This is a genomic window from Providencia sp. PROV156 (assembly GCF_028480905.1).
GTDB classification, from domain to species: Bacteria; Pseudomonadota; Gammaproteobacteria; order Enterobacterales; family Enterobacteriaceae; genus Providencia; species Providencia hangzhouensis.
Genome location: NZ_JAMPPE010000003.1, coordinates 115,343 through 173,013, shown reverse-complemented (window position 1 = coordinate 173,013; position 57,671 = coordinate 115,343). Strand labels below are relative to the sequence as shown.

At 38.6% G+C, this 57,671-nt stretch carries 59 protein-coding genes and 1 tRNA gene (2 of these 60 running past the window's edge); 16 read left to right on the top strand and 44 right to left on the bottom strand.

Annotation, left to right across the window (positions count from 1 at the left end; genetic code table 11):
• From PSF31_RS03205 to gloB, 4 genes are all read right to left on the bottom strand, one after another.
• A protein-coding gene (locus tag PSF31_RS03205; RefSeq protein WP_004905417.1) for an HHA domain-containing protein crosses the window boundary here: on the bottom strand, positions 1-147 show its 5' portion. The gene continues 57 nt to the left of window position 1, outside the view; 147 of the gene's 204 nt are visible here — the first part of the coding sequence; its start codon is at positions 145-147; its stop codon lies off the left edge, out of view.
• 74 nt (positions 148-221) lie between these two features.
• Complete coding sequence (tomB, locus tag PSF31_RS03200) at positions 222-590, bottom strand: Hha toxicity modulator TomB (protein ID WP_004905413.1); 369 nt, start codon at positions 588-590, stop codon at positions 222-224.
• A 523-nt stretch (positions 591-1,113) separates the two neighbouring features.
• Positions 1,114-2,484, bottom strand: a complete 1,371-nt coding sequence (gene mltD / locus PSF31_RS03195; protein WP_094962148.1) for a murein transglycosylase D — start codon at positions 2,482-2,484, stop codon at positions 1,114-1,116.
• Between the two features lie 81 nt (positions 2,485-2,565).
• Complete coding sequence (gene gloB / locus PSF31_RS03190) at positions 2,566-3,321, bottom strand: hydroxyacylglutathione hydrolase (RefSeq protein ID WP_004905408.1); 756 nt, start codon at positions 3,319-3,321, stop codon at positions 2,566-2,568.
• A 40-nt stretch (positions 3,322-3,361) separates the two neighbouring features.
• Here gloB and PSF31_RS03185 point away from each other — a divergent pair, with 40 nt between their 5' ends.
• Positions 3,362-4,096 carry a class I SAM-dependent methyltransferase gene (locus tag PSF31_RS03185; protein WP_164561216.1) on the top strand — a complete coding sequence of 245 codons (735 nt, stop codon included), beginning with the start codon at positions 3,362-3,364 and terminating at the stop codon, positions 4,094-4,096.
• On the opposite strand, the gene rnhA is transcribed toward PSF31_RS03185, so the two are convergent.
• A complete protein-coding gene (gene rnhA / locus PSF31_RS03180; RefSeq protein WP_004905405.1) occupies positions 4,093-4,563 on the bottom strand; it encodes a ribonuclease HI in 471 nt (156 codons plus the stop codon). The two genes, PSF31_RS03185 and rnhA, sit on opposite strands and share 4 nt — an antisense overlap.
• A gap of 54 nt (positions 4,564-4,617) precedes the next feature.
• Between rnhA and dnaQ the strand changes: the two genes are divergently transcribed.
• Both dnaQ and PSF31_RS03170 read left to right on the top strand, forming a co-directional pair.
• Entirely contained in the window at positions 4,618-5,379 is a 762-nt protein-coding gene (gene dnaQ / locus PSF31_RS03175) for a DNA polymerase III subunit epsilon (protein ID WP_094962150.1), read from the top strand.
• Positions 5,380-5,532: 153 nt separating this feature from the next.
• A tRNA-Asp gene (locus PSF31_RS03170) sits at positions 5,533-5,609 on the top strand.
• A 273-nt stretch (positions 5,610-5,882) separates the two neighbouring features.
• Here PSF31_RS03170 and PSF31_RS03165 read toward each other — a convergent pair.
• From PSF31_RS03165 to PSF31_RS03125, 9 genes are all read right to left on the bottom strand, one after another.
• Positions 5,883-6,164, bottom strand: a complete 282-nt coding sequence (locus PSF31_RS03165) for a helix-turn-helix domain-containing protein (RefSeq protein WP_004905402.1) — start codon at positions 6,162-6,164, stop codon at positions 5,883-5,885.
• A 560-nt stretch (positions 6,165-6,724) separates the two neighbouring features.
• Positions 6,725-7,219 carry a FidL-like protein gene (locus tag PSF31_RS03160; protein ID WP_096864793.1) on the bottom strand — a complete coding sequence of 165 codons (495 nt, stop codon included), beginning with the start codon at positions 7,217-7,219 and terminating at the stop codon, positions 6,725-6,727.
• Positions 7,212-7,937, bottom strand: a complete 726-nt coding sequence (locus PSF31_RS03155; protein WP_164561215.1) for a winged helix-turn-helix domain-containing protein — start codon at positions 7,935-7,937, stop codon at positions 7,212-7,214. Before PSF31_RS03155 ends, PSF31_RS03160 begins: the two co-directional genes overlap by 8 nt.
• Positions 7,938-8,461: 524 nt before the next feature.
• Complete coding sequence (locus PSF31_RS03150; protein ID WP_094962152.1) at positions 8,462-9,139, bottom strand: fimbrial protein; 678 nt, start codon at positions 9,137-9,139, stop codon at positions 8,462-8,464.
• A gap of 94 nt (positions 9,140-9,233) precedes the next feature.
• The gene (locus tag PSF31_RS03145; protein WP_096864796.1) at positions 9,234-10,850 is read right to left on the bottom strand and encodes a fimbrial protein; all 1,617 of its coding nucleotides are present in this window, start codon (positions 10,848-10,850) and stop codon (positions 9,234-9,236) included.
• Positions 10,851-10,875: 25 nt separating this feature from the next.
• Positions 10,876-13,371: a TcfC E-set like domain-containing protein gene (locus tag PSF31_RS03140; protein ID WP_096864797.1), complete on the bottom strand. Its 2,496-nt coding sequence runs from the start codon at positions 13,369-13,371 to the stop codon at positions 10,876-10,878.
• 19 nt (positions 13,372-13,390) lie between these two features.
• Positions 13,391-14,074, bottom strand: coding sequence for a hypothetical protein (locus PSF31_RS03135; RefSeq protein WP_096864798.1), 684 nt, complete (start codon positions 14,072-14,074; stop codon positions 13,391-13,393).
• Positions 14,075-14,168: 94 nt separating this feature from the next.
• Positions 14,169-14,777 (bottom strand): common pilus major fimbrillin subunit EcpA, encoded by a 609-nt coding sequence (ecpA, locus tag PSF31_RS03130; RefSeq protein ID WP_004905392.1) that lies wholly within the window; start codon positions 14,775-14,777, stop codon positions 14,169-14,171.
• Positions 14,778-14,874: 97 nt separating this feature from the next.
• The gene (locus PSF31_RS03125; protein WP_004905391.1) at positions 14,875-15,180 is read right to left on the bottom strand and encodes a helix-turn-helix domain-containing protein; all 306 of its coding nucleotides are present in this window, start codon (positions 15,178-15,180) and stop codon (positions 14,875-14,877) included.
• A 1,716-nt stretch (positions 15,181-16,896) separates the two neighbouring features.
• On the opposite strand from PSF31_RS03125, the gene tkt reads away from it, so the two are divergent.
• The 6 genes from tkt (at position 16,897) to PSF31_RS03095 (ending at position 23,329) form a co-directional block, all read left to right on the top strand.
• Positions 16,897-18,891: a transketolase gene (tkt, locus tag PSF31_RS03120; RefSeq protein ID WP_004905389.1), complete on the top strand. Its 1,995-nt coding sequence runs from the start codon at positions 16,897-16,899 to the stop codon at positions 18,889-18,891.
• 312 nt (positions 18,892-19,203) lie between these two features.
• Positions 19,204-20,223: an erythrose-4-phosphate dehydrogenase gene (gene epd / locus PSF31_RS03115; RefSeq protein WP_004905387.1), complete on the top strand. Its 1,020-nt coding sequence runs from the start codon at positions 19,204-19,206 to the stop codon at positions 20,221-20,223.
• A gap of 92 nt (positions 20,224-20,315) precedes the next feature.
• On the top strand, positions 20,316-21,479 hold the full coding sequence (gene pgk, locus PSF31_RS03110) for a phosphoglycerate kinase (protein ID WP_004905385.1): 1,164 nt from the start codon (positions 20,316-20,318) through the stop codon (positions 21,477-21,479).
• A gap of 59 nt (positions 21,480-21,538) precedes the next feature.
• Positions 21,539-22,615: a class II fructose-bisphosphate aldolase gene (gene fbaA / locus PSF31_RS03105; protein WP_094962157.1), complete on the top strand. Its 1,077-nt coding sequence runs from the start codon at positions 21,539-21,541 to the stop codon at positions 22,613-22,615.
• Positions 22,616-22,790: 175 nt separating this feature from the next.
• Entirely contained in the window at positions 22,791-23,042 is a 252-nt protein-coding gene (locus PSF31_RS03100) for a type II toxin-antitoxin system Phd/YefM family antitoxin (protein ID WP_096864799.1), read from the top strand.
• Positions 23,039-23,329: a type II toxin-antitoxin system RelE family toxin gene (locus PSF31_RS03095; RefSeq protein ID WP_096864800.1), complete on the top strand. Its 291-nt coding sequence runs from the start codon at positions 23,039-23,041 to the stop codon at positions 23,327-23,329. The genes PSF31_RS03100 and PSF31_RS03095 overlap by 4 nt, the downstream gene beginning before the upstream one ends.
• Here PSF31_RS03095 and PSF31_RS03090 read toward each other — a convergent pair.
• Together PSF31_RS03090 and PSF31_RS03085 are read right to left on the bottom strand one after the other, a co-directional pair.
• The gene (locus PSF31_RS03090; protein WP_164561314.1) at positions 23,324-23,677 is read right to left on the bottom strand and encodes a nuclear transport factor 2 family protein; all 354 of its coding nucleotides are present in this window, start codon (positions 23,675-23,677) and stop codon (positions 23,324-23,326) included. The two genes, PSF31_RS03095 and PSF31_RS03090, sit on opposite strands and share 6 nt — an antisense overlap.
• On the bottom strand, positions 23,677-24,534 hold the full coding sequence (locus PSF31_RS03085) for a LysR substrate-binding domain-containing protein (RefSeq protein ID WP_164561214.1): 858 nt from the start codon (positions 24,532-24,534) through the stop codon (positions 23,677-23,679). The genes PSF31_RS03090 and PSF31_RS03085 overlap by 1 nt, the downstream gene beginning before the upstream one ends.
• A gap of 84 nt (positions 24,535-24,618) precedes the next feature.
• Here PSF31_RS03085 and PSF31_RS03080 point away from each other — a divergent pair, with 84 nt between their 5' ends.
• From PSF31_RS03080 to PSF31_RS03060, 5 genes are all read left to right on the top strand, one after another.
• Positions 24,619-25,305: an ankyrin repeat domain-containing protein gene (locus PSF31_RS03080; protein WP_004905375.1), complete on the top strand. Its 687-nt coding sequence runs from the start codon at positions 24,619-24,621 to the stop codon at positions 25,303-25,305.
• On the top strand, positions 25,305-25,772 hold the full coding sequence (locus PSF31_RS03075; RefSeq protein WP_096864803.1) for a nucleoside deaminase: 468 nt from the start codon (positions 25,305-25,307) through the stop codon (positions 25,770-25,772). Before PSF31_RS03080 ends, PSF31_RS03075 begins: the two co-directional genes overlap by 1 nt.
• Complete coding sequence (locus PSF31_RS03070; RefSeq protein WP_096864804.1) at positions 25,769-26,950, top strand: cyanate transporter; 1,182 nt, start codon at positions 25,769-25,771, stop codon at positions 26,948-26,950. The genes PSF31_RS03075 and PSF31_RS03070 overlap by 4 nt, the downstream gene beginning before the upstream one ends.
• 96 nt (positions 26,951-27,046) lie before the next feature.
• A complete protein-coding gene (locus PSF31_RS03065; RefSeq protein WP_232062914.1) occupies positions 27,047-27,271 on the top strand; it encodes a hypothetical protein in 225 nt (74 codons plus the stop codon).
• 1 nt (position 27,272) lies between these two features.
• Complete coding sequence (locus PSF31_RS03060; RefSeq protein WP_232062913.1) at positions 27,273-27,458, top strand: hypothetical protein; 186 nt, start codon at positions 27,273-27,275, stop codon at positions 27,456-27,458.
• A 17-nt stretch (positions 27,459-27,475) separates the two neighbouring features.
• Here the strand turns inward: PSF31_RS03060 and PSF31_RS03055 are convergent, their stop codons facing one another.
• The 28 genes from PSF31_RS03055 to PSF31_RS02920 form a co-directional block, all read right to left on the bottom strand.
• The gene (locus PSF31_RS03055; protein WP_096864805.1) at positions 27,476-27,868 is read right to left on the bottom strand and encodes a hypothetical protein; all 393 of its coding nucleotides are present in this window, start codon (positions 27,866-27,868) and stop codon (positions 27,476-27,478) included.
• Complete coding sequence (locus PSF31_RS03050) at positions 27,865-28,407, bottom strand: LemA family protein (protein ID WP_164561213.1); 543 nt, start codon at positions 28,405-28,407, stop codon at positions 27,865-27,867. Before PSF31_RS03050 ends, PSF31_RS03055 begins: the two co-directional genes overlap by 4 nt.
• A 1-nt stretch (position 28,408) precedes the next feature.
• Positions 28,409-29,449, bottom strand: a complete 1,041-nt coding sequence (locus PSF31_RS03045) for a hypothetical protein (RefSeq protein ID WP_176489322.1) — start codon at positions 29,447-29,449, stop codon at positions 28,409-28,411.
• Between the two features lie 29 nt (positions 29,450-29,478).
• Positions 29,479-30,036, bottom strand: coding sequence for a LemA family protein (locus PSF31_RS03040; RefSeq protein ID WP_004905359.1), 558 nt, complete (start codon positions 30,034-30,036; stop codon positions 29,479-29,481).
• 151 nt (positions 30,037-30,187) lie between these two features.
• On the bottom strand, positions 30,188-30,451 hold the full coding sequence (locus PSF31_RS03035; RefSeq protein WP_004905357.1) for a helix-turn-helix domain-containing protein: 264 nt from the start codon (positions 30,449-30,451) through the stop codon (positions 30,188-30,190).
• A 49-nt stretch (positions 30,452-30,500) separates the two neighbouring features.
• Entirely contained in the window at positions 30,501-31,961 is a 1,461-nt protein-coding gene (locus PSF31_RS03030; RefSeq protein WP_232062912.1) for an O-antigen ligase family protein, read from the bottom strand.
• A gap of 18 nt (positions 31,962-31,979) precedes the next feature.
• Positions 31,980-33,032 carry an adhesin gene (locus PSF31_RS03025; protein ID WP_094962169.1) on the bottom strand — a complete coding sequence of 351 codons (1,053 nt, stop codon included), beginning with the start codon at positions 33,030-33,032 and terminating at the stop codon, positions 31,980-31,982.
• Positions 33,033-33,047: 15 nt separating this feature from the next.
• Positions 33,048-33,557, bottom strand: a complete 510-nt coding sequence (locus PSF31_RS03020) for a fimbrial protein (protein ID WP_004905345.1) — start codon at positions 33,555-33,557, stop codon at positions 33,048-33,050.
• A gap of 11 nt (positions 33,558-33,568) precedes the next feature.
• Entirely contained in the window at positions 33,569-34,096 is a 528-nt protein-coding gene (locus PSF31_RS03015) for a fimbrial protein (RefSeq protein WP_096864809.1), read from the bottom strand.
• Positions 34,089-34,439 (bottom strand): hypothetical protein, encoded by a 351-nt coding sequence (locus tag PSF31_RS03010; RefSeq protein WP_004905343.1) that lies wholly within the window; start codon positions 34,437-34,439, stop codon positions 34,089-34,091. Before PSF31_RS03010 ends, PSF31_RS03015 begins: the two co-directional genes overlap by 8 nt.
• 28 nt (positions 34,440-34,467) lie before the next feature.
• On the bottom strand, positions 34,468-35,196 hold the full coding sequence (locus PSF31_RS03005) for a fimbria/pilus periplasmic chaperone (RefSeq protein WP_096864810.1): 729 nt from the start codon (positions 35,194-35,196) through the stop codon (positions 34,468-34,470).
• 13 nt (positions 35,197-35,209) lie between these two features.
• A complete protein-coding gene (locus PSF31_RS03000) occupies positions 35,210-37,699 on the bottom strand; it encodes a fimbria/pilus outer membrane usher protein (RefSeq protein WP_004905341.1) in 2,490 nt (829 codons plus the stop codon).
• 34 nt (positions 37,700-37,733) lie between these two features.
• Positions 37,734-38,303 carry a fimbrial protein gene (locus tag PSF31_RS02995; RefSeq protein WP_004905333.1) on the bottom strand — a complete coding sequence of 190 codons (570 nt, stop codon included), beginning with the start codon at positions 38,301-38,303 and terminating at the stop codon, positions 37,734-37,736.
• Positions 38,304-38,345: 42 nt separating this feature from the next.
• Entirely contained in the window at positions 38,346-38,897 is a 552-nt protein-coding gene (locus PSF31_RS02990; protein ID WP_004905332.1) for a fimbrial protein, read from the bottom strand.
• Between the two features lie 874 nt (positions 38,898-39,771).
• Entirely contained in the window at positions 39,772-40,590 is an 819-nt protein-coding gene (locus tag PSF31_RS02985; RefSeq protein WP_096864811.1) for a winged helix-turn-helix domain-containing protein, read from the bottom strand.
• Between the two features lie 362 nt (positions 40,591-40,952).
• Positions 40,953-41,471, bottom strand: coding sequence for a 4-hydroxyphenylacetate 3-monooxygenase, reductase component (gene hpaC / locus PSF31_RS02980; protein ID WP_004905327.1), 519 nt, complete (start codon positions 41,469-41,471; stop codon positions 40,953-40,955).
• Positions 41,472-41,490: 19 nt separating this feature from the next.
• A complete protein-coding gene (gene hpaB, locus PSF31_RS02975) occupies positions 41,491-43,053 on the bottom strand; it encodes a 4-hydroxyphenylacetate 3-monooxygenase, oxygenase component (RefSeq protein WP_004905326.1) in 1,563 nt (520 codons plus the stop codon).
• 518 nt (positions 43,054-43,571) lie between these two features.
• Positions 43,572-44,462, bottom strand: coding sequence for a 4-hydroxyphenylacetate catabolism regulatory protein HpaA (gene hpaA, locus PSF31_RS02970; protein WP_004905325.1), 891 nt, complete (start codon positions 44,460-44,462; stop codon positions 43,572-43,574).
• Positions 44,463-44,770: 308 nt separating this feature from the next.
• Complete coding sequence (gene hpaX / locus PSF31_RS02965; protein ID WP_004905323.1) at positions 44,771-46,138, bottom strand: 4-hydroxyphenylacetate permease; 1,368 nt, start codon at positions 46,136-46,138, stop codon at positions 44,771-44,773.
• Between the two features lie 164 nt (positions 46,139-46,302).
• On the bottom strand, positions 46,303-47,109 hold the full coding sequence (gene hpaI, locus PSF31_RS02960; RefSeq protein WP_004905322.1) for a 4-hydroxy-2-oxoheptanedioate aldolase: 807 nt from the start codon (positions 47,107-47,109) through the stop codon (positions 46,303-46,305).
• Between the two features lie 10 nt (positions 47,110-47,119).
• Complete coding sequence (gene hpaH, locus PSF31_RS02955) at positions 47,120-47,923, bottom strand: 2-oxo-hept-4-ene-1,7-dioate hydratase (protein ID WP_096864812.1); 804 nt, start codon at positions 47,921-47,923, stop codon at positions 47,120-47,122.
• Between the two features lie 120 nt (positions 47,924-48,043).
• Positions 48,044-49,507, bottom strand: coding sequence for an NAD-dependent succinate-semialdehyde dehydrogenase (locus PSF31_RS02950; RefSeq protein ID WP_096864813.1), 1,464 nt, complete (start codon positions 49,505-49,507; stop codon positions 48,044-48,046).
• Positions 49,504-50,730 carry a Bcr/CflA family multidrug efflux MFS transporter gene (locus PSF31_RS02945; RefSeq protein ID WP_096864814.1) on the bottom strand — a complete coding sequence of 409 codons (1,227 nt, stop codon included), beginning with the start codon at positions 50,728-50,730 and terminating at the stop codon, positions 49,504-49,506. The genes PSF31_RS02950 and PSF31_RS02945 overlap by 4 nt, the downstream gene beginning before the upstream one ends.
• Before the next feature lie 40 nt (positions 50,731-50,770).
• Positions 50,771-51,154, bottom strand: a complete 384-nt coding sequence (locus PSF31_RS02940) for a 5-carboxymethyl-2-hydroxymuconate Delta-isomerase (protein ID WP_096864815.1) — start codon at positions 51,152-51,154, stop codon at positions 50,771-50,773.
• Positions 51,155-51,163: 9 nt separating this feature from the next.
• On the bottom strand, positions 51,164-52,045 hold the full coding sequence (gene hpaD / locus PSF31_RS02935) for a 3,4-dihydroxyphenylacetate 2,3-dioxygenase (protein ID WP_004905296.1): 882 nt from the start codon (positions 52,043-52,045) through the stop codon (positions 51,164-51,166).
• A 240-nt stretch (positions 52,046-52,285) separates the two neighbouring features.
• Positions 52,286-53,752, bottom strand: a complete 1,467-nt coding sequence (gene hpaE / locus PSF31_RS02930; protein WP_096864816.1) for a 5-carboxymethyl-2-hydroxymuconate semialdehyde dehydrogenase — start codon at positions 53,750-53,752, stop codon at positions 52,286-52,288.
• The gene (locus tag PSF31_RS02925; protein WP_096864817.1) at positions 53,752-54,531 is read right to left on the bottom strand and encodes a fumarylacetoacetate hydrolase family protein; all 780 of its coding nucleotides are present in this window, start codon (positions 54,529-54,531) and stop codon (positions 53,752-53,754) included. Before PSF31_RS02925 ends, hpaE begins: the two co-directional genes overlap by 1 nt.
• The gene (locus PSF31_RS02920; RefSeq protein WP_096864818.1) at positions 54,531-55,160 is read right to left on the bottom strand and encodes a fumarylacetoacetate hydrolase family protein; all 630 of its coding nucleotides are present in this window, start codon (positions 55,158-55,160) and stop codon (positions 54,531-54,533) included. Before PSF31_RS02920 ends, PSF31_RS02925 begins: the two co-directional genes overlap by 1 nt.
• 430 nt (positions 55,161-55,590) lie before the next feature.
• Between PSF31_RS02920 and hpaR the strand changes: the two genes are divergently transcribed.
• Both hpaR and PSF31_RS02910 read left to right on the top strand, forming a co-directional pair.
• Complete coding sequence (gene hpaR / locus PSF31_RS02915; protein ID WP_004905292.1) at positions 55,591-56,046, top strand: homoprotocatechuate degradation operon regulator HpaR; 456 nt, start codon at positions 55,591-55,593, stop codon at positions 56,044-56,046.
• A 521-nt stretch (positions 56,047-56,567) separates the two neighbouring features.
• Positions 56,568-57,671 carry the 5' portion of a ShlB/FhaC/HecB family hemolysin secretion/activation protein gene (locus tag PSF31_RS02910; protein ID WP_096864819.1) on the top strand. The gene runs 678 nt beyond the window's last position, so 1,104 of the gene's 1,782 nt are visible here — the first part of the coding sequence; it begins with the start codon at positions 56,568-56,570; the stop codon falls past the right edge of the window.

The following is a 57,671-nucleotide window of genomic DNA, read 5'->3' as shown; positions in this document are numbered from 1 at the left end:
GAGTTCAGCTAAGCGGTGATCTGCTGCTGAATAGAATAGCTCTAGCTCATCATCAGATAATTCATACTTATTTTTTTCAATGACACGCTCAAGTGTTTCAATTGTGGTGCATTTTCTTAAACGCATCAGATAATCAGATTTGGTCATAATACCCTTTCTTTTATGCAAAATTACTTATTAATATACGGTTTTATAGTCTGAACTAAAGGTAAATAATACCTTTAAGTTTTGCTGGTTAGGCACTTTAGGTCATCATCCAGCACAGCGACAAGGCTGTGATTCATTGCTTCCCAGTCTATAATTTCACTAAGTGTGATAACTGGGCTGCCGAATAAATCATAGGTCTCATCGAGGTATTCTTCGATAAGTGATATAACAAGATTTTCTTTTGGGTATTTGATTTTAAACCGCCATACAAATGCAGCGATATGTTCAATGAGTTCATTCAAGGCTGCGCTTTGCGGGGAGCTTAAATCATTAATCCAGTGTGTATTTGTTTTTTGTAAGCTTAAAATAGCGTCTCTATTGAGACTATTACATAAGTATTTTAGTTCTGCTATATCATGTCTTTTGGGTGAGTATTCATCCATAATCACCTCCGCAGGCGAATCTGACTTTTGCTGTGTGTATTTTTTATCAATAATGTCATGTTAACTAATTAAAGCACCTATGTTCAATATAAAAGTTTGCACGTTAGTATATTGAAAAATATAAGATTATTGCTAGTTCGTTAAACTTTCGAAAATTATTAATATAATACATAAGCGATGTTCGAATACGGACTGGCTGCTCGGACTAAACTAGCCGCGATATAATAATAGCATTATTACCACATATGTCACCACCAATAAACGACTTTTTTCTAATTTATTAGTGAGTAGTTGAGGTTTGAGTTACGTATGTTCTGTTTAAACTCAATTTTATGAAGTATTTAAACTATAGTTTAACCATCGGTTATTCTAGTACAGCGAATATGAAACGTTTATACAAAAGATGTTATAAAAATTATTATCCTATTTAATTCATTCAAATAATTAATTTTTACTAATAAGAGAATTCAAAATAAAAAAGCTTTTATCTGAAATAGACAAAAGCTTTTTTGCTGAGATTAACTTAAAGGTAGAGGTTTAAGGTCACCCCTGGTTTCAGGTCGGCCATTTTAACACCTGAATTCCAAGTCATTAAATCATTGAGCTTTATGCCGTGACGCTTAGCAATGCTATAGTAGGAATCGCCTTTTCTTACCTTATAGGTTTTTGCCTTACGGCTACTTGCTGTAGACGCTGGGCTAGCAACTTTTAATACTTGCCCAGGTTTGATGACGCTTGCGGTTTTTAATCCATTTAGCTTTTGAATATCTTTCGCAGTAGTATTGAATTTTTTTGCAATACTTGCGACGGATTCACCTTTGCGTACTTTATATGTTGCTATTTTAGCTCGATTTTGACGTGCGCTAGAAATTGCAGTAGGTTGCGCTGTTTTAATCTGCTGATTTTGTTGTGCAGCTAAGCGAATCGTGTTTAAAACGTCTTGGTCTGAAAGAGATGTTTTGAATTGTTCGGCTTTAGCAGTAGGTAGCATAATATAATGAGGGCCACTTGGTGATGTTATACCGCGAGTGTAACCAGAATTATATGTTTTTACCGATTCAACTGTTAACCCAGCCAACTCAGCAGCTTGAGATAACGTGATTTGTTGGCCAACATCAATTTGAGTGAGTGCTCTATTTTTATTACTTGTTGGCAAATTAACTTGATACCTTTCAGGATTTTTTAATACTTGGCTAAGCGCTAAGATTTTTGGTACATATTGTTTGGTTTCTTTCGGTAAAGAGAGTGACCAGAAATCAGTTGGTAACCCGGCAGCCTCATTTTTCTTGATAGCATTTTGTACACAGCCTTCACCACAGTTATAGGCAGCTAGAGTGAGCTCCCAGTCATGGCCGAACATAACATTTAAGTTTTCGAGAAGATCGAAGGCCGCTTTAGTTGAAGAAACGACATCTCTGCGTTCATCAACCCATTGTGTTTGTTTTAGGCCATATGAGCGAGCCGTGATAGGGACGATTTGCCATAGGCCTGCAGCTTGTGCCGGAGAAGTTGCTTTAGGATTAAACGAGCTTTCAATAATAGGAATTAAAGCTAACTCCATTGGTAAATTGCGCTCATTAATTTCGTCTACGATGAGGTACATGTATGGCTCAGCTCTTAATGCCACATCGTAGACAAAACGTTGTTTATTTAAATAACTATTTGCTAACTCCCTAATTTGAGGTTTATCAGGGACATCCATTTTTAGTTCATCACTAATATAACCCCATAGGTCATAATCAGATTTAGGTAATTGTCTACTGGCGGCTTGGTTATGTGGTGCAACAGTTTCAATTGTATGATTACTAGGAGTTTTGTTCTGCTTAATTTTTTTCGGGGCAGTTTGGCATCCGGCCAACAGAACAATGGCGATAAGCGTCGCGATTATCTTCATTCTTTTCTATTGTTCTTCATTTTAATGTTTAAAAGTCGAACAATAATACTTATCCCACCCCGATATGACAATCATTAAACTTTAATATTGGTCTTTTAATTGACGCAGTAGGGTAAAAATTGCTCTTAAAGGTGGGTTTTGTAGATTAATATTGAGTTTTTTCTGTAGTTGAGGGTTGTCACATTGCAGAAAAATATTTATTTTTTTCTCTATTTTCAATGTGGTAGGTACTGTTGGTTGATGTTTGTCACGTATTTGCGTTATTTTTTGTAAATATTGTGTAATCGCTTCATTTTCAGGCCATATATGGTGTGCAAATTTGAGATTAGATAAAGTATATTCATGAGCACAACAAATTAAGGTTTCATCAGGGAGTGCTGCAATTTTTTGGATAGATTCAAACATTTGCTCGGGCGTTCCTTCAAATATCCGCCCACAGCCCGCAGAGAATAGGGTGTCACCACAGAATAAATAAGGTGCTTGGTAAAAGCCAATATGCTCAGATGTATGGCCTGATAATGAAATAACCTGTAGGTTGAACTCGTCAATTATGACTTTATCACCATTTTCGACTATTTCTGTTGCTCCTTTAGATTGAGTTTCTTTTGGGCCAAAAACGGGAAGAGTTGTAAATTTGCTTAAAATCCCTTTTACGCCACCCGTATGGTCATTATGGTGGTGAGTTAATAGGATTGCGACTGGGGTCAATCGCTTGGCTGTAATTATTTCAAGCACAGGCTCTGCCTCTGCAGGGTCAACGATGATACACTGTTGGTGGCTATCAGCTAAAACCCAAATGTAGTTATCGTTTAAAGCTGGTACTCGAATTAACTCCATAATGACCTCGATACTTGTTAATAGTTAATAGGGGAATTTCATGAAGCCTGCGCGTATTGATAAAAAAATTCAAATGCCTGTTAGTTGGTCTGACATTCCTTTTGGAGAACAATACCGTCAAGCCATAGAAAATCAACTTAGCCTTTGGTGGCCAAAGATATTTGGCTTTCATCTGCTTAAGTTAGGTCATTTAAGTACTGAAATCCAGACCGAAGGCTGTCTTATCTCTCACCAATTTAATGTTGGTACCGGCGATCCGCGTTTTAACCTTGTTGCCAAACCCGAAGCTTTACCATTAACCCAAAAATCCATAGATGCCTGCCTAATGACTCACTGTTTGGCTTATAGCCATGATCCTCATTGGCTCTTGCGGGAGGTTGACCGGGTATTAATCGACGATGGCTGGTTAATTATTTCAGGTTTTAACCCTTTCAGTCTTCTTGGAATGGCGAAACTCGTGCCTGTTTTACGTAAACGGCAGCCTTATTGTAGCCGTTTTTTTCCATCCGTTAGGGTATTTGATTGGCTCAGCTTATTAAATTATGAAGTTTTGTATCATCGCAATTGCCAAATAATCCCTTGGCTGGGGGCGAATAGACGAGTGAATAAAAGCTGTGGGGGGGTTGGTGTTTTAAGTGTGATTGTGGCGCGGAAACGGACTTACCCACTAACTCCGACACCACTAAAATTTAAGCAACCAAAAGTTAAGATTGGAACAGCACTCGGTACAGCAAAGGAGATCAGTAAATCAATGAAGATAAACGACCCTTCTTAGTTTTGTGCGGGTTGGTAACCCGTGTCTTCTTTAGTTGGTGCTGAAGCCGCAGCTCGAGCTAATTCATCACATTTCTCGTTTTCGGGGTGGCCAGCATGGCCTTTAACCCAACGCCAATCAATAGTATGTCGTTGGATGGCATCATCGAGGCGTTTCCATAAATCGACATTAACGACAGGGGATTTATCCGCTTTTCGCCATTGTTTACGCTTCCAGCCGTGGATCCATTGTGTTATTCCTTGCCGTACGTACTGGCTATCAGTGGTTAAAATAATATCACAAGGTCTTGTTAGCGATTCTAATGCTTTGATGGCCGCAAGTAGTTCCATTCGGTTATTTGTGGTTAAAAAATAACCTTCACTCAACGTTTTTTCATGCTGTTGGTAGCGTAAAACAACGCCATATCCACCAGGGCCAGGATTGCCCAAACAGGAACCATCCGTGAAAATTTCTACCTGCTTTGTCATTTCTGTTACACTCTATATTATTCGTTCCCCTCTAGTTTGACACAAAAAAACATTATGAGCACGGTGATAACCAGACAAATTGTCCTTGATACTGAAACAACCGGTATGAATAAACTCGGTGTTCATTATGAAGGGCACAACATTATAGAGATTGGTGCGGTTGAAGTGATTAACCGCCGACTAACAGGGCGTAATTTTCATGTGTACATTAAACCTGACCGTTTAGTGGATCCTGAAGCATTCGAAGTGCATGGGATAAGTGATGAATTTTTACAAGATAAACCTGTTTTTGCAGAAATTGCGGATGAGTTCCTTGAATTTATTCGAGGTGCAGAGCTTGTTATTCATAATGCGCCCTTTGATATCGGTTTTATGGATTATGAATTCCGTAAACTTAATAAAGGAATTCCACCCACGCAAGATTTTTGTACCATCACTGATAGCTTAGTATTGGCTCGCAAACTTTTCCCGGGTAAACGGAATAACTTGGATGCGCTATGTGACCGCTATTTAATTGATAACTCTAAGCGAACACTGCACGGGGCTTTACTCGATGCTGAGATTCTGTCCGATGTCTATTTGGCAATGACAGGCGGGCAAACTTCATTATCATTTTCGATGGATTCGGAATCGGCTAATAATGAGCAAGAGTATGAAATTCAAAGAATTGAACGTCCCCAAACTGGCCTTAGGGTGATTTTTGCTTCCGATGAAGAGCTTATTGCTCATGAAGCCCGGCTGGATATTGTTGATAAGAAGGGTGGCAAACCCTGCCTTTGGCGGCAATCTTCCGATGAGGCTGAAAATTTACACTAATGATTGGCGTTATCATTAATGGTTGCTTAGGAAAATGTATAGAAAAGCCTCTCAAGGCTAAAAACTGTTCAACTGCGCGATTTAACAAGAAAAAGTGTTGACGGGGTCCTTAAGTATTCGTAATATGCATGGCGTTCCCAGTAGGGAACATCAGGAGCGGTAGTTCAGTTGGTTAGAATACCTGCCTGTCACGCAGGGGGTCGCGGGTTCGAGTCCCGTCCGTTCCGCCAAATTATAACGCCACGCTAATTTATTAGCGTGGCGTTTTTTTTATCATGACTGTATTTAACTGCATTAAGAGTTCCTTTCTTTTTGTATCACTTTTTTGTTGAATGATACATTTTTTGCTTCTAATGACTTCTTTGAGTTAATTTTTGATATAATGAGATCTATAAATAATAGATTTATGAGAATAATTCACATTCTTTTTAATCATATTAACTATTCTTAGGTTTTGTCGCGATTTTATCGAAATGTATAAGTTTGAGTTTTTTATGACTGTATTAATAATAATTCGCATGAACTCTAACTAAGATAACAGATCTGAAATAATCTAACCAATCTTTACCTAATGCTTTAAGGTATATATGAAGGCTATCAATAGAAATAGCAGATTGGCCATTCTCATACCTTGATATTTGTTGTTGGCTCAAATTTAATAATTTTCCTAATTCTGTTCCTGTTAATGATTTTTCAATACGTGCGGATTTCAAGTATTTTGCGGTAGCCATAACAATATCTAGGTCATTACTTTTATTCAATTCTTTAGTATTGATATATTTCATTTCATATTCTCTCTATTAGGAACTTATTATTTTAAAGTTAGCTATTGAAGATGGCATTACTTTAAATTTTTTGATTTTCTCTATGAGGAGTAGATTATATTTTTTAGTTACCAATGTGAAATTGTTTTAATGAATCAAAAATAGTTTATTTGATAGTTTTTGTCTATTAATATAGGTATAAATAATGAATATAGACTATTGAATCAAAATATGGGTTTTTATAATTCAATAAAAACAATGTGTTATGTCAATCTTAGGGATTGACTTAAAAGTGAGAATATAATAGACAATAAATGAAAAAAATGCATTTATAGTCATATAAAAGTAAGTATTTATATTTTTACATAAAATTACAAAAAAGTATTTATAGATTAAGTTGAAATAGTGATTTATTTAGGGTTGATTTGGTACTTATCGGTAGGTAGCATATAAATTTAATTATAGATAAAAGTATAATCAAGCCTGCTTAGTTGGAGAAAAAATGAAAAGATTAATAGGAATCAAAGATGTAATATTAGCGATTACCTGAGCAAACTACTTTATAAGTAGAACGCTATGTGTTAAATTGTATTTAATTTATCTTGCCTGCTACAGACAAAATAAGGGCCAAACGAACTGGAAAAAAGGTACCAATCAGAAGTTATCTCATCAATTTCTACATATGCAATTGAGTTTAGATTGAATGCTTTGAAATATTTTTCGAATATATCATCAGGAACATTGTCATTTGAAGATTTTCTATCATAACTTATGGTTAACTTTAAATCTTTTATATACTTTCTTGATGATTGATTGAAATGAACAACTCGATTAACAGTATATGTCTTATCAGTTGTAATTGTTCCTAATAATTTAATATATCCACTGTTATCATTGTTTTTTACTAATTGCATATTTAGTGTATATGATGATTTATTATTGGCTAATATGAAATTAGAGGAAACAGTTGCTTCACAATATTGTGTTTTACTTTTTTCTAAATTCAAGTTAAATAACAAGAAAACGATAATTAATGAAAATAATAGTATCAATGAATATAGTGTTTTATTAGTCATTTTTATCCTGCCAATTTACTCTTGTTGAAATGCATTCTTTATTTTTTTTGCATTTTACTAATAAGCTATGTTTGTTTTTCCCTAAGTTTTGTATATTGTTATAATAATAAAAAACATCAGAATCTTCACAGGTTAAGTTAAAATCAATTGCTTGTTTGCTTATTGTGTCACTCATGTTTTTTTCATAGTTATCTTTGAACCCATAAACAGGGCAATCTCCAATTGTGCTAATTTTGTATGACTGTATTGATGCATATGGAAATTTTATTGCATGAATTTGATTTATAAGGTAAATAATCACCAAAAGTAAAAAAACACTAATTATCAATAATGTTTTTTTAATAATATGATTTTTATCACTAAGTAATAGTGATTTGTTAGATTTATTGCTTGAAGTGGGAGGGGGGGCTAGGCTTTTCTCTATTTTATTATTGAATTTGGCAATCGATTCTTCAATTTGAATTTCAGAAGAGATAACAAGGCCTTTTTTTGATATGCTTAGAATTGCATTTTCAACTAAAAGCTGTTGATGTAATACTTTTCTTAATGTACTAATGTATTGGTTAAGGGTGTTTATCGAAACTTTTAGGTCATATTTATTTAGTATTTTTTTTAGTATCTCTTCACGAGTGATAGTCGTTTTATTATTCTGAATTAGTATTATAAAAATATAATTTAACACGGGTGTTAATTTCATTACACTGAGTTCTGTGTCCACCCTAAATATTTCACCTAAGTCAGAGTTATATTTTATTATGTTGTTCAGTATATATATCATACATGACTCTTATTTAGTTATTAAAATATGTGCTTAGTTTGATCACGTTAGCTAACATGATAGTCATTGATTTTAAAGTAATTATATCAGTGTAATATACTACTCTTTTTTTGAGAAGAAAATATGAAAATAAATTTTTGTTTATAACGATTAGTTATATATGTAATGACAAAAATTTCAGTGTATTGTATTAATGAAACTGATATTTTTTGTTTTGATGTTTTATATACAGATAAAAAGCAGTATTAACCACTATTTCAAGTCATGGAAACCTAAATTAATTTGCTTTTTTAATAGGCTGAAATGATTTTTTAGAACTGAATTTTATGAATTTGTAATCCTTTAAGGTAATTATAGATACAGAGTACCTGTCGAATTATGATTAGGTAATTAAATATTTATTTTAATAGTAGTATAGCCAAATTTGTCATTTTATTTTTTTAATTAATTGATATCATTGAATTTTAGGTGCAGTTGCCAATTGGGTAATATTTATCAAATATTACAATATATTTACGGCTTTTCTTTTTAAGACGCTCATCTTTAGATTCTTGGCCGGGTAATAAGTAAAATATATAAGGCTCGGAATCATCATTAGCATCACAGTTTTCATGTAAGAGCACTCTAAAATAGGTATTACCCGTATTTTTTAGAATACTAGTGCTTGGATTAAGCTCATATTTAAAATCTGGTTTTTTAGGTCTCACAACAAAATAGGTTTCTAGGCTAACCGTTGGATAAAATAAAGGTCGCTTTTTTTGTTCATTATCACTACGCATATCAAGAGGGGTTTCGCTAATGATAATCTTATAATAGCGCTCGGTCTCATCGGCTTCTCCTCGATAAAAAATCTTAAAAAATTCTTGTTCCCCAGGTAATAAAATTTTCTTCAATGGAGTAAAAATAATCTCGCCGTTATGGAGAGGTGCCCCATGTTCTTGGTTACCTGGTTTATCAATTTTGTAGGCACTAAAATTATATAAATTAGTTTTATCTGTGTCGTTGATGTATGGCTTAGAAAAAAACTCTTGCCCTGACTCCATCGAAGAAATATCTGCATTGATATATAAAGCAATAGCATTATTGCAAGACACTGATAGCAAAACCAATAATAGGATTTTAAGTAAATAAAATGGTTTCATATTAAAAAATCCAACTAAAATTTAAGAGTATATGGGGTTCAATAAAAGGGCCACTTGAACTTTTACAAGTAGCCCTAAAAGTAGTCATTAGATATTATTGAATATCGGGCCCGGTCCAAATTGCTTTGACAGTTATTGTGCCACTTGCAGAAACGGTTCCTAACCAATCAATACCATCCAATGTAAAAAATGATTCAGAGTCATTCATTGGGAATGATAAATCTAAGTTAGTTCGATAAAAAGATCCTAAATCCTCATTAGGTCTATCCCATGGTGTTTCAGACCATAATGCATTTTTTAATGAAATTTCATTATTATCACAACTTGCTCGGTGTGATTCTTTAGTACCATTTTCATTTTTAAATGAAAGATAAGCGGAAAAAGGGACATTAAGTTTATTATCGCTCGAGGTAAATAAGCAGTATGACTGTCCTTTTAATGTTGTGTTTGGTCCTTCAACTTTTGCTGTAATAGAATCCGCTTGCCTTGGCCCGCTAGTCGTGACGATATAATTAAATTCTATCGGTGGTTCATCATTGCCGACTTTTCCTGTTTTGGATTGGTTTGGATTAAAATCTGCAGGAATAATGCTAATTCCATAATCTCTCGGCTTAATTATTAAGAAATTTGAAGGTGTAAATTCGTAAAATCCAGATTGAGGAAGTGGTGATTGAAAACCAAAAGTATATACACTATCAGCAAGTGTGACTGTTGAATTAGGTGAAGCGTCAACAATTGATTTTAAATATTCATTTGAGAGAAAAACTTCAATATTTTGTGAACCATTATTAAAGATCTCTGACATGTTTGTTGTTGATGACCAATTTGTCCAGCGCGTGCTGTTACTTCCTTTATATTGAATAAGTGCAGCACGGGGGTCCCTAGCTAAACCTAACTTTGCACTATCAATATACATACGAACTGTAAATGTTCCGCCGATAGATTGTCCTTGGGTTTCTAATTCAACCAACTTACAAATAATTCCAGAAGTATTTCCAACAATCCCTGTCGAGCAAAAATTAGAACCGAGTCCAATAGTTGGATTGCCATTGCTATCCACAAAGACTTCTTGTAAGGCGCCCGTTCCTTTTAGAATAATATTGCCTTTTTTATTGGTTGGAATGTAGTGTTGTTGTGTTGTCGTTCTTCCTCCACTCGTCATACAGGTCGTATTACTTAAATCATAATCGTCGCGGCTTGTGCAGGTTCTTAAATCAAAAGTATATTCTGTTCCTGGTGGTATTTCGGCTAACCAGCGATAAAAAGATTCAGAAAATATCGGTCTTGAGTATCCAGACTCACCCGGTGTTCCTGTTTGTTGGATTTTATATGCACCATTATCTCGTAACTGCTGAGCTGACCAATAAGACGTTGCCGGGCAATTTCGGTTATTTGTCATGCAACGATTCCCGATAAAAGGTTGGCTTACGGGAGAATTTTCTAACCAGATATCACCTGTATTATAAGTTGAGCTAAAAGGTGTTCCTGTATATCCCATATAGCCTAAACTATATTGGCTATTGCGCTGGTATTTTGTGAATACATTTGAGCCCGAGAAGCGTGGGTCAACTCTATTAGCAACAATAAAGAATTCGTTATCAACTTGGTTTTCAACAATGACATACTCTTGTAATGGCGCTGTTGCAGAAAACGAATTCGGTATTAGAACCGAAAATGAAATAAAAAGTGCTGTTATCGATAATAATCGCATATTAAATTAGCCTTTAAAGTGATAATTAACGTTTAGCAAATGCTTCTTGAGGTTCACATGTCACCTCACCGACCCACAATGCACCACGTGCACCTTGAAGGTTTAAATCTGCTTCGCAAATTGTTTGCTGATCATCTTGTAATAACGATATCACTGGATATCGGACGTCAACATCCATGGAAAACTCACCATTTTGGTCCGTTTTTGTTCGACCAATATGATTTCGAATTGAGGCATATTTTATATATTCACCATTTGGTGATTTCAGACGACCAAATACCGTGACTAGTTGCCTTACCTCAGGTTGATAAAGAGCAATGTTTCCTGGGTATAATGTGACGGATTTATTTCGCCCTGAAACAATATCAAAACTGTCTTTTGATTTTCCGTCATTCATTAGTTGAATGTCATAATCCGAATAAGGGGATAATGGAATAAAGGTATTTTTTCCACTAATTGGGTAATTCTGCCCATTTACTTTTGCGACCATACTGCCGCTACCTTTTATATCGGAATTAATAATGACGCCTGATTTACCTTGCTGCCCACTTGGCATGATCATGCCGTTGCTATATGCCACAGAGCCACGAGAGGTTAAATTGCCATTAAGTCTGTTATTATCGGGGCGATTAATCGTTACGGTACCTGAATTATATTTAGTATCATAAGAAGCATAGCCTAATGTTGAAAAATTGGATTCACCATTATCTTTATCTCGGACTAATTTGGAGACAGAAACCCCTGCATTGGTAATCACCGAATTTTCAAAATTTTTATTCGCATAAATATTTGCTTTCACATTACCATTTGTTGAGGAAACACCCGTACTCAACCATGTTGATAAAGGTAAGGAAAAATCGAGGTTAATATATTTTTCGTTGGTACTATTTTGGTTATCATAATGATAGCGCTGTACACCCGCTCTTAGCCCCACCGTTCCATAACGGCCAGAGAATAATGTATTCGCATATTCATAGTTAATTGAATCACTGCCAATACGGCGATCTTTAGTATTACTAATAGTCAGTGACCCAGTTCTATCAATTATTTTGTCAAAATTAATGGTTCCGCCATAAGAATAACTGTCAGCATCATAAAGTGGTAAATCACCGCTCACTACAGTTTTTTCTTTAGATGCCCATAAAGAACCGTAACCTTCAGGTATATTGATAGAAAGAGTCGCAATGTTCCGATAACTACCATGGTTTTCTAGCATCCCTTGCCAGTTAACTGAGATATAGTTATTTAAAGCCGCGTTGATACTCGTTTCTTGTACAACAAATTTATCAAACCCATAATTTGACATTTGAAAACGCACGCCAGACAACACTGGGAAGTTATAAGCGAAAGAGGCTCCGATTAAATGGCTTTTACTCGGAGTTTGGCTCGTTGAGCCTTCATTTCTTACATAATGGCGCTTGTCAAAGTCAATATAACCACCATAAATTTCCCAATTGAGTTTATCAAAACCGCCTGTTATCGCACCGAAGGATTTATTAATTGTTTGGTGCTGTGTTGTGACAATTTTGCCATCGATAACCGTCTCAATAGTGACGTCGTAAATACCATAGGGTAGTACACTGGTATCAACTTCAAAATTACCCATTGGAAAATTTTGAATATTTAATAATTTACCTTGTCGATAAATGCGTACTTCGCCTGGGCTATTTAAAAAAGCATAAATCGGCGTAAGTGATTGCTGCTTATTTGTCACCATACTTGAGGAATTGTTTCCTATTGATGCCGCATAAATTTTACTGCTGCTAAGGGTAGTTAAGCTGGCAATAGACTGTAAATTCCACGTACTCATGAGCCCAAGTGCAAAACGAAATCCGTTGAAATCACGCTCATACATTGCACGATACAGCTCAACATTAGAATTAGATTTTCCAATGCTATATGCTGATGCATTTACATTAAAGTGATGTTCCGCAGCTGCGAATAATGTATCTAAATTGAAATAGCTGCTGGATGTATCTTTTGAATCTTTAACACGGCTCTGGAATACCCCTAAATCATAGTTAGCTACCGCTGAAAATGAATTAACTGAAGAATTTCCTAGTACAGATTGCCGCGCATGTTCTTTTGGCGAAAAAGCAGCTTTATCAACATCTAATGATAAATTAAAAGAAGAAATGTTTAATTGAAGGGTTGCATTATTATCAATAATAATACCATTACTTTCATCAAAAATGGCATCCTTTTTTTCTTCAAGTTTATCAACTAGTAAATTATTTAATTTCGCACCTTGCTCATTTTCAATGAGATGAATACTTGATAATTTAATATTACCATGATCGATTACAATAACTGCATCTGCAATTTTACTTTCGCTCTGATTGGTTGCTGCATCATCATTTAGTCGTAAAAAAACAGGTACAGACATTCCTTCTTCCAATGCACTAACAAATGCAGGAGGAATAATATATCCACCGATCTTAACGCTTTTCATTTCATTGGCATTAATTGTATTCGAAAAAATAATACTTAATATTGATAAAGCAATAGCACTCTTACGCATAATTTAAGTCCATTCTTAATTATTTGACAACAATGAACTCTCCTTTGTGCCAAATACCTACGCTTGATTTTTTATTTGTGACATCGACAAATTGTAATTTGACGGCTAAGTTTGGCATGAGGTAATAACGCTCGCGACAAATACCATCCACTCCATATTTTTGTTTTTCTGCTAAACAAGGGCCTGAAGCCACTACACGGAAGGTGCTATTTCCAGTATTTGAAACTTGGGCATTAGTATATTTATAATTAAAGTTTTCAATTCTTGGTGCGACAACAAGAATTGTGCTAATTGTTGCTGATGTTGTTGCTGATGCCGATTTCGCACTTTGTGTAACACCACTCTCGCCAATAGGATCATCTTTCCAATTTAATCGATAGTAACGTTCTTTATTATCTTTTGGGCCTTGATAAATTATCTTAAATATATCTTTTGCATGCCCTGGAAGAATTAAATTAGCGGGTGTTGATAATATTTCATTAGGATCAGTAACTGTAATTACTTTTCCAGTATCAAGTGGTGAATCTATTTTTTCTATCGTTAAATTTACCAATCTTGCTGTATCTACTGTATTTTCAATTTCTTTAGATAAGGTGTCTTCATTCGATGATATTATTTCAGTAATATTTCCCACGTTGACAGCAAAACTGCTTTTTAATGGTAACCATGATAATAAAATTAATGCTAATGTTATCTTTTTCATAATCGTAAATTTCAAAAATGAATGACGATAAAGATATTATTTCCCTATAGTATCTTTATCGTAATATTTAGTTATTTAATAAGGGGATATTGAATTAAGGAGCTGGCGTGAAATCACCGTCCCAAGTTGCAGTAAATTGAACTTTCACATCACCATCCCATGTACCATCAGTCAGTGCTTTAAAGTCAGTCGCTGCACCATCAGCTTCAGCGCCAGCAATAACAAAGGTGAATTCACCGCGATCTGCTGCACGCTCAGAGCCATTATAGATGCCATCAGCCGCTAAATTGTCTAAACCAGAAGTTAAACCGGTTGATGTATCAATTAATACTAAATCATTATTTTTAGTCAAATCTTCGCCATTCCATTTAACTCCAACAGTTAATTTAGAATCGTCAGTTGTTCTTGCTAATGTATTAGCAATAATTTTTGACGCTAATTTAAAATCTGTTGCACCAGCTTGGCCTTGAATAGCGATATCAAATGCTCCATTCTGTTGGTTAAAGCTTTTTTGGCCTTCGGCATAATTAAAAGTTAAACTTCTTAATGGAGTTACAACTAACATACTTGTCGTGTCTTTAATTGCAGTCGCTTGCCATGTTGCTGTTGCTTGAGCGGTACGTGTATCTGCATTTGCAGCTGTAGCAAAAGAAGCTGCGATAATTGTTGATAACAATACAGAAGCCATTTTTTTATTTAACATACTAATCTCTCTTTTTATATTGATAGAAAACAATAGTAAAATTAGTTATTTAATTTTTACATATTGATATGGTTTTATTGAATTTAAAATGGAATATTTAAATATCTTTCATGCTGTTTAGTAATATTTCGATTGTTTTTTTACTTAAATTTATATTGTTTCTTTTATTTTCTTCAGAGAAACAATCAATATAGTAAATCATTTCAATCCATCTTTTGTCTAAAACGGTTAATATTTCATTTAATTGATCTAGCGATAATGAACTGCTACCAGTTTCATAGCGAGATACCTGTTGTTGGCTAATGTTAATTAATTCTGCCAACTGTTTTCCTGTCATGTTTTTTTCTTTGCGTGATTTTCGTAAATAATTTCCTACATGACTACTAATTATATTAGCTTTCATTTTTTCAGCCTCTAATATTAATAGATCTATTTATATGATATTCGTTAGCTCACTTGCTTGCTTAATTGAGTGTTATAATAAATACATTAAAAAAAGAGTAAATGGCAGGATTTCTATTAAAAATATACTTTTAATAGGTTTTTTCTATTAACTCTGTTTTTTTTAGCATTATCTAATTAAAAAACATCTTCTCACCAGTTTAATTGGTTAAAAATACACTTAATAGTGTTGAAATCAGGGGGATCAATAAAAAAATACACTAAATAAGCGTAAAATTATTATAATTGTTAACAAATGTATATTTAATTAAGAAGCATAAAGAATCTACATTGAAAGTTACAATTTATTACAATTAAAGGGTGGGAAGAATTTAGAATAAAGGTAGGAAACCAGTTATATTGGTAAAATTATAATTTGTAATTTGTTTTTAGCCCTCTTATTTATTAATAACTCAACTAACTAGTTTAATGTGTATGATGTTAAAATTACACTTTGCTAACTAGATATATGATATGACATCAGTGTCTAGTAGGTTGATACTATAGTATCAACTTTTTAATATCATGACCCTATTGTGCACATGGGGTTTAGACCTGAAATTTTGTCTTACAGGCCAATTTATTTTCTATAGTCTCATCAGGTATTTTACCAGTGAAAATAGAATCAGCGATAGGTTACTACGTTCTCTAGTGCCCCTTATTTTAATTTCAGCAATATCAATTATGATGTCTTTATCTGTGGATGTCGTGTGCTATAGAAATAATAATGGGAAAGCTTCCTCTTTGTAATTAGGTCACTAAATGAATATAGGTTTTGTAGTGCCTAATACTATACACGTTTGTTCTAAAAGCAATTCTTCACTTAGAGATTCGCTAATTATTACTTAATAAGTTAGATATACCGATTTACCTAACCGCTAATTAAGATTGCACTGCGGGCTTTTGAAAGCCACTTTTATTCAAAACTATACATATAAGAACTGTGATCTGTATAGGAATTTCTGTTGTAAAAACGTTGGTTGTTAGAAGTGCACGCACTATCTATATATGATGAGCAATCTAGATAAGCTTTGCAGAATAGCTTATCTAGATTATTTTGAACGATTCTTATTTTCTCCTTGTTAGGTGTGGAGATAGACCATTCTATAGGCTATAGGCAACTGCGATTAGCCAGTAATATTTATTGCTACTGTTTTTTCAATTCATGTTACTTCTATTTATTTCTAATCATTGGAAGGGTTGGGTATTTGACTTAATCTAAACAAAAATATTCGGGCATATTGAGGCTTTTTTTTGTCTAAAACTTTGCCAATTATCACTAATGTGGCAGCTAAATGCGCTAGATGCATAAATCACCTTGATCCCAGACACTGAACTCAGGTTTAATAAGGTTAGTCACTTGCGCAAAAATGTAAGCATTAAGGGATATTTTGCGCAATGGAATGGATTCAGCTTTGCGGCAGTTCAATTTATTAGCGATCTGCTGCCATGAACATAGCAAATATTGCGGTATGGGTAGAATTGGGTTACTTTCAATCGCTCTATTCGTGAAATGCTCAGTTTGTTGTCGATGTGCTATGGCTCCTTAAAGTAGGGAACATATGGGATACATCGCTAAATTGATGTTTTCATGTTACAGCGAAATTAAAGTAGCACTATCCGTATTGCGTTGTAAAAATTGGTTTAAGTACGTTTTTATCCTACCTGGAGTATACTGATGACGACTCGTAAAACCCTTGCTAATGCTATCCGCTTTCTAAGTATGGATGCGGTTCAAAAAGCAAAATCAGGGCATCCTGGCGCGCCAATGGGCATGGCTGATATTGCTGAAGTACTGTGGCGTGACCATATGAATCATAACCCAGCTGACCCACACTGGGCAGATCGTGACCGTTTTGTACTGTCAAACGGCCATGGCTCAATGTTGATTTATAGCTTACTGCACCTCACTGGTTATGACTTATCTATTGAAGAGTTAAAAAATTTCCGCCAATTACACTCTAAAACACCGGGCCACCCAGAATATGGCTATACTCCAGGTGTTGAAACAACAACCGGTCCTTTAGGTCAAGGCATTGCAAATGCAGTGGGTTTTGCGATTGCAGAACGTACATTAGCAGCGCAATTTAACCGCCCTAACCATGACATTGTTGACCACCACACTTATGTGTTCATGGGTGATGGTTGTATGATGGAAGGTATCTCGCACGAAGCGTGTTCTTTAGCGGGTACACTGAAATTAAATAAACTGATCGCATTCTATGATGACAACGGTATCTCTATTGATGGTGAAGTTGAAGGTTGGTTTACTGACGATACCGCTGCACGTTTCGAATCTTACGGTTGGCATGTTATCCGTGATATCGACGGCCATGATGCATCACAGATCAACGCGGCAGTGAATGAAGCGAAAAGCCAAACTGATAAACCAACACTGATTATGTGTAAAACTATTATTGGTTTTGGTTCACCAAACAAAGCGGGTTCTGAGTCTGTTCACGGTGCGCCTTTAGGTGATGCTGAAATTGCAGCAACTCGTGAAGCTCTGGGGTGGAGCTACGGCCCATTCGAAATTCCTAAAGATATCTATGAAGCTTGGGATGCTCGTACTGCAGGTAAAGAAAAACAAAGCGCATGGGATAAAAAATTCGCCGCGTATGCAGCGCAATTCCCTGAACTAGCTGCGGAATTCACTCGTCGTATGAATGGTGAATTACCTGCTAACTTTGACGCGGATGCGAAACAATTTGTTGAAAATCTGCAACAAAACCCAGCAAATATCGCAAGCCGTAAAGCATCACAAAATGCATTAGAAGCATTTGGTAAAGTATTACCTGAATTTATGGGCGGTTCTGCGGACTTAGCGCCAAGTAACTTAACCATGTGGTCAGGCTCCAAAGCACTGAACGTTGACCCAGCGGGCAACTACATTCACTACGGTGTTCGTGAATTTGGTATGTCAGCTATCATGAACGGTATCGCGTTACATGGTGGTTTCATTCCTTACGGTGCGACATTCCTGATGTTCGTTGAATACGCACGTAATGCGGTTCGTATGGCAGCACTGATGAAAGTGCGTAGCATCTTTGTTTATACTCACGACTCTATTGGTCTGGGTGAAGATGGCCCAACTCACCAACCGGTTGAGCAACTGGCAAGTCTGCGTGTGACACCAAATGTCAGCACATGGCGCCCTTGTGACCAAGTTGAATCTGCTGTGGCGTGGAAATATGCTATCGAACGTAAAGATGGCCCAAGCGCATTAATCTTCTCTCGTCAAAATTTAGAGCAACAACCTCGTACTGCTGAGCAATTAGCCAATATTGAGAAAGGGGCTTACATTCTGAAAGATTGCGCAGGCACGCCTGAGTTAATCTTTATTGCGACAGGTTCTGAAGTGGAACTGGCCGTTAAAGCGGCTGAGCAATTAACATCAGAAGGCCGTAAGGTCCGTGTTGTTTCTATGCCATCAACCGATGCATTTGATAAACAAGATGCGGCATACCGCGAAGCTGTTTTACCTGCCAATGTGACAGCACGTGTTGCTATCGAAGCGGGTATTGCAGATTACTGGTTCAAGTACACTGGTTTAAACGGTGCCATCATCGGTATGCATACCTTTGGTGAATCTGCTCCAGCCGAAGTTCTGTTTAAAGAATTCGGTATTACAGTAGAGAAAGCGGTTGAAGCTGCAAAATCTTTACTGAAATAAAATAAGAAGGAATGAGTCCCGAATTTTGGTTCTCATTTCTAATTATCTTGCTGAACAACGCCTAGTGATAAGCTAGGCGTTGTTTTTTTGTGCACCAATATAGGATTTTCTATTGCGTTCTGTAAATATATCCCTTAATCTAACCTTAGATAAGCTGAACCGTTTCAGTTGTGTGTTGCTGAATGAAAATATTTTTTAAAAATGTCGGTTGAAGCACACTTTTGATGTTTGACAGCTAAAATGAGCAGTAGAGTTGGTGTGAGTCAGTTATCCTTAGCAACCGTGTGATTTTGCTCAGATACAAGGTGTAGAATGGCAATCAGGGTAGCAATAAACGGCTTTGGCCGCATTGGTCGAAGTGTTCTAAGAGCGTTGTATGAATCTGGCCGTCGGGCAGAGATTATCGTGGTGGCGGTTAACGAACTTGCTGAACCTGAAGGTATTGCGCATTTGCTGAAGTATGATTCCAGCCATGGGCGTTTTGCTTGGGATGTACGGCTTAACGGAACACTTTTACAAGTTGGTGATGATAATATTCGTTTATTTCATCAACGTGAGCTGCATGAGTTGCCTTGGAAAGAGCTGGGTATTGATGTCGTTTTAGATTGCAGTGGGGCTTATGGCTCACGGGATGATGGGTTACTGCATTTAGCGGCAGGGGCGAAAAAAGTGTTATTTTCTCACCCGGGTACTGACGACCTTGATGCCACTATCGTTTATGGTGTTAACCATGAAAGCCTAACCGCTCAAGACAAGATTGTTTCCAATGCTTCTTGTACCACCAATTGTATTATTCCAATTATTAAATTACTTGATGAGGCATTTTCGATTGAATCGGGGACAGTGACGACGATTCACGCGTCAATGAATGACCAACCCGTTATCGATGCCTATCATAAAGATTTACGCAGAACTCGCGCAGCGAGTCAGTCTATCATTCCTGTTGATACCAAATTAGCCGCAGGAATTACACGAATTTTTCCGAAATTTAAAGACCACTTTGAAGCCATTTCTGTTCGTGTACCGACGACGAATGTGACAGCGATTGATTTGAGTGTTACCGTACATGACGATGTTTGTGTTGAAAAAGTCAACCAACTACTGCGAAGCGCTGCACAAGGGCATTTTCGTGGTATAGTGGACTACACAGAATTACCGCTAGTCTCGATGGATTTCAATCATGATCCACACAGTGCTATTATTGATGGTACACAAACGCGAGTCAGTGGTAAGCATTTAATTAAAACCCTGGTTTGGTGTGATAACGAATGGGGGTTTGCTAACCGGATGCTAGATACAACATTAGCAATGGCAGCGACAGGTTTAAACTAATTGGCGACTGACAGACAGCAGGGCATGATAACTTTATTGTTTTGCACAGTCGCTGATGGAAACTTTATAGAGAATCAACGAGAGGATTCACCATGTCTGTAATTAAGATGACCGATTTAGACTTAGCGGGTAAACGCGTATTCATCCGTTCTGACTTAAACGTTCCTGTAAAAGATGGCAAAGTTACTTCTGATGCGCGTATTCGTGCTTCATTACCAACAATTGAAGCTGCTCTGAAACAAGGCGCTAAAGTCATGGTCACTTCTCACCTTGGTCGCCCGACCGAAGGCGAGTACAACGAAGAGTTTTCACTGCAACCTGTTGTTGACTATCTGGCCGATAAAATGGATTACCCAGTCCGTTTAGTTAAAGACTACCTTAACGGTGTTGACATCGAAGCTGGCGAGTTAGTTGTGCTGGAAAACGTTCGCTTTAATAAAGGCGAGAAAAAAGACGACGAAACGCTGTCAAAACAATATGCGGCATTGTGTGATGTTTATGTGATGGATGCGTTTGGTACGGCTCACCGTGCACAAGCGTCAACACATGGTGTTGCTAAATTCTCTCCAGTGGCTTGTGCTGGCCCACTACTGAGTGGTGAGTTAGAAGCATTAGGTAAAGCATTAGATAACCCAGCTCGCCCAATGGTTGCGATTGTTGGTGGTTCTAAAGTGTCAACTAAACTGACTGTATTAGATTCTCTATCTAAAATTGCAGACCAGTTAATTGTTGGTGGCGGTATTGCGAATACCTTTATCGCAGCGGAAGGCAACAATGTTGGTCGCTCATTATATGAAGCAGACTTAATCCCTGAAGCGAAAAAATTACTGGCAAACTGCCAAATTCCAGTACCGACTGATGTTCGCGTTGCAACTGAGTTCTCCGAAACTGCACCTGCAACTCTGAAAGCAAGTACTGAAATTAAAGACGACGAACAAATTCTGGATTTAGGTGACGAATCTGCACAGCGTTTGGCTGAGATCCTGAAAAATGCCAAAACCATTCTTTGGAATGGCCCAGTAGGCGTGTTTGAGTTCCCTAACTTCCGTAAAGGTACTGAGATCGTTGCAAAAGCGATTGCTGATAGCGACGCATTCTCTATCGCTGGTGGTGGTGACACCCTAGCGGCTATCGATTTATTCGACATTGCTGACAAAATTTCATATATCTCTACTGGTGGCGGTGCTTTCCTTGAGTTCGTTGAAGGCAAAAAGCTCCCTGCCGTTGTGATGCTAGAAGAACGTGCTAAAGCGTAATTAATTGTTCATACACAACAGGCAGCGTAGGCTGCCTGTTTACCACAGGACCTTTTCACATGTCTAAAATTTTTGATTTTGTTAAACCGGGTGTTCTTACTGGTGATGATGTACAGAAAGTTTTCGCAGTTGCTAAAGAAAATAACTTTGCATTGCCAGCGGTGAACTGTGTTGGTACGGATTCAATTAACGCCGTACTTGAAGCGGCCGCTAAAGTTCGTGCTCCAGTTATTGTTCAGTTTTCTAATGGCGGTGCTGCATTTATCGCAGGTAAAGGCCTGAAAGCTGAAGGCCAACAAGCTGCAATTTTAGGTGCGATCTCTGGTGCTTATCATGTACACCAAATGGCTGAGCACTATGGTGTTCCTGTTATTCTGCATACTGACCACTGTGCGAAGAAATTACTGCCATGGATCGATGGCCTGTTAGATGCAGGTGAAAAACACTACGCAAAAACCGGTAAACCACTGTTCTCTTCTCACATGATTGACCTGTCAGAAGAAACACTGGAAGAAAACATCGAAATCTGTGCTAAATATTTAGCGCGTATGGCTAAAATCGATATGACTCTGGAAATCGAACTAGGCTGTACTGGTGGTGAAGAAGACGGTGTTGATAACACAGGTATGGACAGTTCTGAGCTGTATACTCAACCAGAAGATGTTGCATATGCATACGAAAAACTGAATGCAGTAAGCCCGCGTTTCACTATCGCGGCTTCTTTCGGTAACGTTCACGGTGTTTATAAACCAGGTAACGTTCAGTTAACGCCAAAAATCCTGCGTAATTCACAAGACTACGTTTCAGAAAAATATAACCTGCCACACAACAGCTTAGACTTCGTATTCCACGGTGGTTCTGGCTCAAGTGCTGCTGAAATCAAAGAAGCAGTTAGCTACGGTGTTATCAAAATGAACATCGATACTGATACTCAGTGGGCAACTTGGGATGGTATTTTACAGTACTACAAAAAGAACGAAGGCTATCTGCAAGGTCAGTTAGGTAACCCAGAAGGTGCGGATAAACCTAACAAAAAATACTATGACCCACGTGTGTGGCTGCGTAAAGCACAAGATTCAATGGTTGTTCGTTTAGAACAAGCATTCAAAGAACTGAACTGTGTTGATGTGCTGTAATTAACACGCATTAAGTTTTTTTGTGATTAATCCCCTAGTAAGGTAACTTGCTGGGGGATTTTTTTGAGGAAATAGAATGAAATTAGCATTTCATATTGTGGTATAAATGACCTCTTGCCTATAAAATAAACAAAGCTATAATGAGACCTATTAAATGGTCTTTTGGAGATTGGAAATGCCTCAAGTTATTTTAAGTAATGTTACGGCGAGCATCAGTGAGCTAAAGAAAAACCCTATGGCGACAGTGGATTCTGGTGAGGGGTTCCCTGTGGCTATTCTGAATAGAAATAAGCCTGCATTTTATTGTGTTCCAGCTGAAATATATGAAAATTTATTGGAACAAATTGAAGACAAAGAACTTATTGAAATTGTTAACGCAAGGAAAAACCAGAAGCTTGTAGATGTGGATTTGGATAGCTATTTATGACAGGGTTCTATAAAGTTAAGTTTAGGGACGATGCAGCAAAAGAGTGGAAAAAGCTTGGTGCAACAGTACAGAAGCAATTCGCCAAGAAACTAAAATTACTGATTGAGAATCCCCATATACCTTCCGCAAGGCTCAGTGGGCTGCAAAATTGTTATAAGATTAAGCTGAAAGCATCGGGTTATCGCTTAGTATACGAAGTTGTTGATAATCAGCTTATTATAATTGTGGTCACTGTGGGGAAAAGGAATCGTAACGAGGTTTATGATGTTGCAAAAAAGCGGCTATAGGTTTGTGGGTGTCCCTTGATGAAACCTTAATTGCCATTGGTTTGCTGAATTCTTGAGCCAAATGGATGAGCGGTTAGTTAGCTTGGTTTTACCCCCATCTTGTTGTTCAAAACTGATATAAGTCATTAACACCGTATTATCACTCAATTGCGAGCAGTGGAAGTTTTCGGCGTAAATCGTTTTAGCTGTTTCATTAGCCAATGACGCTAAGGTATCGAGTTTATCGGTTGAAAAGCCAGAACGACCAAATTCAAAAAAATCCTCATGTAATATCTCGCGAAGAAAATTGCTATTCTGTCGGTTAGTACTGTTATGTAATTTTTTTTCTAATTCAATCAGTTTATTCATCACTCGCGTTCCCCCAATTGTTGTGCCAGTTTCTCGGCGAGTTGCGTAATGATATCCGAGGTATTAGCATGGAAATGCATGGCAATTTCCATTTCTTGAGCAGCTGGGAAACCTTCTTCTTCTGTTAAAATTCGATGTTGAGGAAGTTTTGCTCGTAAAGGTAATAAACTAACACCTAACCCATCTGCGATAGCACTTTGAATACCTGCAAGGCTAGAACAAGTATAAGTTATGTGCCAAGGGCGCTGTTCACTATCTAATAATTTGAACATATCATTACGGTAGAGACCGTTTTCAGGAAAAACCACCAAAGGTACTGAATCATTACTTAAACGTTTATATTGGTTGCTTGTTAGCCAACACAAAGGCTCCGGCCAATGGTAATCACTTTTAAATTCCCCTTTTTTCTGTTTCACAATAATTAAATCTAATTCGCCATGTTGGTAGCGCTGATGAAGTTGTCGGCTTAGGCCACTCGTGACTTCTAACCGCACATTGGGGTTAGCTTGCATAAATGCGGCCAGTGTCGGCGTGACTTGGCCAGAAGCGAGGTCTTCAGGAAAACCGAGCCGAATAGTTTGAATGACGGCATTGCCAGTGATTTTCATAAAGAAGGTATCATTGAGCGCCAATATATTTTTTGCATAACTCAACAAAACTTCACCAGTTTCGGTTAAGGTTAGTATGCGGTGCCCTCGGACAAATAAAGGCTGACCGACTAAAGCTTCTAGCCGTTGAATTTGCTGGCTCAATGTTGATTGTGTTGAATTTAAATGCTGTGAAGCCACGGTGAAATTCCCTGTTTCAGCAACAGTGACAAAGGTTTTTAACAAAACAAGGTTGAGCAATGGATTCATTTTATAAATACCAATCATTTAGTTATTTAATTTTTAAATAGCATACTTTTTCAGTAGATTAAAGGGTCATAGGGGAGATTAATCATGAAAACATTCTTTTTACGTGCAAAATGGTTGGTTCACTTAGCTAGCATTCTTATGATTTCATTGATATTTATGGGGAAAGGTATGGCAAACCCACAAGCCAACTCTTTGGTATCATTGGCTGAGCAAGGTAACTTACAAGGTGTTAAGTCCTTAGTTGAGCAAGGTGTGGATATTGAACAGCGTGATTCACGCCAACGTACTGCGTTGATGGCGGCAACCCATGAAAACCATCTTGAAGTTGCCCGTTTTTTGATTGAGCAAGGTGCGGACGTTAATGCACGGGATAATATGCAAGATTCCCCTTATTTGTACGCTGGGGCGCGTGGTTTGCAAGAGATACTAATATTGACTCTACAACATGGCGCTGATTTAAAAAGTACCAATCGCTACGGGGGAACTGCTTTGATCCCTGCGGCAGAACGTGGACATGTTGCAACGGTTAAAACCTTGATTGATGCGGGTGTTGATGTCAATCATGTTAATCGATTGGGTTGGACGGCACTAATTGAAGCGATTATTTTGGGTGATGGTAGCGATAAGTATGCACAAATTGTCACTGAATTAATCAAAGGTGGCGCAGATGTTAACTTAGCTGATGGTTCGGGGATATCACCGCTGACGTTGGCAAAAAGTAAAGGTTACCGTAACTTGATTGAAATTCTTGAGAATTCAGGAGCGAAATAATGTCGGATACGCAATTTTTACAACAAGCTATCAACTTAGCAATGGAAAACGTGCGAGCTGGCGGGCGGCCTTTTGGCGCAATTGTTGTCTGTGATGGGCAAGTTGTTGCGAGTGGCGTTAATCAAATACTTGAGCTCAATGACCCAACCGCCCATGCGGAGCTAATGGCATTGCGTCAAGCAGGGCAAAAATTAAGCCGCGTGAAATTAGATGACTGTGTGGTTTATGCAAGTGGGCAGCCTTGCCCGATGTGCTTGGCCGCGATGCGAATGGCGGGTATCTCTCGGGTCGTCTACGCCTATTCAAATGATGACGCCGCACCTTTTGGGCTTTCTACAGATGCGATTGCAAAAGCGCTGAGGGTCGTTCCTGAGCAGCAATCAGGTTTACGGTTTGAGCAACTAAAACCCAATGATGAAACGCGCAGTACACTGTACCAACAGTGGTGGGAACGGCAATCTAAATGAGTAAAGCGGCACCATCTTCGCTGGCGTTAGTACTGACCATTGTTTTAGTCGGGGTGAACTTACGCCCCTTTATGACGGGCCCAGGGCCTGTTATCGACAATATCATTCAAACGACAGGGATGAGTTATCAAAGCATTTCGCTTTTAACATTGTTACCCATGTTATTGATGGGGGTTGGCGCATTGGTTGTACCAATGCTAAACCAACGAATAGGTGAACGTGCGGGTATCAGTAGCGCAATGCTATTACTGCTGGTCGGTTCACTCGCTCGTTACTTTGTTGTTGATGGTGCAGCTTTATTATTAACCGCTTTTTTATGTGGAGTGGGTGCGGCTTATATCCAGTCGGTATTTCCTGGGCTCATCAAAGCGAATTTCCCCCAAAAAATGGCGATGATGACAGGATTATATTCAGCCACGTTAATGGCAGGGGGAGCTATTGGCGCACAGATCACGCCTTTGGTTGAAGAAATGACAGGCCATTGGCAGAGTGCCTTAGCATGGCTTGCTTTCCCTGCTTTGTTGGCGCTGTTGGCTATTTGGGCGAATGTACACACGGAGCGGGGCTCAAAAGCAGAGCAGGTCTCAGTGTTGACATTCTTACGAAGACCGAGAGCATGGTTGTTGATGGCAGGTTTTGGGCTGATTAATGCGGGCTATGGCACCGTAGTGACTTGGCTAGCGCCTTTTTTCCAAGAACAGGGAATGAGTGCTGCACAAAGTGGCACTTTTGTTGCCATATTAACGGTGTTTCAGGCGTTATCTGCACTAATGATTCCCGTGTTTGCTTCGCATAATATTGATCGTCGTTTTTGGCTGATTGTCACGCTCAGTTGCCAAGCTCTTGGTTTTTCTGGGTTGATGCTGTTTGCCAGCGATGTGCCACTTTTATGGGTCGCGTTATTAGGTATGGGGCTAGGCGGCTGCTTTGCATTAAGTATTATTACTGCTTTGGATCACTTACCCCATCCGGTTAGTGCAGGCGCATTGACTTCGTTGATGCAGGCTGGAGGATTTATTATTGCAGCCTTTGGGCCATTATGCGCCGCGTGGATACAGCAATTGAGCCAAAGTTTTACATGGGTATGGGCAATGCATGTGATTTTTGTATTAGTAACATTGATTCTTTATTTGCGTTTGAACCCTAAAAGCTACAGTCAAATCTTCAATTTAAAATAATTAATTTCCTCTTTATTTATTGCGAATGATAATTATTGTTATCTTGGTGTTTTTTTGTCACTATACTGTTTATTTATTCGTCTAGGTAAGAGCCCTATGCAGCAGCGTATCGAAGATAAATTCACACAAGCGCATTCAGCCCGTGAAGAGCAATCTGTTGGTGAGTTTATCCGGATCCGTCGCGGTGAGTTTCTGATTAACCGTGATTTAGGTATTGAAGAAGAGCAAGGCTTCCGTCAATTATTCGGTAATAGTATTTATGGCTGGTTGCAGGAGTACCGCTTAGAAACAGCTTTTCAACTGCTAGCAAGCGGGTACTGACATGACCGCAGTACAAAGTACGCGGGATATTGGCGAATTAGTCAGTTTGATGATGCTTGTTGGTTTAACGGCAGCGGTAGGTTATTCAGGTGGGTTTATATTAGGGGCATTAATTGCCTTTATAGCGTTGCTAGTGACATTTTCACATTACCGTTATGTGAAAAGATTAGAAGCAGAGCAAGTTTAATATAAATAGAGCCGGTGCTATTTTTTACGTTTCTTATTTTGTTTTTTGACTTCTTTATTCGCTTTCTTTTCAATGGAATTGAAGTAGATATCTAAATAATGCCGGTTGCTTAAAAATGAAATTAAGCAACTGGCAACAATCACCACCCAAACAAGTTGCAACTTAATTGAGTTTTCAATACTGAAAAGTAGTAATAGTGGGATCATGACCATCATGCTTATGAAAATGGAGCACAATAACGCGCCAGCAATATAGAGTGAGTACTTTTTTAACCCGAATATATTGAGGGTGGTAAGCACGACAAAAGTTAACAGTAGCGTACCAAATGTCGCAAACATAATGATTAGCCCAGCCTCTTGCTCAATAAGCCAATCCGTGAAACCAAACCAAGAAAAAGGGATACTTATCATTCTAAGCGCTCCTGTTTACTAAATAGTAGGGGGATATCTTTAAAACGAAATAACCTGGCAAAAATAACATTGGGGAAAACATGAATATCTGTATTGTAGAGTGTGACGGTTTGGTTGAAAAATTCACGTCGGTCTGCAATTTGGTCTTCAATATGTTTTACTTGGGTTTGCAATTCCAGTAATACCCCTTTACTTATCAGCATTGGATAGTTTTCAGCGATAGCAATCAGCGGTTTTATTTTTGCTGGAAATTGGTTTGCAGTATCGACTTTGGTTTCAATAGCGGTACTGGATAAATAGCGCTGACGGCTGGCAATTAACTCGCTAAACAGCTGTTTTTCATGTGCCATCGCTTTATCTGCAACTTGAGTTAATACAGGAACTAATTCAACCTGCTTCTTTAATAACACATCTATATTCGCAAATGCTTTATGGCAATTGTTTTTTAAAAATACAATATTATTATAAATATTAATTATATAGCGTATAAAAATATAGCTAATAACAGCGATAATAATGAAAAAAATAAGCTTTTCCATGTTAGTTATCACCGAATAATGATATCTGGTCGAAATGCATATTTAGCAGCCCGTTTTGATAATCCATTGGCGTAACTAGAATCACACCAATCAGAAAAAGTGCAATTATGGCGGTAATAGCTAAATTTCGACGTAATGGACCTGTTTTGTTCCAACGAACGACATAGTCTGAGGGTGAGACGCCTAATAGCATATGAGGTGCCTTACGTATAATAATCGATTCGCCTTTTTCATTGGCATCTGCTGTACCAATTAATAAATAACTGCGGTTTGCTTCAAGTAAATATTCTTTGTAACGGCGATTACCGCTTTCAATATCCATATGCGGTTCTAAGCCAGGGTAAACAAAATAATCTGGGTCGCACTCTACTTTTACCGAACCAGTATCATCCGTAAGAGTGAAGCTATGCATGTTGTATTTACTATTTTGTAAGGTATAGCTTTTTTTACCGTCTTTATCTTTTGATATGGAATATTCAAAATAAAATGAGCCGTAACAGGTTTTATTACCTAGTTGGCTTTTAATGGCTGTGCCCGCCGTGATTTTTCCTTCAATTTCCACAAGCCCCATTGCCATTGAGCGGATTTTGGAGGTGGCTAAGTTTTTCTGAAATTTTAAGAAGCGCTTGGTTGGTGTATTTTCAATCGCTTTAAATACAAAGGCTAAGACAAATGCGATAAAAAATACGCGCATGTCGATGAAGAACCCTGCAAATAGGCAAGTGGCGATCAGCATACCTATAAGGGTTTTAAGAAACGCACTAAACTTTGATGAGCCTTCATTTTGTAAACGCTGGTAACGTTGATAGCCAACTTTACTAGCCTTGACAACATTACGGGTAATAAAAAAGGTGATGATGAGAACAACGACGTAATAAATGATACTGCCATAGTCGCCGATAGAAGGAGAGAGCGAGTACCACATACCACAAGCAACACTGATAAAAGGAATGATCCTCCAGTTTACTTTTTTATTTATCGAGAACTTGTTATCAATAAATAAAATTAAAGCACCAATAGCTGCTCCGAGTAAAAAATACATATTCACGCATTAATACCTTTACGCTGACATTATTTAAACTGGACGCCCTGATATTTTTTTTCATCTTCAGAAATATCAAGTAATGGCAGTGCTGAAAAACGAAAGGCATTGGCAATTAGGCTGTCAGGGAACATTTGTATTGCAGTATTATACTCTGTTGTTGCGTCGTTAAAGCCTTCACGTCGTTGGGCTAATTTATTTTCAACATCACTTAAGGCGATTTGTAATTGGGTAAATTGCTCACCAGAAATGAGAGTAGGGTAATTTTCTGCAATGGCAATAAGGTTACCCAGTGCACGGTTCATTTCATTCGATGCTGCGATTTTATCGTTCATGTTTTTGGCATTAAAGTAGTTCTGACGCGCATCACTTAGTGAAGTAAAAAGGATTTCCTCATGTTCCATAGCCTTTTCTGTAATGGTAACGAGTTGTGGGATCTGATCGGCTCTTTGCTTTAAAATAACATCAATATTGGCAAATTGATTGCTGACTTGATTACGGGTGTTGATCAGGCGGTTATAGATTGAGATCCCCCAACCTATAGCCAATAAGAGTAAAACAAATACAACGATAAGTGTGATGGTCATATTGATGCCTTTTAACCCGTGATAAGTAATTTGGGTTAAAAGTATAAGAGCCTTACCACTTATGCAATCAGAAAAGAATGAAAGTAAGGTGAGAATAAAGAAAATCTGATCTTTTTGAGTGACAAGATCAGATTTTACTTTTGAATAGTGCTTAAAGATTTGTATTTACAAGAGAAAGGTTCTTATAGCTATTTTGTTCAAGAAAATAATCTAGGTCACACTGCAATACATTAGCAAATATACAGAGCCGATGAATCGTAAAATTCTGCGTACCGCGTTCATAACGGGAGATTTGCTGTTGGCTTAATCCCGATTTTTTCCCTAAAGTGTGTGCTGTCCATCCCATCTGTAAACGGCGTTTACGAACTTGTAGCCCTATATAGGCATTTGAAATTTCAGTTTGATATATTCTCATAATATTATCCTGATTAATATCACACTACTTAAGTGTAAATAAGGTTTAGTTATGTGTTCTTATATTGATACGTTGTTTTTTCGAAAGTAATTGAATCTGATAGTCTAATTACTATGTTTTCATTTCGATAATTACCCTGAGTATAAAAAGATTTATCTCCATTAAACAGAGATAACCCAATAATAAATACGCCTAATCCAATAATAAATACAATAAAACTGAATAGATAAGATAGTTGCTTGTTAATATAAAATAGGGATTGTTCTTCTAATGCGAAAGCAGCATCTGAGAATGATAAAAATAATATGACGATCCCCCAGTGTAATACAGAAAGCAAAAAAGGGTATTCAACATGATTATGTATAATAATAGGGGTTATTGATAGAATGATTGCCAATGGATAACCATTTCCATTAATTTTATATTTTATAAAAGATTGAAATACGACATAGATACCTCCGGTTAATAATAAAGATAAAAATATCAAGTTAATGAGTCCTCCAGTCATCAGCCAGAGTAGTATTTCATTGTGTGGGTGAGGAACAATATACATTTTAGGACTAAAAAAAGGAATTGCTGTTCTTTCATAACTATTTTCAAATAAAAATGATTGCTCCCATGCATCATACGGTTTTTCTAAGAATAAAGTAATAGAAAAACGTAGCATTTGTTTTAAATGGAATTGATTCATAACATCAGTTCCAATGTACTGTGGGCATAGTTTTATTAAATAAACTCCAATAAAGATTGCTACAGCAATAATAAAATAACTAGCACTAACACGTAGAGGGTTTTTCTTGTAAAAAAGACAAATGAAAATAAATGCACAAACAGTAAAGCTTAGCCAAGCAATAACAGATTGCAGAACGACTAAAGTTAATGTGAAAAATAAAATGCATGTTCCTAGTAATACAATCCTGATTTTTTCATGGCGTTTAGATAACAACGAAAATTGTGATAATACAAGAGTCATAAGAGATAATAAGCATGCAGTCGCCATGTTAACCGATAATATATTAACTTGCTGTGATAAGCCATTTGAACGCATGCCTGATGCAAGATAAAAAATATCAGCTTCAAATATATATTGATATGCAGTAATAAAGACTTGAGCTACATTAATAATGATATAACAGTAAATACAAAATGATTGTATTAACCATTTTTTTTTCACTTGTAACCCTGCAATATATAGTAATACGCCAACGGTAATACCAGAAAAATACCAAAAATCAACATTATTATTTTCTCCCTGATGAGATATTAACCCCATCATTAAAATAGCTAAAGAAAAACAGTAGCAAATAGCAGGTAATGTAATGATTATTTTAATTTTCCGATAGAAAACTGTAAATGCTATAATGGATATCGTCAAGGAAATAGATAACCAGCTAATAATGTTTTGTGGTAATGATTGTCTCAAGCTTCCTAGACTGTCAATATAAATAAGACTAGCAAGGTGCCAAACAATAAAGATACCAATAAATAGTGAGCGGGATATTATGATCATAGTACGCTTACCGCTATATTAAATAAATGTTGCTATTAACCAAGCATTGCCTTTGTAGTCTCCAGGTTCGGCGTCATAGCCTGAAACTTTACTTTCAATCGTAATGTTTTTTACTTTATCTATTGTTGTTTCGAGCGTTTTTCCACTTTGATTATTTTGTTCATCATAAAGTATAAGCTCAGAATAAATAGTATTATTTCCTGATTTTAAGGGAAGTCGTTTTTGTGGATCACTATCCGTGGCATAATCTAATGCTAATTTTACTTTAACTGGCTGTACTCTATCGCATGTATAAGTAACAGTACGCGTTTCTTTACTATTAAATTCATAAGCATCCAATGTTTTGTGATCAATGTTTAAATTATCAATATTAGAATGGCAATTTGACGGATAATTGATAACCGATGTAGTGAGATCTAATTTAACGGTGGCTTTATCAATAGGTACATAAATATCTGGTGTCCCATAGTCTTGGAATAATCGTGTGTAACCTGCAATCATTGCATTTGGAATAACAATTTTTCCATCAACAGGGATATCTTTGACATAAACTCTAACGGTAAAAGGAAAATGAACAGTAAAAAATGATGTTGCTAATGGCCCCATTTCTTCATTAGAGCATCCTCTCCCTGAAATATTCCGCCAGCCACTGGTTATTCCATTCTCAGAATAAAGTGTAAAAAATGTATTATTGTTTATTTTAAATGCGGTCAGCCCTCCAATAGTAAAGCCTGCTTCTGGCATATAGGCAAAAACACGGTGGTAGGCATAAGCCGGAACAAGGCCTGCTGAATAATTACCTTGTAAGAAATTCACAGTACAATATACAGACCCATAAGGCTGAGATGTGTTTTCATTAATAACAATACCGGAGCTATTTGCTGGGGCTATTAAAAAATATTTATTGTTATCACTTCCAATTGCTGGTGTATCAGAAACAACAGAATTGTTAGATACTAAACTCATTTTATAGCCACCACCACTTCCTGAATAGCGAGTCGCACTATAGGAATTTAAGTTAACTAATAGCAGCAACAAAAATAATGGTGAATACTTTTTTATATTTTTCATAAAGACTTCCCAATATTACAGATAATCAACCATCACTGATAAAGCGGCACTAAATGGCCCAGCAGTGAGATTTTCAATAGCTTGATTAGTGACTAATTGTGATTGGATAACAACTTTCCCTGTATCACCACTTACGGATGGAGCAATCCTTTCCCATTTATTAAGGTTGAGCGCATTACTTTTATTTTCTTCTGAGAAACGAATACCCAATCCATTAATAGAGGTTGCAAGTACGGTTTCATTGTTTATTGTCAAAGTGCTTCCTTCTCTTGGAGATAGGTAAACTTGTAAATTTTTTCGAAGTTCACATTGTTTAATGAGAATACCAAAGGACTGTTTTTCTTCAGTTAGTCTGTCTAGCGCTACCTCACGGAAATTAATGACTAATTCTTTTTCACCATTTTCTGCTGTAAGTACACATGGTGGTCGAACCAATTTTGCAGAAAGAGAAATTAGTACATCCGCTTGAGTGCCTAAGGAAACTAATAAACTAATTAAAGGGAATGAAAAACAAATAAATTTCATTTCAATTCTCCTTATTGATAATCAAGATTAAAAGTAACAGTTGAGGAGAACCCCCCTGTTTTTAAAAGAGAACTAAAGGGCTTCTGAGCATAAACACCGAATAAAAGTGTATTAACGGACCCTTTACCTGATTCAGTTACTGTACTGACATCAATTGTTGTATTCAGTTCTAGTTCTTTACCACGACTATCAGTCAGTGCTAATAACACATTAGATTCACCAGTGGTTTTTAAATAATTAATACCATTATGTGTTTCAATATTTTGGGTATTTAACGTTATTTTGATCGTTTTATTCAAAGCCATCGCTGAACAGTCCATGATATCCAATTTAAATGGTTGCATATCTGAACGTCCTAATGTTTCGATTGAAGAAAAACGTAGCCCAGAAAGATATATTTTTTTCTGTGTATCATCATCACTTAGCCGGCAACCAAGCGGTACTAACACTCCTTCTAAGTAAACTGTTAGTGTATTGGCAAAGCTGGTATTCCATGTTAGGAATAAAAAACTAAATAATAATATTGAGCATCTAATCATAATTTATCTCCACACGTTGCATCTTATTACTAGCAGGAATAGAGAATAAAATGGTGTTATTGCGTAGTGGTTGAGTTAGCACATATTGGTTACTGCCTAATTTCAGTCTTAACGGTACCCAAGCTTGCTTTTGTATTGGTTTGCTACAATGAGAAAAATGCATTTCCACACTATAGGTTGCTGCAATTAAAGTACTTTCATTTAATTTTAATGAGATATTAGGTAGACAAGGAGCAGTAACAATACGCGCATTAACATATATCGTGCCTGTTGTCACAGGCACCGCAGACTCAGCAAAAATAGGTATAGTAAAAGCCCATAGTGCTAGGTAATTTAATTTCATTGTTCTGCTCCTATCTATTTTTTACTCATTATTCCGTCACACTGCACGTTGAAGCTTGGCATTTGAAAGCAAGTGAGGGCTTTCCACCATAATCATTGATATATGTCAGGTAAGGTGTTGAAAATTTGGATGATTTAATCAGTTGATTAGATTTTGGCGGTATCATGACTGCGTCAAAATCACTTTCTTCAGATTGTTTTTGGCTGTTCCCTATACCAATTACAGTTAAATAAAATGGTGTTGGGTTATCTAACGTATAACCCGATGATGTTGCTGTTAATGTTATATATTTCGTCCAATCGGTTTTGCTTTGTGCAACAATGCTTTCAGGGCGATAAAATAGTTTTACACGGCTCTGTAATGCAATTTGCAACACACCCGCTTCTGATGACTTAGGCGGGATTTCACGCAGGTTGTAATAAAACAGGGATTCCCTGTCTTGCGGTAACTTTGCAATGTCGGGTGCGGTGCTTAGGCGAACTAGGCTAGTGGATTTGGGTTCCATGCGCTGAATCGGCGGAGTGGCAATAATAGGGCCTGTTTCCAGTTTTTGTTCTAACGCATTTTCTAACCACGACTGGGCCAAATAAGGCAATTCCGGGTTATCATTACGGATCGTAATATTAATAGACGACTGGTTTCCATCGAAAATTATACGAGTACGATCAAGTGTAACCGCGGCATTCGCAGCTGAAATTACACTTATAGTCAGCGTGAATACGCTAGTAAGTAACAAAAAAGGGGAATTCAATTTCATCTTAGTTCTCTTATTAACGACAAATAATAGTTGGGTAAATTTCTTGAGGATTAATCACGTCAGGCACATCGGCACTACACTGGTGTTTATTTCCCCAGTAGAGATTGAGTAAGTCTTTAGGCTGGATACCAATAATCCACGTAATACCTTGTTCGCCAACAATTCCGAGTTCAATATTGTTGCTATTACGTACGCTGGCGCCAAAAGGCGGATAAGTGTCATCAGCTAGTTTTAAGCGAGCAAACGTTTTTTCACCTTGAATTACGTTGAGGCGACGATATCCGATTGCCCCACGAGTCAGAGTCGTATCAGTGACGGTCTCTAATGCTTCAACATCTTTTGGTAATTTACTGGTATTAATTGATGCGCTGGTTTTCCGATAACTACTCACGTTTGGCAATACAGCGAGTCCAAAGTGATTAGTTTGATAAACGCCACCACTCAGAGGAACGTTAGCTGCACCAGGTGTTTCTATAACGAGTCGAGTACCACCATAAGCGGCTTGGTGCATGGCAATACCTTCTTTAATTAAGGTAATTCCACCATTAATTGATCCCCCAACGCTGTGATACTCGTTCGGGACATAACTCGCATTTCCTGAAATTGAGGCATAAGGAAGATTTTGGTTTAAATAACCACTAAAGCTGGTTTGGTCATTCTGATGACTTCCTGTTTGATAACCGACATTTAAGTTATAATTGCGCTGCTCACTATATCCGCTATAACCGATATTATGTGTTGAACTGCGTTGGCCATTTTGGTTTCGGGTATAACCTTCAGAAAAGCTGACGCTGCTTCCTTGACTTAAAGGAATAGTGAAATACAAGCTGATCGCATCATCTTGATATCCCGCTCTTTTTGAACGAGAAGCAGAAGCTGTCAGGTTAATATTTTTGAGCCCAATAGCCGCCCAATTTAAAAGAGTACTTAGGTATAAGCTGTATTGTTCTTCTGTTTCACTATTCCAATACGTATTGTATTGATAGTTTCCACCCAATGAGAAATCATCAAAATATTTATTAATATTAATTTGATAGCTTTCTTTTTGAGCTTGGCTTTCATTACCTGTACGTCGTTCATCCAACGTTTGTTGCAAAGAGCGATAGGTTTCATCAGAGAAACGATACCCTGCGAATGTAATGTCAGTTCTGGCTTCATCAAATGATTTTGAATAACTAAGTCGATAACTTCGGCCAGTTAACGTTTTATCAAGTAATTGAGCATGTGACTGAGTCGCATCGAACGAAAGGCTACCGAATGAAAACAGGTCACGACCAAAGCCTGCTGAAAATGCCTGATAATTTTTTGATAAAACGGAGCCCCCATAGATAGACCAAAGGTTATTTAACCCGTAAGAGAGTTCTCCCGAAGCAGTTAAATCACCTTCGAGCTGGCGGCCATTAAAACGTGGTTTACCCGCTGCAAATTTATAGCGGATTTGCCCTGGTCTCGTTAAGTAGGGTAATGCTGCTGTGGTAATGCTAAATTGTTGTTCTTCACCATTTTCTTCTCGCACAGTCACATCTAATGTTCCACGAATAGAGCTATCTAGTGTCTGGATACGAAAGGGACCAGCAGGTACGGTTGTTTCTAAAACTATACGGTTATGGCTTTTGACAATAACAGTGGCATTAGTTTGAGCAATACCAATAATCTCTGGTGCATAACCTGTTAATTTAGGGGGCATCATATTTTCATCGGTTTCAAGAGATACCCCGGTGTACTGCCAAGAATCAAAAATAGCAGAGTAAAAGTAGTTCTCACCTAACGTTAAAATAGACGCAATGGATTTTATTGAGCGGTATGCAAATAATCGGCTAAATGTGGCATCACTATATTGGTTTTCGAAGCTTCCTGTCGATTTTCGATAGTTTGCTTGGTAATCACCGCGTAAACGCCATGCACCAAAATTAAGCCCTGTTGTTCCGTTAGCAGAAAGGTACGATTCTCGTGAACCTGAATTTTGATGCGTTAAAGAACCTGTTAGGTTGTAATCTAATAAAAATCCATTTACACCTTCCTCCCAACGTGAAGGAGGAACCCAACTTGGATCTGTATATTCTAAATAGCTTTGTGGGATTAAAATGGATAGCGTTAATGTCGATAAATCTACACTTAATGAAGCACCTTCAAGCGGAGATAAATCAAGGCATTTACCCTCATCACGATATTTAATTAATTTAATTGCGTCCGGAGTAAGCCCTAAACGATCAAGAATATTAACGGGAACACAAACGGTATCGAATAAATTATTGTTTTGGGATTGTGGCGCTATCACAGTGATATCTTGCGCACTACCCATGCCCTCATTATTGACTTTGAGATTTAAATGATAAATACCAGGCATAATAAATCCAGCCTGAGAAAATTGGCTAAAGTCAATATTTTGAGTGTCTTCTGTATCTAACATATCGGTATTGAATTCGACAGCATAGGCTAACGAAGAGATTGAAGATAAAAAAGAAGTCACAATGATGTAAGAGTAAATATTAAATTTAACCATGATTTTTTCATCAAATTAATTATGAGTTTATTTACTAGTCGTAAGTAACGTTGAATTTAATTGTGGTAAAGTAATCACCAGGTGTAATTTCGTTATTACTTGTGCCTAATTCTGTTTCATATTTTAAAAAGCTCTCTTTACTTTTGTTATCAAAATAAACGTAATTATTAGAAATAGAGTAGAGCTTATTTGGTATTAATAAATTATTGTTAATGTCGTATATATATAGAACAACTCCAGGCTTAGGGCCTGATAGTTTTATTGCATTAGTATACGTATCTTGCAGCGCAAAAAAACGAATTTTAATACCTTTATGATTACTACTGTCATATTCACTAATACAGTTATTTAATTTTATATAGAAAGGTCTTCGCATTAATTTTTCATCATCTATATTATTTATACTGTAATTAGAAATGTAATTATAGTTTATATATTGATACTGACTATCAGTTTCAATTGAACAAGGTGCCGCAACGATATAACCTTGCATTACTGTTTCGCCTCGGAGGCCATCTTGAATATGTCCAAGGTTAGAGCTAGTCGCATTAGAGTTAATAGGGTTAAATAATAAGGCAATCCATAGATAAGTATTTTTTTTCATAATGAGCCTTTTATGGGGAGAGAATTCTCTCCCCTAAAAAAATTACTCGTATGTGATTTTAAAGTCAGCGATAGAACTAAATTCACCTTCAGTAACTGGTGTTGCACCATCAACACGTTTAGCTAATGCAGTAAATTCTAAAACGTTTTCACCTTGGCGGTTACGAATTTGGCTTAGGATAGATTTAGCTTCATCAAATTTAAAATCTTTGATTTGAATACCGATATTCGAAGCGGTACCAGTAGTACCTAAGAATTCTTTATCAGTACCGACATAGTTTTTACCACCAAAGGTAATTTTAATATCTTTAACAGCAACCCACTTACCTTCAGTGTCTTTGCTAAACTCATCAAAATTACATTCTTTTAATTTGATAGCGATATCTTTTTCTGCTGCATTACCCGCTTCTAAAGATGCACGAGAAAGTTGACCAAATGGAACTTCTTGTTTTGTACTTTCTGATTCAATATTACATGGAGCATTAACAACTTGGCCGCTGAAATGTAATTCACCGCTATTACCACTAGCAAAGATAGAAGTTGAAATAGCAGAAGACGCGAATAAAACAGCAATAGAAAGTTTATTTAATTTCATATCTTACATCCTTAAAAATAAGTAAATATTTGATCCCTAGTGAGCCTTTATATAAGTACTGCCATAGGAATAAAGTTCAGTATCCATAAATGGATTTTCAAATGTCCTAATCACAGAACGCTTAACGTAATCGTTTTTAGCGTGGGTCATTTCGACGGAAGGAATCTTATCCCTATCAGGTGTAAAATGGAATAAAACTCTTTGATTTTAATTAAATTTGAATTATTTAACTTATATTTAGTTTTTTTTAATATGTATCAATGTTTTTATGCTAATTTAATTGTCTGTGAAATGTTTAATGTTTGTGCTTTTAAGGTGTTTTAAGGTTGGGGGGGGGGTTAGAAATAAAAAAATGCATCAAATATCAATATTTGATGCATTTCTTATGATTTTTTTTGGTACTACAGAGTGCAAATAAAAAGTGGAGAGAAATTTTCTTCAAAAATATAACTTGTGTCGGTTAATTTTTTTATTTTTAAAAAATAAAGTTGGTTAATTTCAGGAACACCTCGAATATTGATTTTGTCTTGAGCCTGATCAGCTGGGTCTATAAATATATTTTCAACGCGTAAAAAAAAAATGGTCACCTAAGTATTCATGTTTCATCAGAAATTTTCGTGAAATAGTATAGTTTTTACCATTATCACTAATGCTTCCATTCATGATGAATGTGTGTTGGTCAGGTTTATTTTCGTTAGGGATAACACTTAGCAGGTAAAATCCTTTTAAGGTAGAACGATGGTCAGAGATATTTATTTTTAAGGTTGTTTGGCAATCAGGAATAATAGGAGTGTTAATTATGTGATGAACATATAAGCTAATGAAAACCAAAATTATAGATATAATGGACAAAAAAAACATTCTTGTTGATATTTTATTTGACATAAAAATTCTCACAGCTCACAGTTGCACTTTCTTTCGGTACTGTTGGGCAATAGGACAAAAATAGGAAGTTGTCATATAAATTTTTATCATTTGCTACGATACCAACATTATAATAAAAAACAGTTGCTGGCTTTTTACAATCTAGGTTTAATTTCGTGAGTTCATTTTGAATTGTCGCAAAGCTGATGGTTGTTGTATCGGGTTTATGGTAACTATTAATGTAGCGGATACTGCATTGATCGATACGACCAACTTCAGGGTATTCTGTTCGGCTTGCAAAGAAATAACTTTTAAAAAGGTATAATAAGCAAAAAATAATGAGCCCAATAAGTGAAATTTCAACATATCGGTTATTCAACATGTAGCTTTTTTTATTTTCGACTGTCTGGGGGAAAGTCCCTTCGGGTACTTTTGATGAAGAGTCTAGTTCTTCCTCACTAGTGAATAAAGCTTTGTGATTATTATCACTAATTTCCTGTTGCTCATTTTCAATTTTCAGATCAGCAGAAAATTTAATCCCAACTTTAGGTACAGTCGTGATAATTTCATCATCAGAAAAAGATGATAAATGGCGTCTGAGTACAGAGACACTACTATTAAGGTTATTATCGGAGACAACTTGGTTATGTTCCTCCCAAACCCGACGTAATATGGTTTCTCGGTCAACAATATCATGATTATTTTGTACTAAGACTAATAACAAACGGTTTAAGGTGGTTGTTAGTTTTAATGCATTATTAACATCGTCGATATATAACAGCCCCTGATGACTGTCATAATTAATATGATTATTAATCAAATAGTTCATTTTTAGATTGATTTTATTTATAGGAAAAATATTTATATTATTTGAGTTTATACCTGTTATTTATGTTATGTCAATTAAGCATATTTGGTGTAATTTTGAAAGTTATTGAAAATCATATAGTTAAGTTTTTATTTGCGCATGTTATGTTTAAGGCGGGAGGTTGAAGAGGTATTTATTTTTTTTAGAAAAACACTATTTTTTAACATTATACAAAATAACTAATAGTTATTATGCGTAAAAAATTTTAGGCTGAAACATTTTATGAGGAGTAAGTCTGTTGCTAGCTATTATTTTGGCTAAACGATGATATATAAAAAATAGCCTCAAATATAAGAGGCTATTTCATATAAATACTTTACCAATTAAGCCGTTGGCTCAAGGATTTGGTGCATAACAGGATGGAATTTACGTTTAAAGTAAACGAGACCATGCCCAGTATCGTTAACAATGATTTGTTTCATTTCAACCATGTAGACAGAGTGCGTACCGATATCTTGAACTTGAGTGATTTCACCTTCAAGGTTGGCAAGCGCGTTTTTTAACATTGGTTGCTGTAAAATACCGCTTTCCCATACACTCCAGCCAAAACGTTCTTCCATCGTTGAACCTTTCATACCAGCGAAATGGCATGCGAGTTCTTCTTGTTCATGGCTTAGCACGTTGACACACAGGCGGCCATTCTTTTGAAATACCGCATTCATAGCGCTATTGCGGTTAACACAGACCATCAAAGTGGGTGGCGTATCTGTAACTGAACAGACTGCGGTGGCTGTAATTCCACAGCGACCCTCAGTCCCATCCGTGGTGACGATATTGACTGCTGCACCAAGACTTGCCATCGCATCTCTGAAACGCAGGCGATGTTCATTTTCTAAAGACATTTTGACCTCCTGCTGCCGACTATTTCAGCAGCGAATCTAACTGATTAATATCATTGTTGTTATGCAGGTGTGGACGTTTCCATCCGTGTTGATCGTAGTCTGATAAACAGCGATCAACCATATCTGTCATGGCTTTCATATTGCCAGAACCATATGCATGACGCAGACATTGCAGACGAATTTCATCTTGGCTTCCTGCGTAGTTAATTTCATACAGTTCATGACGACCACCAAATTCACTACCGATTGCATCCCACATGAGTTTAAGGATCTTAATACGTTCAACGTGATCCATACCATTAGAGCCGCGAACATATTTAGCTAAATACTTATCAATTTCTGGATTATTCATATCACGAACGCTTGATGGTAGGTAAATCAGGCCACTTGTCACGTTACTTTCAATGATATTCTTGATTTTGGTGTAAGCCATTGGTGCCATAACACGGTAAGTTTGGATAGCTTGAGTATCAGGCAGATAAGCGCCGCCTTCCCATGCTTGTGCTTCAGAGGTCATTGCATCGGTTAATGACCAGAACAGATTACGCCACGCAACCACTTCACCGAGATCAGCTTGTACACCACGGAAATCAATAACACCTGTACATTCTAAACTTTTTTGTAACAATCCGGTAATGAAGTCTAATTTAACCGCTAAGCGGACACAAGCTTGTAATGGGAATAAACGTGCGAACCCACCTTGTACTGCCCAATTACGTGCACGGTCAAAGTCACGGTAGATCAGGACGTTTTCCCATGGAATTAACACATGGTCCATCACCAAGATGGCATCATTTTCATCGAAACGGCTTGATAATGGGTAATCAAATGGTGCGCCAGTTGCGCCAGCCACTAATTCATAAGATGCACGTGAGATTAATTTCACACCATCTGCGTCCATTGGTGCAACAAACATCAATGCGAAATCAGGGTTATCGCCCATGACTTGCGCGGAACCAAAACCAATAAAGTTATAGTGTGTTAACGCGGAGTTGGTCGCAACAACTTTAGCACCACTGACGATAATCCCTGCATCTGTTTCTTTTTCGAGTTTGATATAAACATCTTTAACTTCATCAGCTGGCTTGTGACGGTCGATTGGTGGGTTAACAATGGCATGGTTAAAGTACAGGCCACTTTCTTGAATACGTTTATACCAGTGACGTGCGTTGTCTGCAAACTGACCATAATATTCTGGGTTAGCGCCTAAACAGCTGGCGAATGCCGCCTTATAGTCTGGAGTGCGTCCCATCCATCCGTAGCTCTGACGTGACCAATCTGCGATAGCGTCACGCTGTTGGCGTAGTTCATCGGCACTTTTAGCGAAACGGAAGAATTTGTGAGTGTATCCGCCGTTTCCTGTGTCGGTGTTCCAGCAAAGTTGGTCATGAGTCGTTTTATCATGAAGCGCATCATATAATTGTCCTATAGAAGCGGCTGAATTACGAAAAGCGGGGTGAGTGGTGACGTCTTTTACACGCTCGCCATAAATATAGATTTCGCGGCCATCTTGTAAGCTTTTTAAATATTCTTGGCCATTAAAAGGGCGTTTAGCATCTGAACGAAAATCTTCTGGTTTCATGTCTACCTCGTTATCTCACAATGAGGGCTTGCATTGATAGGGTACAAAGGTTGCAAGCGAAATATGTTAATTTTATGTTTGTTTTGTGTTTCTTAATTGAATCGCTTTACGAGGGAGTTTTAAAGAGACTTTCTAAAGGTTTGCTGGTACTTTTCGTTGGGAGCTGTGTTTTGTGAAAGAAATGTGATCATCTCGATGTTTTGATATTAATATAAATTTTTATTTATCTTACAGTGCATTGATTATTAATCATTAATTAAATAGTTATTATATTAATATTAATATTTTTCCTTGGGTTGTTTGTTCTTTTTTTAATCTTCACATTCACTTTTTGTTAAGCATTATTAGCATCTTTATAAAGTTAAAACAAAATTTATAAGATATCAAAAATGTTTTTAAAATGTAAAATTATTTGAAGGGTGGTTTGTAGAGATAGGTTAGAAGTAGGTATGATATAGCATTCAGGAGGCATTGATGATTTTTACCTAAAAATACGGATAAAATCACTAAGCCTCTCTTTAATGAATGTTTTGTTCTCGCCATAGGCTAGGAGAGCACCCGACTAACCGGTTAAAAAATCGCGCAAAATAGGCGGGGTCTTTGAAACCGAGCTGGTAGGCAATTTCTGAAACGGGGCTGTCGGAAAACAGTAACATCCGCTTAGCTTCACGCAATATTCGGTCAAAAATCAACCTTTTCGGTGGCCGGTTAGCAAACCGCCGGCACATATCTTTAAGGCGTGACTCTGTGACATCAAGTTTTTTGGCATATTCAGGTACCGCAAGGTGTTCATGATAATGTAAGTCAATGAGCTGATTAAAACGTTGGAATAGGCGGTGTTCGCCTCTAACCCCCGTTGTAGGGTGCTCATCAAGTGGAATAGAGCGCAGTAGAAAGGTAAACAGCGCTTGGGCTAAAGAGGCGAGGGCTTGGTCTTTGCCAATATAGTTATTCGCCGATTCGCGAGCCATCAATGCCCAATAATGATTAAAGGTATCGATATCATCAGGCTTATCGGCAACAGATAAGCAAATAGCAGGGATATCGACCAAATCTGGATTCGCTGGGTACAATGAGCTAAGAAGAGGCGTGATCAGGTCTTGCCGTACGGTGAGTACGTGGCCATCAGTGTCTTCTTGAGTGAAAAATGCATGTGCAACCGAAGGGGGCGTAAGAATAAAGAGCGGCGCTTGAACAGAATAGCGCGACTCATCGAGCTGCAAAGTAATATGGCCCGTAACCAAATAGTGCAACTGGAAGAAACCATCATGGCGATGAGCTTGCATGTCGCGACCAAAGAAGGCGGCCATGTTGCCAAAGGTTTGGTAGTGGACGTCGTCGGTGCCTTGGGTTTCGTCGTAGTCTGTACTGATGTCAATATTCGTAATTAAAGTTGAGTTACCCTTCATTCTTCGGCTCGCAGCGTTGTTGGCCTCACAAGCCAACCCTAGTCACATACTTCAGTATGCTCCCCGAGATTAACTCGCTTGCCGCCTAGCTGCAACTCGAATTGTTCTTCATTCTTCAAGCCGCAGCGTTGTTGGCTGCACTCCGCTACTCGAGTCACATACTCATGTATGCTCCCCGAGATATCGTCGCTTGCCGCCTAGCTGCAACTTGAATTATTTTGAACAATATTTAGGGGACGGATTAAATAAATTCAACTTTTCCAATCTGTTGCAGCACTTAATTTATTAAAACTCAACAGTTTTACCGTTTAAGGTGTTGCCCTTGGCCTTGAGTTTTTCATTGGGATAGCAATGACTAACAGCGCACCGACCACCAATAGGCCTGCAACAAAATAGAGGCCAGAGTTAAAGCTACCGGTTTGGTCTTTCAGCCAACCGATAAGGAGTGGGCTGACAGCGGAACCTATATTACCTGTTGCGTTGATAACCGCAATACCGATGGCACGAGCACGTAAGCTGATTGACTGGTCTGGGGTTGTCCAGAACACTGCCATCGCAGTAAATGAACCTGTTGAGGCCATAATAATACCAATCAACTGAATGACGGGATGGCTTGTCATCGCAGCGAGAACCCATCCTGCGGCCGCAAATAAATACGGTAGTGCAGTATGCATTTTCCGTTCTTGTAACCTATCAGAACGGCGACTCCAATAGATCATCCCTAAGATAGTACAAAACTGTGGGATTGCAGTTAATAGCCCAATCATGGCATTACTACTGCCTTCATTGAAGCTTTGCATGATCTGTGGGGTCCAAATATTAATCGCACTTAAGGTATTGGTTAAACAGAAATAAGCGACGGTATACATTAAGATCACAGGGGTGAAAATTTCTTTCCATAAGCTTTTGTTCTGCAATGCGGTATGGCTTTTGGAACCATGCGGCTGGACAAGCTCAAGCTGGTCTTGGTCCATCATTTCTTGCAGTGTGTCTTTGTCTTCTTGGGTCAACCACTTAGCTTTTTTCGGCGAATCATCAAGGTAGAACCAAACCAACACACCGAGGATCACGGATGGGAAACCTTCTAGCAGGAACAGCCATTGCCAACCTTTTAGGTTTAAAATGCCATCCATACCTAGAATATAACCGGATGCGAGTGAACCGAATGCCATAGTAACAGGCATCGCAATCATAAATAAGGCATTAGCACGAGCGCGGAAATAGGCAGGGAACCAGTAAGTCAAATAAACTAAAATCCCAGGTAAGAAGCCCGCTTCAGCGATACCCACTAACATCCGTAGGACGTATAAACTGGTTGGCCCTGTGGCAAACATGGTGGCTGTAGAAGCAATACCCCAAAGCACCATGATGGTGGCTATCCAGCGGCGAGCACCAACAATTCCTAACATGATGTTACTTGGAATACCAAAAATTACGTAAGTGGCATAGAACAAGGTGGCGGCTAAGCCGAACATGGTGGAAGTTAGGCCGATGTCTTTCCCCATGGTTAGACCTGCAAAGCCAATATTAATACGGTCTAAGAAGGAAAAAACGAATAGCACAAATAAAAATACAATGAGACGTTTAAATAACTTATTAATCACCCGCTGCTGCGGTTCGGTTAAATTTTTATGTTGTTCAGCAGGGTTAGTGCTTGCAAGTTGTTGATTACTCATATTGTAGGGCCCTCAATTCTTTCTTTTACAGATTATTATAGGTACAAGGGACGAGTAGGCAGTCATGGTGCTGTCTGCCCAATGTTGCGATATTGATTTCTTAATTTATCTAATTAAGTTATTTGTCTGTAGGGTTAAAATTAACTTATTTAGAGACAGTTTAATTAATAAACGCTTGGTGCACTCGAGGCCACCTCTGAGACGGTTTTACCAAATTTTGCTGCTAGCGCTTCTGCGGTGCGTGCTAGTAGCGTGGTATCAACCCCGACGGCAACAAATAGTGCGCCGAGTTTAAGATAATGTTCAGCGACATCTGGGGCTGCCATTAAAATACCAGGTGCCAAGCCGGCCTCACGAATTTGTACAATCGCTTTTTCGATTGTGGCTTTGACTTCAGGGTGGTTAGGGTTCCCTGAGAAGCCCATATCTGCGCTAAGATCCGCAGGGCCAATAAACACACCGTCGACACCTTCAACTTTTAGGATCTCGGGAAGGTTATTCATGGCTTCACGGGTTTCAACCTGTACTATCACACACATTTCATCATTGGCACGGGTTAAATAATTAGGTACTCGGTTCCAACGAGAAGCACGTGCCAAAGCACTGCCGACACCGCGTATCCCAGCTGGCGGGTAACGTGTTGCGCGCACCGCTTGCTTGGCTTGTTCTGCATTTTGTACCATTGGTAGCAAAAGGGTTTGTGCGCCAATATCCAGTAATTGCTTAATGATCACCGGATCATTCCACGGTGGGCGTACCACGGGCTGTGACGGATAAGGGGCGATCGCTTGTAATTGAGATAATGTCGTTTGCACATTATTTGGTGCATGTTCACCATCAATTAATAACCAGTCGAAGCCTGCACCAGCAAGTAATTCAGCACTATATGGGCTGCACAAGCCAAGCCATAAACCGATTTGCGGTTGACCACTTTTTAGTGCTTTCTTAAATTTATTTTCTAAAATATCCATGCCATTTTCCTTACACGAAGCGGCAGCTAATTGAACCCATATTGCCGTAATCAACGTGGAACACATCACCTTTACGAGCCGGAACAGGGCGTGTAAATGAGCCACCTAAGATAATTTGACCAGGCTCAAGTTGCACATTATGCGGTGCTAATTTATTTGCTAACCATGCCACGCCATTTGCTGGGTGGTTGAGTACAGCGGCTGCCACGCCAGATTCTTCAATGACGCCATTACGATATAAAAGGGCGCTAATCCAACGCATATCCAAATCGCGTGGTTTGATTGGGCGACCACCTAAAATTACCGCGCCATTTGCTGCGTTATCCGAAATGGTGTCGAACACTTTGCGTGGGCGGTTGGTTTCAGGGTCAACGTTATGACAACGCGCATCGATTAGCTCAAGGGCTGGGATCACATAATCAGTCGCGTTATACACATCAAAGATGGTGCAATTTGGCCCGCGTAATGGTTTCGCCAGTACGAATGCTAATTCAACCTCAATACGCGGTACGATAAAGCGGTCTGTTGGAATATCACAGCCGTCATCAAAAAACATATCGTCAAGAAGCGCACCGTAATCAGGTTCATCAATTTGTGAACTTGTCTGCATGGCTTTGGATGTTAGCCCAATTTTATGGCCTTTTAGCACACGTCCTTCAGCAATTTTCACGCCAACCCACTCTTTTTGGATAGCGTAAGCATCGTCGATCGTCATTTCTGGGTGATCGAGTGAGATCTGTCGGATTTGCTCACGTGATTTTTCAGCCTGATTTAGGCGCTGCGCGATTTGTGATATGACATCTTTTTGTAACATGCTGTTAATACTCCTATTCACCTATTCTATTTCGAGAGCAGCGCTGCACTAAAGCGCGTTGCTGCCACTCGGACTATTCAAGGTGTAAATTGAATGCGTACCCAGCGGTACTCAATTTAACTAATTGGAAAGACCACCAAAGCAGAGGTATTTCACTTCCAAGTAATCTTCGATTCCGTAGCGTGAACCTTCACGCCCCAGACCTGACTGCTTAATGCCACCAAATGGGGCCACTTCATTTGAAATAATGCCTTCATTAATACCCACCATGCCGCTTTCTAATGCCTCAGCAACACGGTAGATACGCCCGATATCTTTTGAATAGAAATAAGATGCCAAGCCAAATTCAGTATCATTGGCAAGATCAATAGCTTCTTGCTCATCGCGGAATTTAAATAAAGGTGCCAGTGGGCCGAATGTTTCTTCTTTAGCGACTTTCATGGCTTCAGTGACGCCAGTGATAACGGTCGGTTCAAAGAACAAGCCACCTAATTCTGCCGATTTACCACCAGCGATGACTTTTGCACCGTGGGAAACGGCATCAGCAATATGTTCAGTGACTTTATCGACTGCGGCTTGATTAATCAGAGGACCCTGCTGGGAGTCTGCTTGTGTGGCAGGGCCGATTTTCAGTTCATTCACGGCTTTTGCTAAACGAGCCGCAAATTCATCGTAAACGCCTTCTTGGACTAAAATACGGTTAGCACACACACAAGTTTGCCCGCTATTACGGAATTTAGCCGCTAATGCACCTTGTACTGCTGCATCTAAATCGGCATCATCAAACACGATAAATGGCGCGTTACCACCGAGTTCCAGAGACATTTTTTTCACGGTGTTAGCGCACTGTTCCATCAGCAATTTACCAACTCGTGTTGAACCCGTGAACGTGAGCTTACGAACGATTGGGCTAGAGGTCATCACGCCGCCAATGGCTTTAGCATCAGTACCTGGAACAATGTTAAACACGCCAGCAGGAATGCCGGCTTCTTCCCCTAACGCTGCCAACGCTAATGCAGATAATGGTGTTTCTGCCGCGGGTTTTAATACCATCGTACAGCCTGCTGCTAGCGCAGGGCCGACTTTGCGGGTGATCATGGCGTTTGGGAAGTTCCACGGTGTGATAGCCGCAACCACCCCCACGGGTTGTTTTATCGTTACAAGGCGACGCCCCGGTAAAGGTGATGGAATGGTTTCCCCATACACACGTTTACCTTCTTCAGCAAACCACTCAATAAAGCTGGCACCGTAGGCAATTTCTCCCATCGATTCAGTGATCGACTTACCTTGCTCAGTACTGAGTAATTCGGCCAATTCCTTTTGGTTATCCATCATTAAACGGAACCATTTGTTTAAAATTTGGCTGCGCTCTTTGGCGGTTTTAGCACGCCATGCCGGCAGGGCTTTTTCTGCGGCTTCGATAGCTTGTTGAGTTTCTAAAGCACCGACATTGCTGACGTTAGCGATAACTTCGTTATTGGCTGGGTTAGTGACCTCAAACACACTTTTATTTTGGGCATCAACCCATTGGCCGTTGATATAAGCTTGTTGGCGAAATAACGTAGAATTGGTATTTATGCTCATTTTTCGTTGTTCTCCGAAGACACTGATTGGACTTGTGGGCGGATATTTTTAGCTGATAGCTGTTGGCTAACAAAACTTAACCCGGCACACAGCGCCATAACAAGTGCCATAGCGAATGGGGATTCATCTTGTAATACAGAAACTGCAACGCTGGCGACAGCCGCTAAGGCAAACTGAATAGAAATAGCAAGTGCACTGGCACTTCCTGCAATTTTCCCGCGATGTTGCAGTAATAGTGACAAACTGTTGGTGCCGATAGCATTGACCATCGATAAGAACAGCACGACTAGAATAACAATTATGGGCAAACTTTGTTGGTAAAATATGAGTAACAGCAGACCAAATACTAATTGAAACCCACTTTGCATAGTCAGTATGCGCGTTAAACTATAGGTTTTTAGCAGTTTAACGTTCAACAACAACATGATAATCATCCCCAAGATGTTACAACCGAACAGCAAACCATAATGTTGTTCAGAAACACCGAAATAATTGATGTACACAAACGGTGAACCACTGATAAAGGCAAACATACCGGCAAAAGAGAATGCCATGGTGCCAATAATACTCAGAGCTTCTCGGTCTGTGAGCACCTGTGCATAATTCTTAAAAGCGACACAAAGTATATTTTCAGAACCGCGCTGGTGGGTTAACGTTTCAGGGAGTAAGAAAAAAATCGCACACACCGAAGCCAAGCCAATTACTGCCAGCAAATAGAAAATCACTTGCCACTGAAAATGAACGAGTAAAAAACCACCTAAAAGTGGTGCCAGTAATGGCGCTATCATGGTCACAAGTGTCATTAATGACAGCACTTTAGGTAGTTCATGAGCAGGGTAAACATCCCTTGCAATCGCCCTAGCCATAACAATGGCCGCTCCACTACCAAAAGCTTGCAGCGCTCGGAATACAATCAAGGTATTTGCGTTGGTGGCTTGTGCGCATAACAAACTGGCAATAGTGAAAATGGCAAGGCCACTTAACAACATTTTCCGCCGGCCAAGAAGGTCACTTAATGGGCCATAAAACAGCATTCCCACGCAGAAACCAGCAAAAAAAGCCCCAAGGGTGTACTGCATTTGCCCTTGAGTGGCCTGTAATGCAATTCCCATTTGAGGGAGGGCAGGGAGGTACATATCGATAGACAATGGACCGAATGCCACTAATGACCCCAGTAATGGAATCAAGTAGTGCGGTATGTGTTTATCGAAATTTTTAACCATCTTACCCTCTCAATAAAACGAAGAATAAAGCTTTAAACTCTTAGCCCTTAAACAAGGCATGAACATTGTTCTGTTTATAATTTAAAACAGGATCAAGCTCTTCCATGGTAAAAGATAGTGCGAGGTAGCGTTTTGCCATTAAATTGGCAAAATGGGTTTTGATCAGGTCGAAAATCATTTCCCCCGTTTTTTGCCTATCTTCAAGAGAGCGCCCAGCACCGATCTTCAACGTCATATGGACAAAAGCATAATCGTGCTTGCCATCGGCCATTTGCCAAGTATCCAGCCAAATAGCACGACTACGAATGCCACCTAATGGGAAGATACCGGTTCCCGCGAGGGCTTCATTCACTTTGGCGAAGAGCTCAGGTAGTTGAGCTTCATCACGAATATTTTCTGTACATTCTGCATAAAAATGAGGCATAACAATTCCTTATGCGGTGACAGCTTGTTTATCAGTAATATAGCTTGGCAGTGGGAACACGGCATTGATTTGCCCTGTGCCTGAGCTGGCAAACAAGTCAGTTAAAACTTCCACTTTCTCAGCGTATTTATCCCAACCTAACATACCTAGCAGCATCACAGTGTCGTGCATATGGCCTTCTCCATAGCAGTAATCTGCGTACTCAGGCAACATTTTGCAGAACTCTTCAAAACGACCTTCACGCCAAAGTTTGACGACACGTTTATCCATTTGCTCATCAAATTCACGCGTGTAGCTGTTCATGCCATCTTCGGCTTTTTGGTCATCAATAAAGCGGTGTGATAATGAACCACTCGCTAATACAGCGACGGTGCCATCGTATTTTTCAATCGCGGTTAGTACGGCTTCACCTAATTTGCGGCTGTCTTCAAAACTATGGGAAGTACAGAATGCTGAAATTGAGATAACTTTAAAGTGACGGTCACTATTCATATAGCGCATAGGAACTAATGTCGCATACTCAAGGGTTAAGCTTGGGATTTCATGAGCTTGAGCACGAACACCTAACTTACGCGCTTCCTCACCAATCATTTGGCCTAATACCGAGTTCCCATCGTATTCATATTCCATATCGCGAATAAAATGTGGAAGTTCATTACTGGTGTAAATACCTTTAAAGTGGTCAGCACAGTTAATGTGATAGGCGCTGTTGACTAACCAGTGCGTATCAAAAACGATGATGGTATCAACGCCTAATTCACGGCAGCGGCGGCTGATTTCTTTATGCCCATCGATAGCGGCTTGGCGGCATCCAAAGTTTTTACCTGGTAGTTCTGATAGGTACATGGATGGGACGTGTGTTATTTTTGCGGCGAGTGCCAACTTACCCATTTCATCCTCTCTTACCCGTTATATTTTGAGCTGTAGCGGTGTTGGCCGCACAAAACCACCCTAATCACATACTCATGTATGCTCATAGGGATGATTTCGCTTGCCGCCTAGCTACAACTCAAACTATTTAGGGTAAGGAACGAGTTTACCCATAATTTGTTGTAGCTATTATTTATCATGAATCATTTACAGTTCAAATTTTCATAGGTATCTAATTGATAAATAAAATAAATTTATGAATCACACACCCCAGCGAGGGATGTTGTGGTCTCCGTAGGAGATACAGACGTTCTTCATTTCTGCGAACACTTCGAAGCTGTACTCACCACCTTCACGGCCAACACCGGAGGCTTTGACACCACCGAATGGTTGGCGCAGGTCACGCACGTTTTGGGTGTTAACAAACACCATTCCAGCTTCAATACTGCGTGATAAACGTAAAATCTTGCTGACATCTTGCGTCCAAATATACGAAGCAAGGCCGTACTCGATATCATTTGCCATGCGTAAACCGTCTTCTTCAGATTTAAACGGAATTAAACAAGCCACAGGCCCAAAGATCTCTTCTTGTGCAACACGCATGCGGTTATCGACATCAGCCAGTACGGTAGGACGTAAGAAATTACCGCCTTTGAGGTGGTCAGGTAGATCAGTCGGTTTGTCTGGGCCACCCGCTAACAAGGTTGCGCCTTCTTCCATACCTAAGCGAATATAACCCGAAACTTTGTTCCAGTGCTGCTGGCTGATCAATGCACCCACTTGGGTTTTCGGATCGTTCGGGTCACCGACGATCAAGCGGTTTGCACGTTCCGCAAAGCGTTTAACAAACTCAGGATAGATACTTTCTTGGATGAAAATACGTGAGCCAGCCGTACAGCGTTCGCCATTAATGGAGAAAATCGTAAACAGGGCAGCGTCTAGTGCACGCTCAATATCCGCGTCTTCAAAGACCAGTACCGGTGATTTACCCCCTAATTCCATGGAATACTTTTTCAAGCCTGCATTTTGCATAATAGTGCGGCCAGTAGCCGTGCCCCCAGTAAAGGAAACCGCACGGACATCATGGTGTTTGACTAAAGCATCCCCAGCAGTGCTACCATAGCCTTGAACCACGTTCAAAACGCCCGCTGGAATACCGGCTTCCAGAGCCAGTTCACCAAGGCGATTCGCTGATAATGGTGATAACTCAGACATTTTCAGAACCGCAGTATTACCCAGCGCTAAACAAGGGGCGGTTTTCCATGTTGCGGTCATAAATGGCACGTTCCATGGGGAAATCAGCGCACAGACACCCACAGGTTGAACTAAGGTGTAGTTCATCATCTTGTCATCAACAGGGTAAGTACGGCCATTCATTTGCTGGCAAATTTCGGCAAAGAATTCAAAGTTATGTGAAGCGCGTGGGATCAACACATTTTTAGTTTGGTGAATAGGCAAACCAGTGTCTTTGGTTTCCATTTCTGCAATTTGCGGGACATTTTCGTCGATTAATTCACCAAGGCGACGCATTAAGCGAGCGCGCTCTTTCATTGGGGTATTGGCCCATTTCGGAAATGCGTCTTTCGCTGCGGCAACGGCTTGGTTGATTTCGTCTTGTCCACCCGCTGCGACTTCAGCGAGTACTTCACCCGTTGCAGGGTTGGTGGTTTCAAAATAGTCTTTGCTAGCAACGTTTTTACCGTTGATCCAATGATTAATCTGAGTCATTACACACGTTCCTCATAGTCTTTTTCGCTGATAATGGTGTTGACCAGTCTGCCAACACCTTCAACTTCAACAATGACTTCGTCACCCGGCACGACATCAGACAACCCTTTTGGTGTCCCTGTCGCAATCATGTCTCCCGGTTGCAGTGTCATAAAGTCACTGAGGTAAGCAATTAAAAATGGAATATCGAAAATTAGATCGGCAGTGGTGCCTTTTTGACGTAATTCACCATTAACATAGGTGTATAAAGCCAAGTTATGGGGATCTTTAATGGCGTCTTTATCGACAATCCAAGGGCCGATCGGCGTTAAGGTATCACGGCTCTTAACACGTAAATTTGGGCGATAATAGTTCTCTAAATAGTCACGGATCGCATAGTCATTACACACGGTATAACCTGCGACATAATCCATGGCATCTTCTCTTGAGACCTTGTGAGCCGTTTTTCCAATCACCACCACTAACTCAGACTCATAATGCATATATTCAACATTATCAGGACGAACAGAAACTTGGCGGTGGCCCGTTAAGCTGCTTTCTGCTTTTAAGAAAATTAAAGGTTCTTCAGGTGGCTTAAATTCTAATTCGGCAGCATGGTCTGCATAGTTCAAACCAAGGGCAAATAACGTCCCTTGAGCAGGGGGTAACCATTCAACATCAGGAGAATCACCCGCGATCACATCCCCATTAGGTAATGTAATGGCTTCGTTATCACCAACAGTGACGGAATATTCAGTGCCTTTAAAAAGGATTTTGGCGCGTTTTGTTATCGTAGACATTATTTTCCTCCTGCTGCCACAACGGTATTTTTCAGGCTAGGAAAGCCTTCCGCTTGGATAACCACGTCATCACCGGGTTTGATGGTGACACGTTGCTGTGGCGTTCCGAGCAGGATCACATCCCCTTGCTTTAAGGTGGCGAAGTCACTTAATGCAGCAACTAACTCACTCGCATCACGGATCAGATCTTTTGTTGACCAGCGATCCACTTCTTTGCCATTCACTAGGGTGATGATATCGACAGGAGTATTTAGCGAAGTAGCCACCATTTCACCGATTGGGCAGAAAGTATCACGGCATTTTGCTTTAATTGCAGGGCGATAGAAGGTGTCTTCTGGCAAGCTCACTTCATTTGCCAGCGCAAACCCAGCAATAAATTGATGAGCATCCTCTTTACTGACTTTGCGTGCATTTTTACCGATCACCAAAGCAAGCGTAGCGCCACTTTGCACTTCTTCACCTACAGGGTGCAAAATTTGCTCGCCTGAATTGATACGCGTATTACGCGGCTTAATAAACCACACAGGGGTTTTTGGTGGGGTCTTATAAGGGGCTTGCTGGAATGCCTCAAGCCAATGGCTAAGCTGGCTTTGATGATTGAGGGCAACGGCAAATACAGTGCCTTTCATTGACAACTCCTTAATGAAAAGAATTCAACTTTCGAGTAATTATTAATATATTAATAAAGTATAATTTTTAAATTAGCAATAGGTTTATGGAAATGTTAATTTTAATTGTGATCTCATTAACATAATTGAGTTATCTTTTTGTAAGATACTGTTATAAATGAATTTATTATTTTTTCAATTTTTTTTGATTTACAAAAAATTAACTTTAAAGTTGGATTTTAAATTATTTACTCATTAATATTTTAGGGTTTTTCTTTGAGATTGTTATTTGACCGTGCTACTCTTGAATAAGGCAAATTGGCGATGTGGAAATTCATGGTGATAACCAAAGGTTTCACTAAAGCATTGTGCCAATAAAGCACTGTGGCAGCCGCCATAAAATACCTAAATTGGGCTAAATAACGTTAATTAAGTGGTGAGTTTTAAGCTTATGCATGAATCATTGACAATTGCATTATTGCAGGCAAGGGAAACCGCAATGGGTTTTTTCCGGCCGATATTAAAGTCGTATAATTTGACTGAACAGCAATGGCGTATCATTCGCGTTTTAGCTGATAAGCGTTCAATTGATTTTCATGAATTATCAGTCCAAACCTGTATTCTGCGCCCAAGTTTAACGGGGATCCTAACCCGTATGGAGCGCGAAGGTTTAATTTTCCGCTTAAAACCGTTGAATGATCAGCGCAAGTTATATGTCTCTTTGACACCTGCAGGGCAAGAGCTGTATGACAAAGCGCGGCAGGAAGTGGAAGAAGGTTATCAAAAAATTGAGCTGGCTTTTTCGCCAGAGAAAATGCAGCAATTAACCGCGTTGTTGGATGAGTTAATTGCTTTAGAGAGCCCAGATTATAGTAATATCGCTGCTGATAAGAGAAAGAGCGCCTAAATTTTCGTCATATTTCGAGCTCTAGCTGTGTTGGCTTCTTTCGGCTATTTGGGTCACATACTGATGTATGCTCCCCAAACTATCCTCAATTGCCGCCTTGCTAGAGTTCGAACTATTTAGAAAATTAATTTGTCTTCGTCATATTTCGCATTGTGACATTGTTGCTGGCGCTGGCTACTGGGTCACATATTGGTGTGTTTTCATCGGACTTTCTTCAATTGTCGCCTTCTTATAATTCGAATTATTTAGAATATAGTTATTACTTAAATAATTCACTTTTCCGTTTAGATTCACTGAAGTTGAACTTCATTTATACTTTTAGTTGAGTAGCCAATCCCTCACTATCATATCTTATTTGTAATTGTGAAATTACCTATAGGTTACTTGTGACAAACTCTTCAGAAAAATCATTCCTAATAAAATCAAATGATTGATTTTCAGTATATGGCATTAAATTTTATTATTAATTGCGGTTTGGTTAGATTAATATAATAAAATGGCGCAAAAAAATCATATTAAGAATGAAAGTATTAATTTTTAGTCATGGTGGATTTTTTTATCTAAAAACAGTTAATGAGAATAAGTTACATTACGGTAAATTTACTGTTCGTAACGAAAATTTAGATAACATGACAAAATATCAAATTATATGGCGTTTATTATACTTATCGTTGTTTATGATTTCGCCTTATGGCTACACGGAAAATCAATTATTCCCTTCCACGAATGAAAGTATTCAATTTGAACAGAAACAACGGTTAGAATCGGAGTTAACCCAACGTAATCTATTGGAAAAACACAATGTAATCACTGTTGATGATACTTTTTCCAAACACGGTCAAGATGAAATTTGTTTCCCGGTCGATAAGATCCAATTTGTCGGTGCCACACAACTCACCAGTAAAACTCAGACTCAGTTAACCTCACCTTACTTAAAACGCTGCCTCACGCTAGGTGAAATACATGAGCTCACTAAGCATGTGACTAATTACTATATAGAACAGGGGTTTATTACCTCTCAAGCCATCATTCCTGAGCAAGATTTATCGTCACATCATCTCGCCATACAAATGATTGAAGGAAAGATTGAAACTATCGAGATTGAAAACTCCCCTAAGCGTTTAGCTCATCAAATATTCCCTCATCAACAAGGAAAAATATTAAACCTACGGCATATTGAACAGGGGTTGGAGCAACTCAACCGGTTATCGTCCGCTAAGTACACTATCGATATCCAGCCAGGAAGCCAAAATGGCTACTCTCGGATTATTATTCACCAGCAAGGGAAAAAGTGGCCTATCACGGGCCAATTGAACTTCGATAATTCAGGGATGAAAGCAACAGGAAAACAGCTGATTACAGGCGGTTTGACGGTAGATTCCCCATTAGGGTTTGGTGAGCAGTGGTCAGCCTCGGCCAATACCGATATGGATGGAAGTACATCCCATCATAATCGTTATATCGTTGCGAATGTGAATGTGCCTTATGGTTATTGGTCATACCGTTACCAATTCTATCGTAATAATACATTACAGCCGTTTTATGCATCGGGTCAGCAATACCGTTATGAAGGCAAAAATACCAACCAACAGTTGGATGTCAGCCGCTTAATTTATCGCGATGGC

Bases quoted from the DNA above. Each gene is read 5' to 3' on its own strand.
- fbaA (WP_094962157.1), top strand. From the start codon at position 21,539: ATGTCTAAAATTTTTGATTTTGTTAAACCGGGTGTTCTTACTGGTGAT.
- PSF31_RS03080 (WP_004905375.1), top strand. From the start codon at position 24,619: ATGAAAACATTCTTTTTACGTGCAAAATGGTTGGTTCACTTAGCTAGC.
- PSF31_RS03060 (WP_232062913.1), top strand. From the start codon at position 27,273: ATGACCGCAGTACAAAGTACGCGGGATATTGGCGAATTAGTCAGTTTG.
- PSF31_RS02985 (WP_096864811.1), bottom strand. From the start codon at position 40,590: ATGAACTATTTGATTAATAATCATATTAATTATGACAGTCATCAGGGG.
- PSF31_RS03095 (WP_096864800.1), top strand. From the start codon at position 23,039: ATGACAGGGTTCTATAAAGTTAAGTTTAGGGACGATGCAGCAAAAGAG.
- PSF31_RS03165 (WP_004905402.1), bottom strand. From the start codon at position 6,164: ATGAAATATATCAATACTAAAGAATTGAATAAAAGTAATGACCTAGAT.
- hpaC (WP_004905327.1), bottom strand. From the start codon at position 41,471: ATGTCTTTAGAAAATGAACATCGCCTGCGTTTCAGAGATGCGATGGCA.
- PSF31_RS03135 (WP_096864798.1), bottom strand. From the start codon at position 14,074: ATGAAAAAGATAACATTAGCATTAATTTTATTATCATGGTTACCATTA.
- dnaQ (WP_094962150.1), top strand. From the start codon at position 4,618: ATGAGCACGGTGATAACCAGACAAATTGTCCTTGATACTGAAACAACC.
- PSF31_RS03145 (WP_096864796.1), bottom strand. From the start codon at position 10,850: ATGCGATTATTATCGATAACAGCACTTTTTATTTCATTTTCGGTTCTA.
- PSF31_RS03000 (WP_004905341.1), bottom strand. From the start codon at position 37,699: ATGGTTAAATTTAATATTTACTCTTACATCATTGTGACTTCTTTTTTA.
- hpaX (WP_004905323.1), bottom strand. From the start codon at position 46,138: ATGAGTAATCAACAACTTGCAAGCACTAACCCTGCTGAACAACATAAA.
- PSF31_RS03025 (WP_094962169.1), bottom strand. From the start codon at position 33,032: ATGAAAAATATAAAAAAGTATTCACCATTATTTTTGTTGCTGCTATTA.
- PSF31_RS03040 (WP_004905359.1), bottom strand. From the start codon at position 30,036: ATGACCATCACACTTATCGTTGTATTTGTTTTACTCTTATTGGCTATA.
- hpaR (WP_004905292.1), top strand. From the start codon at position 55,591: ATGCATGAATCATTGACAATTGCATTATTGCAGGCAAGGGAAACCGCA.
- hpaA (WP_004905325.1), bottom strand. From the start codon at position 44,462: ATGAAGGGTAACTCAACTTTAATTACGAATATTGACATCAGTACAGAC.
- tkt (WP_004905389.1), top strand. From the start codon at position 16,897: ATGACGACTCGTAAAACCCTTGCTAATGCTATCCGCTTTCTAAGTATG.
- PSF31_RS03085 (WP_164561214.1), bottom strand. From the start codon at position 24,534: ATGAATCCATTGCTCAACCTTGTTTTGTTAAAAACCTTTGTCACTGTT.
- hpaB (WP_004905326.1), bottom strand. From the start codon at position 43,053: ATGAAACCAGAAGATTTTCGTTCAGATGCTAAACGCCCTTTTAATGGC.
- PSF31_RS03050 (WP_164561213.1), bottom strand. From the start codon at position 28,407: ATGGAAAAGCTTATTTTTTTCATTATTATCGCTGTTATTAGCTATATT.
- tomB (WP_004905413.1), bottom strand. From the start codon at position 590: ATGGATGAATACTCACCCAAAAGACATGATATAGCAGAACTAAAATAC.
- PSF31_RS03045 (WP_176489322.1), bottom strand. From the start codon at position 29,449: ATGTATTTTTTACTCGGAGCAGCTATTGGTGCTTTAATTTTATTTATT.
- PSF31_RS03125 (WP_004905391.1), bottom strand. From the start codon at position 15,180: ATGAAAGCTAATATAATTAGTAGTCATGTAGGAAATTATTTACGAAAA.
- PSF31_RS03065 (WP_232062914.1), top strand. From the start codon at position 27,047: ATGCAGCAGCGTATCGAAGATAAATTCACACAAGCGCATTCAGCCCGT.
- PSF31_RS02925 (WP_096864817.1), bottom strand. From the start codon at position 54,531: ATGTCTACGATAACAAAACGCGCCAAAATCCTTTTTAAAGGCACTGAA.
- hpaH (WP_096864812.1), bottom strand. From the start codon at position 47,923: ATGTTACAAAAAGATGTCATATCACAAATCGCGCAGCGCCTAAATCAG.
- pgk (WP_004905385.1), top strand. From the start codon at position 20,316: ATGTCTGTAATTAAGATGACCGATTTAGACTTAGCGGGTAAACGCGTA.
- PSF31_RS02920 (WP_096864818.1), bottom strand. From the start codon at position 55,160: ATGAAAGGCACTGTATTTGCCGTTGCCCTCAATCATCAAAGCCAGCTT.
- epd (WP_004905387.1), top strand. From the start codon at position 19,204: ATGGCAATCAGGGTAGCAATAAACGGCTTTGGCCGCATTGGTCGAAGT.
- PSF31_RS03030 (WP_232062912.1), bottom strand. From the start codon at position 31,961: ATGATCATAATATCCCGCTCACTATTTATTGGTATCTTTATTGTTTGG.
- PSF31_RS02945 (WP_096864814.1), bottom strand. From the start codon at position 50,730: ATGGTTAAAAATTTCGATAAACACATACCGCACTACTTGATTCCATTA.
- PSF31_RS02950 (WP_096864813.1), bottom strand. From the start codon at position 49,507: ATGAGCATAAATACCAATTCTACGTTATTTCGCCAACAAGCTTATATC.
- PSF31_RS03185 (WP_164561216.1), top strand. From the start codon at position 3,362: ATGAAGCCTGCGCGTATTGATAAAAAAATTCAAATGCCTGTTAGTTGG.
- PSF31_RS03090 (WP_164561314.1), bottom strand. From the start codon at position 23,677: ATGAATAAACTGATTGAATTAGAAAAAAAATTACATAACAGTACTAAC.
- PSF31_RS02990 (WP_004905332.1), bottom strand. From the start codon at position 38,897: ATGAAATTAAATAAACTTTCTATTGCTGTTTTATTCGCGTCTTCTGCT.
- PSF31_RS03100 (WP_096864799.1), top strand. From the start codon at position 22,791: ATGCCTCAAGTTATTTTAAGTAATGTTACGGCGAGCATCAGTGAGCTA.
- hpaE (WP_096864816.1), bottom strand. From the start codon at position 53,752: ATGACTCAGATTAATCATTGGATCAACGGTAAAAACGTTGCTAGCAAA.
- PSF31_RS03075 (WP_096864803.1), top strand. From the start codon at position 25,305: ATGTCGGATACGCAATTTTTACAACAAGCTATCAACTTAGCAATGGAA.
- PSF31_RS03020 (WP_004905345.1), bottom strand. From the start codon at position 33,557: ATGAAATTTATTTGTTTTTCATTCCCTTTAATTAGTTTATTAGTTTCC.
- gloB (WP_004905408.1), bottom strand. From the start codon at position 3,321: ATGGAGTTAATTCGAGTACCAGCTTTAAACGATAACTACATTTGGGTT.
- hpaI (WP_004905322.1), bottom strand. From the start codon at position 47,109: ATGGATATTTTAGAAAATAAATTTAAGAAAGCACTAAAAAGTGGTCAA.
- PSF31_RS03005 (WP_096864810.1), bottom strand. From the start codon at position 35,196: ATGAAATTGAATTCCCCTTTTTTGTTACTTACTAGCGTATTCACGCTG.
- PSF31_RS03150 (WP_094962152.1), bottom strand. From the start codon at position 9,139: ATGAAACCATTTTATTTACTTAAAATCCTATTATTGGTTTTGCTATCA.
- PSF31_RS03035 (WP_004905357.1), bottom strand. From the start codon at position 30,451: ATGAGAATATATCAAACTGAAATTTCAAATGCCTATATAGGGCTACAA.
- mltD (WP_094962148.1), bottom strand. From the start codon at position 2,484: ATGAAGATAATCGCGACGCTTATCGCCATTGTTCTGTTGGCCGGATGC.
- PSF31_RS02995 (WP_004905333.1), bottom strand. From the start codon at position 38,303: ATGAAAAAAAATACTTATCTATGGATTGCCTTATTATTTAACCCTATT.
- rnhA (WP_004905405.1), bottom strand. From the start codon at position 4,563: ATGACAAAGCAGGTAGAAATTTTCACGGATGGTTCCTGTTTGGGCAAT.
- PSF31_RS03015 (WP_096864809.1), bottom strand. From the start codon at position 34,096: ATGATTAGATGCTCAATATTATTATTTAGTTTTTTATTCCTAACATGG.
- PSF31_RS03070 (WP_096864804.1), top strand. From the start codon at position 25,769: ATGAGTAAAGCGGCACCATCTTCGCTGGCGTTAGTACTGACCATTGTT.
- PSF31_RS03010 (WP_004905343.1), bottom strand. From the start codon at position 34,439: ATGAAATTAAATTACCTAGCACTATGGGCTTTTACTATACCTATTTTT.
- PSF31_RS03055 (WP_096864805.1), bottom strand. From the start codon at position 27,868: ATGATAAGTATCCCTTTTTCTTGGTTTGGTTTCACGGATTGGCTTATT.
- PSF31_RS02940 (WP_096864815.1), bottom strand. From the start codon at position 51,154: ATGCCTCATTTTTATGCAGAATGTACAGAAAATATTCGTGATGAAGCT.
- PSF31_RS03160 (WP_096864793.1), bottom strand. From the start codon at position 7,219: ATGACTAATAAAACACTATATTCATTGATACTATTATTTTCATTAATT.
- hpaD (WP_004905296.1), bottom strand. From the start codon at position 52,045: ATGGGTAAGTTGGCACTCGCCGCAAAAATAACACACGTCCCATCCATG.
- ecpA (WP_004905392.1), bottom strand. From the start codon at position 14,777: ATGTTAAATAAAAAAATGGCTTCTGTATTGTTATCAACAATTATCGCA.
- PSF31_RS03140 (WP_096864797.1), bottom strand. From the start codon at position 13,371: ATGCGTAAGAGTGCTATTGCTTTATCAATATTAAGTATTATTTTTTCG.